Origin of the sequence: Zobellella denitrificans, from assembly GCF_002237365.1 — a bacterium.
Classification (GTDB): domain Bacteria; phylum Pseudomonadota; class Gammaproteobacteria; order Enterobacterales; family Aeromonadaceae; genus Oceanimonas; species Oceanimonas denitrificans.
The window spans coordinates 1-57,671 of sequence record NZ_NMUO01000001.1 but is presented as its reverse complement, the minus strand read 5'-3'; the positions used below and the strand labels follow the sequence as shown (position 1 = coordinate 57,671).

Annotated in this window: 48 protein-coding genes (1 of these 48 running past the window's edge); 20 read left to right on the top strand and 28 right to left on the bottom strand. The window is 64.2% G+C overall.

Annotation, left to right across the window (positions count from 1 at the left end; all coding sequences use genetic code 11):
* Nucleotides 1-124: the start of a cell division protein ZapA gene (locus CGX12_RS00245; RefSeq protein ID WP_094037892.1), read on the bottom strand. It extends 176 nt beyond the left edge of the window; 124 of the gene's 300 nt are visible here — the first part of the coding sequence; its start codon is at nt 122-124; the stop codon falls past the left edge of the window.
* A gap of 149 nt (nt 125-273) precedes the next feature.
* Here CGX12_RS00245 and CGX12_RS00240 point away from each other — a divergent pair, with 149 nt between their 5' ends.
* From CGX12_RS00240 to gcvP, 6 genes are all read left to right on the top strand, one after another.
* Nucleotides 274-840: a UPF0149 family protein gene (locus CGX12_RS00240; RefSeq protein ID WP_094037891.1), complete on the top strand. Its 567-nt coding sequence runs from the start codon at nt 274-276 to the stop codon at nt 838-840.
* 21 nt (nt 841-861) lie between these two features.
* Nucleotides 862-2,052: a 2-octaprenyl-6-methoxyphenyl hydroxylase gene (gene ubiH, locus CGX12_RS00235; protein ID WP_094037890.1), complete on the top strand. Its 1,191-nt coding sequence runs from the start codon at nt 862-864 to the stop codon at nt 2,050-2,052.
* A gap of 3 nt (nt 2,053-2,055) precedes the next feature.
* Nucleotides 2,056-3,267 (top strand): FAD-dependent monooxygenase, encoded by a 1,212-nt coding sequence (locus CGX12_RS00230; RefSeq protein WP_094037889.1) that lies wholly within the window; start codon nt 2,056-2,058, stop codon nt 3,265-3,267.
* Nucleotides 3,268-3,587: 320 nt separating this feature from the next.
* On the top strand, nt 3,588-4,691 hold the full coding sequence (gene gcvT / locus CGX12_RS00225) for a glycine cleavage system aminomethyltransferase GcvT (RefSeq protein ID WP_094037888.1): 1,104 nt from the start codon (nt 3,588-3,590) through the stop codon (nt 4,689-4,691).
* A 19-nt stretch (nt 4,692-4,710) separates the two neighbouring features.
* Nucleotides 4,711-5,100 carry a glycine cleavage system protein GcvH gene (gene gcvH / locus CGX12_RS00220; RefSeq protein WP_094037887.1) on the top strand — a complete coding sequence of 130 codons (390 nt, stop codon included), beginning with the start codon at nt 4,711-4,713 and terminating at the stop codon, nt 5,098-5,100.
* A gap of 232 nt (nt 5,101-5,332) precedes the next feature.
* Nucleotides 5,333-8,215 (top strand): aminomethyl-transferring glycine dehydrogenase, encoded by a 2,883-nt coding sequence (gcvP, locus tag CGX12_RS00215; RefSeq protein ID WP_094037886.1) that lies wholly within the window; start codon nt 5,333-5,335, stop codon nt 8,213-8,215.
* 659 nt (nt 8,216-8,874) lie between these two features.
* On the opposite strand, the gene CGX12_RS00210 is transcribed toward gcvP, so the two are convergent.
* From CGX12_RS00210 to CGX12_RS00200, 3 genes are read right to left on the bottom strand one after another with little or no spacing between them, the layout of a single operon-like run.
* Nucleotides 8,875-10,389, bottom strand: coding sequence for a tripartite tricarboxylate transporter permease (locus CGX12_RS00210; RefSeq protein ID WP_217898095.1), 1,515 nt, complete (start codon nt 10,387-10,389; stop codon nt 8,875-8,877).
* Between the two features lie 54 nt (nt 10,390-10,443).
* Nucleotides 10,444-10,935: a tripartite tricarboxylate transporter TctB family protein gene (locus CGX12_RS00205; protein ID WP_094037885.1), complete on the bottom strand. Its 492-nt coding sequence runs from the start codon at nt 10,933-10,935 to the stop codon at nt 10,444-10,446.
* 52 nt (nt 10,936-10,987) lie between these two features.
* The gene (locus CGX12_RS00200; RefSeq protein WP_094037884.1) at nt 10,988-11,992 is read right to left on the bottom strand and encodes a tripartite tricarboxylate transporter substrate binding protein; all 1,005 of its coding nucleotides are present in this window, start codon (nt 11,990-11,992) and stop codon (nt 10,988-10,990) included.
* A gap of 226 nt (nt 11,993-12,218) precedes the next feature.
* Here CGX12_RS00200 and CGX12_RS00195 point away from each other — a divergent pair, with 226 nt between their 5' ends.
* A complete protein-coding gene (locus tag CGX12_RS00195; protein WP_094037883.1) occupies nt 12,219-12,425 on the top strand; it encodes a dodecin in 207 nt (68 codons plus the stop codon).
* On the opposite strand, the gene CGX12_RS00190 is transcribed toward CGX12_RS00195, so the two are convergent.
* The 6 genes from CGX12_RS00190 to CGX12_RS00165 form a co-directional block, all read right to left on the bottom strand.
* Nucleotides 12,426-13,133 (bottom strand): response regulator, encoded by a 708-nt coding sequence (locus tag CGX12_RS00190; RefSeq protein ID WP_094037882.1) that lies wholly within the window; start codon nt 13,131-13,133, stop codon nt 12,426-12,428.
* Nucleotides 13,130-14,785, bottom strand: coding sequence for an ATP-binding protein (locus CGX12_RS00185; RefSeq protein WP_198401822.1), 1,656 nt, complete (start codon nt 14,783-14,785; stop codon nt 13,130-13,132). The genes CGX12_RS00190 and CGX12_RS00185 overlap by 4 nt, the downstream gene beginning before the upstream one ends.
* A gap of 76 nt (nt 14,786-14,861) precedes the next feature.
* A complete protein-coding gene (locus CGX12_RS00180; protein ID WP_094037880.1) occupies nt 14,862-16,343 on the bottom strand; it encodes an ABC transporter substrate-binding protein in 1,482 nt (493 codons plus the stop codon).
* An 11-nt stretch (nt 16,344-16,354) separates the two neighbouring features.
* Nucleotides 16,355-17,713, bottom strand: coding sequence for a GGDEF domain-containing protein (locus tag CGX12_RS00175; protein WP_094037879.1), 1,359 nt, complete (start codon nt 17,711-17,713; stop codon nt 16,355-16,357).
* 132 nt (nt 17,714-17,845) lie between these two features.
* Complete coding sequence (locus CGX12_RS00170) at nt 17,846-18,688, bottom strand: DnaA ATPase domain-containing protein (protein ID WP_094037878.1); 843 nt, start codon at nt 18,686-18,688, stop codon at nt 17,846-17,848.
* A complete protein-coding gene (locus CGX12_RS00165; RefSeq protein ID WP_094037956.1) occupies nt 18,672-19,352 on the bottom strand; it encodes a DnaT-like ssDNA-binding domain-containing protein in 681 nt (226 codons plus the stop codon). The genes CGX12_RS00170 and CGX12_RS00165 overlap by 17 nt, the downstream gene beginning before the upstream one ends.
* A 138-nt stretch (nt 19,353-19,490) precedes the next feature.
* Here CGX12_RS00165 and CGX12_RS00160 point away from each other — a divergent pair, with 138 nt between their 5' ends.
* Nucleotides 19,491-20,465, top strand: a complete 975-nt coding sequence (locus CGX12_RS00160; RefSeq protein WP_094037877.1) for a response regulator — start codon at nt 19,491-19,493, stop codon at nt 20,463-20,465.
* On the opposite strand, the gene galU is transcribed toward CGX12_RS00160, so the two are convergent.
* The 4 genes from galU to CGX12_RS00140 all read right to left on the bottom strand — a co-directional run bounded on the left by galU (nt 20,459) and on the right by CGX12_RS00140 (nt 24,080).
* Complete coding sequence (galU, locus tag CGX12_RS00155; RefSeq protein ID WP_094037876.1) at nt 20,459-21,364, bottom strand: UTP--glucose-1-phosphate uridylyltransferase GalU; 906 nt, start codon at nt 21,362-21,364, stop codon at nt 20,459-20,461. The genes CGX12_RS00160 and galU overlap by 7 nt on opposite strands.
* 79 nt (nt 21,365-21,443) lie before the next feature.
* Entirely contained in the window at nt 21,444-21,731 is a 288-nt protein-coding gene (locus CGX12_RS00150) for a ComEA family DNA-binding protein (RefSeq protein ID WP_094037875.1), read from the bottom strand.
* A 195-nt stretch (nt 21,732-21,926) separates the two neighbouring features.
* Nucleotides 21,927-22,868, bottom strand: coding sequence for a sugar phosphate isomerase/epimerase family protein (locus tag CGX12_RS00145; protein WP_094037874.1), 942 nt, complete (start codon nt 22,866-22,868; stop codon nt 21,927-21,929).
* 39 nt (nt 22,869-22,907) lie between these two features.
* Entirely contained in the window at nt 22,908-24,080 is a 1,173-nt protein-coding gene (locus CGX12_RS00140) for a Gfo/Idh/MocA family protein (protein WP_094037873.1), read from the bottom strand.
* Nucleotides 24,081-24,328: 248 nt separating this feature from the next.
* On the opposite strand from CGX12_RS00140, the gene CGX12_RS00135 reads away from it, so the two are divergent.
* Nucleotides 24,329-25,345, top strand: coding sequence for a LacI family DNA-binding transcriptional regulator (locus CGX12_RS00135; RefSeq protein ID WP_094037872.1), 1,017 nt, complete (start codon nt 24,329-24,331; stop codon nt 25,343-25,345).
* 32 nt (nt 25,346-25,377) lie between these two features.
* Here the strand turns inward: CGX12_RS00135 and CGX12_RS00130 are convergent, their stop codons facing one another.
* From CGX12_RS00130 to iolG (CGX12_RS00115), 4 genes are all read right to left on the bottom strand, one after another.
* Nucleotides 25,378-25,677, bottom strand: coding sequence for a YciI family protein (locus CGX12_RS00130; protein WP_094037871.1), 300 nt, complete (start codon nt 25,675-25,677; stop codon nt 25,378-25,380).
* A complete protein-coding gene (locus CGX12_RS00125) occupies nt 25,677-26,234 on the bottom strand; it encodes a septation protein A (RefSeq protein WP_094037870.1) in 558 nt (185 codons plus the stop codon). Before CGX12_RS00125 ends, CGX12_RS00130 begins: the two co-directional genes overlap by 1 nt.
* Before the next feature lie 152 nt (nt 26,235-26,386).
* A complete protein-coding gene (locus CGX12_RS00120) occupies nt 26,387-27,205 on the bottom strand; it encodes a TIM barrel protein (RefSeq protein WP_094037869.1) in 819 nt (272 codons plus the stop codon).
* A 19-nt stretch (nt 27,206-27,224) separates the two neighbouring features.
* Complete coding sequence (gene iolG, locus CGX12_RS00115) at nt 27,225-28,238, bottom strand: bifunctional inositol 2-dehydrogenase/D-chiro-inositol 1-dehydrogenase (RefSeq protein WP_094037868.1); 1,014 nt, start codon at nt 28,236-28,238, stop codon at nt 27,225-27,227.
* Between the two features lie 219 nt (nt 28,239-28,457).
* Here iolG (CGX12_RS00115) and CGX12_RS00105 point away from each other — a divergent pair, with 219 nt between their 5' ends.
* From CGX12_RS00105 to iolG (CGX12_RS00055), 11 genes are all read left to right on the top strand, one after another.
* On the top strand, nt 28,458-29,468 hold the full coding sequence (locus CGX12_RS00105; RefSeq protein ID WP_094037866.1) for a LacI family DNA-binding transcriptional regulator: 1,011 nt from the start codon (nt 28,458-28,460) through the stop codon (nt 29,466-29,468).
* Between the two features lie 387 nt (nt 29,469-29,855).
* On the top strand, nt 29,856-30,779 hold the full coding sequence (locus CGX12_RS00100; protein ID WP_094037865.1) for a sugar ABC transporter substrate-binding protein: 924 nt from the start codon (nt 29,856-29,858) through the stop codon (nt 30,777-30,779).
* A gap of 56 nt (nt 30,780-30,835) precedes the next feature.
* Nucleotides 30,836-32,320: a sugar ABC transporter ATP-binding protein gene (locus CGX12_RS00095; protein ID WP_094037864.1), complete on the top strand. Its 1,485-nt coding sequence runs from the start codon at nt 30,836-30,838 to the stop codon at nt 32,318-32,320.
* A 22-nt stretch (nt 32,321-32,342) separates the two neighbouring features.
* A complete protein-coding gene (locus tag CGX12_RS00090) occupies nt 32,343-33,380 on the top strand; it encodes an ABC transporter permease (RefSeq protein ID WP_094037863.1) in 1,038 nt (345 codons plus the stop codon).
* Nucleotides 33,381-33,706: 326 nt separating this feature from the next.
* Nucleotides 33,707-35,179: a sugar porter family MFS transporter gene (locus tag CGX12_RS00085; RefSeq protein ID WP_094037862.1), complete on the top strand. Its 1,473-nt coding sequence runs from the start codon at nt 33,707-33,709 to the stop codon at nt 35,177-35,179.
* Nucleotides 35,180-35,222: 43 nt separating this feature from the next.
* Nucleotides 35,223-35,975: a sulfite exporter TauE/SafE family protein gene (locus tag CGX12_RS00080; RefSeq protein ID WP_198401823.1), complete on the top strand. Its 753-nt coding sequence runs from the start codon at nt 35,223-35,225 to the stop codon at nt 35,973-35,975.
* Nucleotides 35,976-36,226: 251 nt separating this feature from the next.
* Complete coding sequence (locus CGX12_RS00075) at nt 36,227-37,150, top strand: TIM barrel protein (RefSeq protein ID WP_094037860.1); 924 nt, start codon at nt 36,227-36,229, stop codon at nt 37,148-37,150.
* Between the two features lie 39 nt (nt 37,151-37,189).
* Complete coding sequence (locus CGX12_RS00070) at nt 37,190-38,362, top strand: Gfo/Idh/MocA family protein (protein ID WP_094037859.1); 1,173 nt, start codon at nt 37,190-37,192, stop codon at nt 38,360-38,362.
* A 67-nt stretch (nt 38,363-38,429) separates the two neighbouring features.
* Nucleotides 38,430-39,275, top strand: a complete 846-nt coding sequence (locus tag CGX12_RS00065; RefSeq protein ID WP_094037858.1) for a helix-turn-helix transcriptional regulator — start codon at nt 38,430-38,432, stop codon at nt 39,273-39,275.
* Between the two features lie 195 nt (nt 39,276-39,470).
* Nucleotides 39,471-40,292 carry a 5-deoxy-glucuronate isomerase gene (gene iolB / locus CGX12_RS00060; protein WP_094037955.1) on the top strand — a complete coding sequence of 274 codons (822 nt, stop codon included), beginning with the start codon at nt 39,471-39,473 and terminating at the stop codon, nt 40,290-40,292.
* A 42-nt stretch (nt 40,293-40,334) separates the two neighbouring features.
* Nucleotides 40,335-41,321, top strand: a complete 987-nt coding sequence (gene iolG / locus CGX12_RS00055; protein ID WP_094037857.1) for an inositol 2-dehydrogenase — start codon at nt 40,335-40,337, stop codon at nt 41,319-41,321.
* Nucleotides 41,322-41,660: 339 nt separating this feature from the next.
* Here the strand turns inward: iolG (CGX12_RS00055) and CGX12_RS00050 are convergent, their stop codons facing one another.
* From CGX12_RS00050 to CGX12_RS00005, 10 genes are all read right to left on the bottom strand, one after another.
* Nucleotides 41,661-43,139, bottom strand: coding sequence for a TolC family protein (locus CGX12_RS00050; RefSeq protein ID WP_094037856.1), 1,479 nt, complete (start codon nt 43,137-43,139; stop codon nt 41,661-41,663).
* Nucleotides 43,140-43,203: 64 nt separating this feature from the next.
* Nucleotides 43,204-48,978: a DUF4347 domain-containing protein gene (locus CGX12_RS00045; RefSeq protein WP_176441952.1), complete on the bottom strand. Its 5,775-nt coding sequence runs from the start codon at nt 48,976-48,978 to the stop codon at nt 43,204-43,206.
* Between the two features lie 49 nt (nt 48,979-49,027).
* A complete protein-coding gene (locus tag CGX12_RS00040; RefSeq protein ID WP_217898094.1) occupies nt 49,028-49,903 on the bottom strand; it encodes a sulfotransferase family protein in 876 nt (291 codons plus the stop codon).
* 62 nt (nt 49,904-49,965) lie between these two features.
* Complete coding sequence (locus CGX12_RS00035; RefSeq protein WP_094037854.1) at nt 49,966-50,505, bottom strand: phage tail protein; 540 nt, start codon at nt 50,503-50,505, stop codon at nt 49,966-49,968.
* Between the two features lie 85 nt (nt 50,506-50,590).
* Nucleotides 50,591-51,136, bottom strand: coding sequence for a GNAT family N-acetyltransferase (locus tag CGX12_RS00030; RefSeq protein ID WP_176441951.1), 546 nt, complete (start codon nt 51,134-51,136; stop codon nt 50,591-50,593).
* A 151-nt stretch (nt 51,137-51,287) separates the two neighbouring features.
* Nucleotides 51,288-53,384 carry an efflux RND transporter periplasmic adaptor subunit gene (locus CGX12_RS00025; protein ID WP_176441949.1) on the bottom strand — a complete coding sequence of 699 codons (2,097 nt, stop codon included), beginning with the start codon at nt 53,382-53,384 and terminating at the stop codon, nt 51,288-51,290.
* A complete protein-coding gene (locus CGX12_RS00020) occupies nt 53,381-54,697 on the bottom strand; it encodes an efflux RND transporter periplasmic adaptor subunit (RefSeq protein ID WP_094037852.1) in 1,317 nt (438 codons plus the stop codon). The genes CGX12_RS00025 and CGX12_RS00020 overlap by 4 nt, the downstream gene beginning before the upstream one ends.
* Entirely contained in the window at nt 54,694-55,443 is a 750-nt protein-coding gene (locus CGX12_RS00015; RefSeq protein ID WP_094037851.1) for an efflux RND transporter periplasmic adaptor subunit, read from the bottom strand. The genes CGX12_RS00020 and CGX12_RS00015 overlap by 4 nt, the downstream gene beginning before the upstream one ends.
* 106 nt (nt 55,444-55,549) lie before the next feature.
* A complete protein-coding gene (locus CGX12_RS00010) occupies nt 55,550-56,437 on the bottom strand; it encodes a DMT family transporter (RefSeq protein ID WP_094037850.1) in 888 nt (295 codons plus the stop codon).
* A 36-nt stretch (nt 56,438-56,473) separates the two neighbouring features.
* A complete protein-coding gene (locus tag CGX12_RS00005; protein ID WP_094037849.1) occupies nt 56,474-57,493 on the bottom strand; it encodes a substrate-binding domain-containing protein in 1,020 nt (339 codons plus the stop codon).
* Nucleotides 57,494-57,671 lie beyond the last annotated feature (178 nt).

Here is a 57,671-nt window from a genome sequence, read left to right as displayed (position 1 = left end):
TGAAATTGCGGATCCGCTCGTTGAGCATGTTGGCCGCCCTATGCAATGCCGCTTCCTGTCCGACGGGGCAGGCCACCTTGTACGGGCGCCCGAGTATAACGATGTCGATTGCCGCTGTGGTCATGTGGTCCTCAGGTGGCGTGCAATGGGCAATAAAATTGTGGCGACTATATAGTGGCGTTCCAGAAGTTTCAAGGGGTTGCTGGCCTGGACCGGGCCACAGTGCTAGGATCCGCAGTAATATGTGCCACCTTTTCGCCAATCGAGTAAATGATGAACGACAACGCCCGTCTCGACTATGACGCCTTCACCTCCCTGCTGGAAGAACACAACATGGTGGCCACCGCCGCCGAGGTGCACGGCGTTATCTGCGGCCTGATCTGCGGCGGCATGGCCAAGGACGACGCCCGCTGGCAGCAGCATTTCAACGATTTGCTGAATGACGGTTTCGGCCTGCCGGCCGAGTTGAAGAAGGCGGTCAACCTGCTGTTCTACCGGGTGTACGAGGATCTGCTGAGCCAGCACCGGCTGGAGCTGCTGATGCCGGACGACGACCAGCCCCTCGACGAGCGGCTGGATGCCATGATGGAATGGGCCGGCGCCTTCCTGGCCGGTTTCGGGGTGGTGCAGCAGGAGCTGAACAAGGCCTCGCCCGAGCTGCAGGAGATGATCCAGGACATCAGCAACATCACCCAGGTCTCCGGCGAATTCGAGCAGGAAGACGAAGAGAGCGAAGCGGCCTACACCGTGCTCTACGAGCACCTGAAACTGGGCGCCACCCTGGCCTTCGAGGAATTCGGCAAGGGTCAGCCCGCGCCCCGGCGTCCCACCCTGCACTGATCCCTGTTACCGCAACCGCCTATGACCCATTTTGACGTGGTAATCAACGGCGCCGGCATGGCCGGCGCCGTCCTGGCCCTGGGGCTGGCCGCCCTGCGCCGGCCCGACGGCTCCTCCCTGTCCATCGCCGTGATCGAAGCGGCGCCGCCCGACTTCGATGCCCATCCCGGTTTCGATGCCCGCAGCATCGCCCTGGCCTGGCACAGCCGTGAGCTGCTGGAACAGCTGGGACTCTGGGCGCGGCTGGCTCCCCTGGCCACGCCCATCACCCATATCCAGGTATCCGACCGGGGCCATTTCGGCCGGGTGGAGATGACGGCGTCCGAATACCGGGTGCCGGCCCTGGGCTATGTGGTGGAACTGACCCCGGTGGGGCAGGGGCTCTACCGGCAGATGGCCGAGCGACCCAATATCCGGCTGCTGTGCCCGGCCAGGATCAAGGAATTTGTCCAGCAGCCCGATAACATAGCGCTGACCCTGGACGACGGCGCCGCCTTCAGCGCCGCCCTGCTGGTGGCGGCCGACGGCAACCGCTCCCTGGTGCGCCGGCAACTGCGGCTGCCCTGCCGCCAGCTGGACTACGGCCAGTGCGCGGTGATCGCCAACGTGGAAAGCGCCGAGCCCCACCGGGGGCGGGCCTTCGAACGCTTCACCCCCGAGGGGCCCATCGCCCTGCTGCCCATGAGCCAGGGGCGCAGTTCTTTGGTGTGGTGCGCCAGTCACGAACGGGCGAAAGCACTGATGGCGCTGGATGATGCGGCCTTTCTCGCCGCCCTGCAGCGGGAGTTCGGCTACCGCCTGGGCCGCCTGGTGCGCACCGGCGAGCGCCACCGCTACCCCCTGGTGCTGGACGAGGTGGAGCGGCCCTGGCACCACCGGCTGGTGCTGGTGGGCAATGCCGCCCACCTGCTGCACCCCATCGCCGGCCAGGGGTTCAACCTGGGGCTGCGCGACGTGGCCGCCCTGGTGGCGGCCCTGCGACAAGCCCTGGCCGACGGGCGGGATATCGGCAGCCATGGCGTGTTGTCGGGCTACGGCCGGGCGCGGCAGCTGGATCAGGCCGCCATCGTCGGCCTGACCACGGCCCTGGCGCTGCTGTTCTCAAGCGATCACCCGGCCCTGGCGGCCGGGCGCAACCTGGGGCTGACGGCCATGGCGGCCTGCCCTTCCTTCAAGAGTCAACTGGCCTGGCGGGCCATGGGCAAGAGGTAAGCAATGCAAGCGGCGGACATCATCCTTATCGGTGGCGGCATGGTCGGACTGACCCTGGCGCTGGCCCTGGAGCACAGCGGGCTCAGGGTGGCGGTGATCGAGGGGCAGCAGGAGGAGGGCGAACTGCCCGCCATTCCCGACAACAGGGTCAGCGCCATCAACCTGGCTTCCCAGACCCTGCTGGAGCGGCTCGGCGCCTGGCCGGGCGACAGCGGCCGGCTCGGTCCCTATACCGAGATGGAGGTGTGGGAGGCGGACAGCTTCGCCCGCATCGGTTTCTCTTCCGCCCTGCTGCACCAGCCCCACCTCGGCCATATCGTGGAAAACCGGCTGTTGCAGCAGTCCCTGCTGGCCCGGGCCCGGCAATGCCCCCATATCAGCCTGCACCTGCCGGCCCGGGCGGCGTCGCTGTCGGTGAGCGAGCAGGGGGCCTTCGTGCTGCTCGACAACGGCACCCCCCTCACCGGCCGCCTGCTGGTGGGGGCCGACGGCGCCCGCTCCTGGCTGCGTGGCCAGTTGCAGCCGGGCATGACCGAGTGGGACTACGATCACAGCGCCCTGGTGGCGACCGTGGCCACGGCCGAGCCCCATGGCCGCACCGCCCGGCAGATCTTTCGCGGCGACGACATCCTGGCCTTCCTGCCGCTGGCGGACGCGCATCAGTGCTCCATCGTCTGGTCCTGTGCTCCGGAGCGGGCCGAGGCCCTGGCGGCCCTGCCCGAGGCCGAGTTCAACAAGCAGCTGTCCCACGCCTTCGATCTGCGCCTGGGCCTGTGCACCGTGCTGGGGCCGCGCATGGCGATCCCCTTGCGGGCCCGTTTCAGCCAGCAGTTTTGCGGCCCGCGCTGGGCGCTGATCGGCGACGCCGCCCACACCATACACCCGCTGGCGGGGCAGGGGGTCAACCTGGGGCTGCAGGACGCCGCCGCCCTGGCCGAGACCCTGACCCGCCTGCACGGTCAGGGGAGGGACATCGGCGCCCTGGCGGGGCTGAGATCCTTCGAGCGCTGGCGCAAGGCGGAAGCGGCCACCCTGCTGGCGGCGATGGAAGGCCTCAAGCGGCTGTTCGGCGCCAGCCACCCCCTGGTACAGGGGCTGAGGGGCCTGGGACTGGGCCTGACCGACCGGCTGACGCCGTTCAAACGGCGGCTGGCGGCCCAGGCACTCGGCATTGACGGCCTGCAGCCCGCGCTTTCCAGCCTTGAGAAAAACTAATCCGATTGATTTTTGTGATTAGTTTTTCTGGGGCTTATTTTTGATGCCCTTTGGTCAAAGCATTTGTGCTTATGCTTACTGGAAGGGTTTTGCATAATTTTAATATTGATTTTTTGTTAATAATTGAAATTTAATTCTTAGTTAAACGCTTTCTTTCGTTAAAACAGCTACCCTGTCCCCGCTTACTTTTTGGCTACAAAAATAAAACGATAAGTTTTTTTTGAGTGTGGTTCGGTTCTATCCCGGGCCGGCTTGAGTATAATCGGGGGGCAATACCGGATTATCGCTCACAGGCCAGGCCTCAAACAAAAGGAAGCGCCATGACTCAGCAAACAGTTCTGCACCCCCAGCACCTGGAAGCCGGTGCCAAGATGGTGGATTTTCACGGTTGGGACATGCCCATCAACTACGGCTCCCAGCTGGAAGAACACCACGCGGTGCGCCAGGACGCCGGCATGTTCGACGTCTCCCACATGACCATAGTGGACGTCAAGGGCAGCCAGGCCAAGGCCTTCCTGCAGAAGCTGCTGGCCAACGACGTGGGCCGCCTGACCCAGCCCGGCAAGGCCGTGTACAGCGGCATGCTCAACGAGCAGGGCGGCGTCATCGATGATCTGATCACCTATTACTTCGCCGACGACGACTACCGCATGATCGTCAACTCCGCCACCCGCGAGAAAGACCTGGCCTGGATGACCACACAGGCGACGGGCTTCGACGTGACCCTTACCGAGCGGCCCGAGCTGGCCATGATCGCGGTGCAGGGCCCCAACGCCAAGGCCAAGGCGGCCACCGTGTTCAGCGCCGGGCAGAACGCCGCCGTGGACGGCATGAAACCCTTCTTCGGGGTGCAGGCAGGCTCCCTCTTTATCGCCACCACCGGCTACACCGGGGAAGACGGCTATGAAATCGTGGTCCCCGCCGACGAAGCCGCGGCCCTGTGGAACGCGCTCAAGGACGCCGGCGTGCGCCCCTGCGGCCTGGGCGCCCGGGATACCCTGCGCCTGGAAGCGGGCATGAACCTGTACGGCCAGGACATGGATGAAACCATTTCTCCCCTGGCCGCCAACATGGCCTGGACCATTGCCTGGGAGCCCGCCGAGCGCGATTTTATCGGCCGCCAGGCGCTGGAAGCCCAGCGCGCGGCCGGTGACCAACCCAAGCTGGTGGGCCTGGTGATGAAGGAAAAAGGCGTGTTGCGCGCCGGTACCCCGGTGCGCTTTGTCGATGAGCAAGGTAATGAACAACAAGGCATTATCACTTCCGGCACCTTCTCGCCTACACTGGGTTTCAGCATTGCCCTGGCGCGGGTTCCGCGCTCCATAGGCGCCAATGCCGAAGTGGAACTGCGTAAAAAATGGATGCCGGTCTCCGTGGTGAAGCCGACTTTCGTACGGTTCGGCCAAGCGGTCGCCGAGTTTTAAGAATCAAGAGGAACAACTGATGAGCAATATCCCCAGTGAATTGAAGTATGCCCGCTCTCACGAATGGGTACGGCTGGAAGGAAACGGTGAAGCCGTGGTCGGTATTACCGAGCATGCGCAGGATCTGTTGGGTGATATGGTGTTTGTTGAGCTGCCCGAAGTGGGCCGCACCGTGGACGTGGGCGAAGACTGCGCCGTGGCCGAGTCCGTCAAGGCCGCGTCCGACATCTATGCCCCGGTCAGCGGTGAGATCATCGCCGTGAACGAGGATCTGGAAGACAGCCCCGAGCTGGTCAACTCCGACCCTTACGGCGATGGCTGGTTGTTCCGTATCAAGCTCGCCGACGAGTCCGATCTGGACGAGCTGCTGGATGCCGAAGGCTACGAGAACAGCATCGAGGAAGAGTGATCCCAGGCCCCCTTTTTGGGGGCTTATTGTATCGACAAAGTCTGAACTTTCGCTGCAGGTCGGCCAAAGGGCCAGCTCCGCCGACACGCTGTGAATACCTCCCTGTACGCTCGCACCTGCCATCCCTGGCAGGTGACGGTCGGCGGAGCCGTTCCCTTTGTCCTCCTCTGAACTGCCGCATTGCCGGTCCGGAAGCCCCTCTGCTGCCGGCCTATTAAGGAAGTGAAAGAAAATGACCCAGTCTTTGTTAGAACTTGAGCAGAACAACGCATTCATCGGCCGCCATGTCGGGCCTTCCGAGCAGGAAGTGGCCGAGATGCTGGCGGTGGTGGGCGCCGAGTCCCTGGACGATTTGATCCGCCAGACCGTACCCGCCAGCATCCTGAACGATCAGCCGCTGGGCATCGGTGAAAGCCGGACCGAAGTGGAGGCCCTGGCCTACCTGAAGTCCCTGGCCCAGCAGAACAAGGTGTACAAGAGCTATATCGGCATGGGCTACCACGATACCCATGTGCCCCTGGTGATCCAGCGCAACGTGCTGGAAAACCCGGGCTGGTATACCGCCTATACCCCCTACCAGCCGGAGATCGCCCAGGGCCGCCTGGAAGCGCTGCTCAACTTCCAGCAAATGACCCAGGATCTCACCGGCCTGCCCCTGGCCAGCGCCTCGCTGCTGGACGAAGCCACCGCCGCCGCCGAGGCCATGGCCCTGGCCAAGCGGGTGAGCAAGAACAAGAAGGCCAACACCTTCTTTATCGCCGATGACGTCCATCCCCAGACCATCGACGTGGTGCGCGAGCGGGCCGAACATTACGGTTTCGACATTGTCGTGGCCCCCGCCGAGGCGGTGGTGGAGCACGAACTGTTCGGTGCCCTGTTCCAGTACCCGTCCACTACCGGCCAGATCCGCGACATCCAGGCCCTGATCGCCAAGGTGCAAAGCCAGAAGGGCATCGCCTGCGTCGCCGCCGACATCCTGTCGCTGGTGCTGCTCAAGGCCCCGGGCCAGCTGGGTGCCGACGTGGTGCTGGGCAACGCCCAGCGCTTCGGCGTGCCCATGGGCTACGGCGGTCCCCACGCCGCCTTCTTCGCCACCCGCGACGAGCACAAGCGCTCCCTGCCGGGCCGTATCATCGGCGTGTCCAGGGATACCCGCGGCAAGCCGGCCCTGCGCATGGCGATGCAGACCCGCGAGCAGCACATCCGCCGGGAAAAGGCCAACTCCAACATCTGTACCGCCCAGGTGCTGCTGGCCAACATGTCCAGCTTCTTCGCCGTCTACCACGGTCCCGAAGGCCTGAAGCGCATCGCCGAGCGGACCCACCGCCTGACCGACATCCTGGCCCTGGGCCTCAAGTCCAAGGGCGTGCAATTGAAGCATGACAGCTGGTTCGACACCCTGACCATCGTCACCAATGACAAGGACGCCATCGTCGCCCGCGCCCTGGCCGCCGGCGTCAACCTGCGCACCGACCTGGACGGCGCCCTGGGCGTGTCCCTGTCCGAAACCACCACCCGCGCCGATGTGGCGGAGCTGTTCGACCTCTTCCTGGGGGCAGGCCACGGCCTGGAGGTGGAGGCGCTGGACGCCGTCGCCGCCAAGGGTACCGGCTCCATTCCCGCCGCCCTGCTGCGCGACGAGCCCATCCTCAGCCACGAGGTGTTCAACCAGTATCACTCCGAAAGCGAGATGCTGCGCTACATCCACAAGCTGGAAATGAAGGATCTGGCGCTCAACTACGGCATGATCTCGCTCGGCTCCTGCACCATGAAGCTCAACGCCACCGCCGAAATGGTGCCGGTGAGCTGGCCCGAGTTCGCCCAGATCCACCCCTTCGCGCCCCTGGATCAGACGGTCGGCTACCAGCAGATGATCGGCGAGCTGGAAGACTGGCTGGTGAAGGTCACCGGTTACGACGCCATCTGCATTCAGCCCAACTCCGGCGCCCAGGGCGAATACGCCGGCCTCCTGGCCATCAAGAAGTACCACGAGTCCCGCAATGAGGGGCACCGCGACATCTGCCTGATCCCGAGTTCGGCCCACGGCACCAACCCGGCGTCGGCCCAGATGGTCAACATGAAGGTCATAGTGGTGGCCTGCGACAAGAAGGGCAACGTCGACATGGCCGACCTCAAGGCCAAGGCCGCCGAGGCGGGCGAGAACCTGGCCTGCATCATGGCCACCTATCCCTCCACCCACGGGGTGTACGAGGAAAGCATCCGCGAGATCTGTGACATCATCCACAGCTACGGCGGCCAGGTGTACATGGACGGCGCCAACATGAATGCCCAGGTGGGCATCACCTCGCCCGGCTTTATCGGCTCCGACGTGTCGCACCTCAACCTGCACAAGACCTTCGCCATTCCCCACGGCGGCGGCGGCCCCGGCATGGGTCCCATCGGCGTCAAGGCGCACCTGGCACCCTTCGTGGCCGGCCACGCCGTGGTCAAGACCGGCAAGGAAAGCCGCGACAACGGCGCCGTGTCCGCGGCCCCCTTCGGCTCCGCCAGCATACTGCCGATCAGCTGGATGTACGTTGCCATGCTGGGCGACGAAGGCCTCAAGCGTTCCACCCAGGTGGCCATCCTCAACGCCAACTACCTGATGAAAAGCCTGGCCGAGGACTTCCCCATCCTCTACACCGGCCGCAACGACCGGGTGGCCCACGAGTGCATCGTGGATCTGCGTCCGCTGAAGGAAGAGTGCGGCATCAGCGAGATGGACGTGGCCAAGCGCCTGATGGACTACGGCTTCCATGCGCCGACCATGAGCTTCCCGGTGGCCGGCACCCTGATGATCGAGCCGACTGAGTCCGAGTCCAAGGTGGAAATCGACCGCTTTATCCATGCCATGAAGCAGATCCGCGAGGAGATGCGCCAAGTGCAGAGCGGCCAGTGGACCCTGGAGGACAACCCCCTGGTCAATGCCCCGCACACCCAGGACGACGTGATGGACGCCGAATGGAACCGTGCCTACAGCCGCGAGCAGGCGGTGTTCCCCTCGGTCGAGGTGCGCCGCTCCAAGTTCTGGCCGACCGTGAACCGCATCGACGACGTCTACGGCGACCGCAACCTGTTCTGCAGCTGCCTGCCCACCGAGGCCTACGGCGAATAAGAGCACCAGGTTCTGGATAACGACAAGGGCGCCCGCGAGGCGCCCTTTTGTTTGCCTAGAGCACCGATCAGTTTAAAAATCGTTCAATCTGCTATTTGTTGTCTGTTGCAACGTAGAAAAGAGTCAACAGGGCAACCTCCGCTGACACGCTGCAAGCACATCCCTGTGGCGCTCGGCACATGCCGTCCCTGGCATGTGACGGTCGGCGGAGGCCATCCCTGTTGCCTCTTTCAAACCCCGGCGCTGTCTGAAGGTGGTGCCAGCAGGCAGCTGCGGTGCGATAGGGAGGACAAAGGGTACTGCTCCGCCGGCCCTCCGCGCCAGGGAGGGCGCGGCGGAGCCCCCAGGGATGGGTTTACGGCGTGCCGGAGGAGTAGCACCCTTTGGCCGACGGCCTCTGCTTTGTCAGAATCAACAATGCCTTCGACCGAAAGCGGTAGCCTTATGCCCGCTCGTACGGGTTTGCGCCACGTAAACGGGCGCCTACAGGTGATTTAAACTGATCGGTGCCCTAGGGTTGGTTAGCCTGTGCTTGAAGCGTGGTTATCAAGCTCGAAGGTTCCCGCTGCGCGGGAAGGCAGGCGAGCCGCCTGCGCGCCATATTCAGCACAACAAAAAAGCGCCGGTTGGCGCTTTTTTGATTATGGTTGGCGGTCCGTTCAGGCCAGGGTGGTCTTGCCCGAGGCCATCAGCCGGCGCACGACCTTTTTCAACAGCGGAGCGAACAGGGAGAGGGATGCCAGGATCAGCAGCCACATGGAAATGGGCTTGTCGACAAAGGTCATCCAGTCGCCGCCGGAGATCTGCAGGGCGCGGCGCATCGACTCTTCCATGATGGCGCCCAGGATCAAGGCCAGGATCAGCGGGGCGGTGGGGAAGCCGAACAGCTTCATCGCCAGGCCGATCAGGCCGAAGGCGAGCAGCAGCAGCAGGTCGAACACGTTGAAGCTCAGGCCATAGACGCCGATCATGCAGAAGATCAGGATCATCGCCAGCAGCAGCGGCTTGGGCATGTCCAGGATGCGGGCGATGTAGGGAATGAGCGGCAGGTTCAGCACCAGCAGGAAGATGTTGCCCACGTACATGCTGGCGATCACGCCCCAGAATACGTCCGGACGCTGTTCCAGCATCATGGGTCCGGGGGTGACGCCCATCACCAGCAGGGCGCCGAGCAGCACGGCGGTGGAGCCGGAGCCGGGCACGCCCAGGGTCAGCAGGGGTACGAAGGAGCCGCCGCAGGCGGCGTTGTTGGCGGCCTCGGGACCGGCAACACCCTTGATATTGCCCTTGCCGAAGGTACTGCCGTCCTTGGCCAGGCGTTTTTCCAGGCTGTAGCCGAGGAAGGAGGCGACGGTGGCGCCGGCGCCGGGCAGTACGCCGATAAAGAAGCCGAGCACCGAACTGCGGCTGACCGGGCCGGCGATTTCCTTCACTTCATCCTTGCTGAGCTTGAGCGAGCCGATGTTGTTGCGCGGCTGCTCCTTGCCGCCGCCACCCTTGAGCAGCATGTAGAACACTTCCGCCAGGGCGAAGACACCAAGCGCCACCACCAGGAAGTCGATGCCGTCGAGCAGCTCCAGGCTGCCGAAGGTGTAGCGTTCGGTGCCGCTTTGCAGATCGATGCCGACGATGGAGATCATCATGCCCACCACGGCGGCGATCAGGCCCTTGACCAGGGATTTGTCCGACAGGCTGACCACGGCGGTCAGGCCCAGCAGCATGAGGGCGAAATACTCGGCGGGGCCGAAGCTCACCGCCACCTTGGACAGCAGCGGGGCGATCAGCATCAGGCCGATCACCGAGACGGTGCCGCCGATGAAGGAAGCGTAGGCGGCAATGGCCAGGGCCTTGCCCGCCATGCCTTTGCGCGCCATGGGATAACCGTCGAAGGAGGTGGCGACGGTGCCGGCCACGCCGGGTGCGTTGAGCAGGATGGAGGAGGTGGAGCCGCCGAAGATGGCGCCGTAATAGACGCCGGACATCAGGATCAGGCCGGAGGCGGGATCCATGCTGAAGGTAATGGGGATCATCAGCGCCAGGGCGCTGATGGGGCCCAGGCCGGGCAGCATGCCGATAATGGTGCCGGCAAAGACGCCGACGAACACGTACATGATATTCATCGGGTCCAGGGCGATGCCGAAGCCGTACACCAGACTGTTGAATGCATCCATCATAATGGTAAACCTTTGATTATTCCCGATTAAAGGTAAGTCAGCGCGACCACGTGCTTAGAAGGGCAGTATCCCGGTGGGGAGGTAGACATCCATCACGTAGCTCATCATGAAATACAGTGCCAGTACGACACCGCTCGATGCCAACAGGTTGACCTTATGATTGCGATAGCCGTAGTAATAGGCCAGGCCGCAACACAGCAGGATGGAGGACAGGACGAAGCCGACCGGCTGTAGGGCAAAGGCGTAGGTGACAATGGCGACGGAGGTGACCACCACCCTCATCCGGGGGCTGGTCCAGAAACCGCCGCTTTCCTCGATGATGTCGTCCTGTGCTTCGTCGTCGTCCTGCACCTTGTGCTTGGGCTTTTCAAAGAACAGCAATATGGCCAGCAGCAGCAGGGCGCTGCCCAGTGCCTTGGGGAAGGCATCCGAGTCGATGGGGCGGGGCAGCGAGAACTCGGGGATCTGGAACGCCATCCACAGATAGCCGAGGGAAAACAGGGCCAGTATGACGCCTATTTTCTGGTTGATGTTGAATTTGTTCATAGCAATACCTGTGCTTGAAGGGTGACGGAGAGGCCCCCGTCACCACTGTCTGTTAACGCCGCAGCAGGCCCAGATCGCCCAGTATGGTGCTGAACTGGTCGAGCTGACCGTCGAGGAAGACACCGAATTCCTCGCCGGTCTGGAAGGCATCGATCCAGCCCAGTTGCTCGCTGGCCTGCTTCCAGGCATCGGTTTTCACCATGCGGGCGAACAGGTCTTCATAGTAGTCCCGGGCTTCGGGGGACATGTCCTTGGGCCCCATGACGCCGCGCCAGATTTCAAAGGTGTAGTCGAGTCCCTGCTCCTTGAAGGTGGGCACATCGGCCAGGGTACTACCCAGGCGCTCGGGGGATGACACCGCCAGGGCGCGCAGCTCGCCGCCCTGCAACTGGCCGGAGGCTTCACCGGCACCGGTGATCACCGCCTCTACGTGGTTGCCCATCAGGCTGATCATGGCCTCGCCGCCGCCGGAGAAGGCGATGTAGTTGACGCCACGGGCTTCCAGTCCGGCCTCGGCGGCAGCACCGGCGATGGCGATGTGGTCCATGGAGCCGGCCGCCGAGCCGCCGCCCACGCTCAGGCTGGGGTTGGTTTTCATCGCCTCGAACAGATCGTTGATGGTTTCATAGGGTGAATCCTTGCGCACCAGCACGATGGAGTAATCGGTGTTCAGGCGGGCGACCGGGGTAAAGTCCTTGTGGCTGAAGCGGGACGTGCCGGCCAGGGGCACCAGGATGATGGGCGGGCTGGTGGCGAACAGCTTGTGATCGTTCTTGGCATCACGCGCTATCTGGGCCCAGGCCACGGCACCACCGCCGCCGGGGATGTTGATGGCGGCAAAGTTCTGCGGTGCCAGCTTTTCGCTCTGGATCACCATGCTCGAGGTACGCACCAGGGTATCCCAGCCGCCGCCGGGGTTGGCCGGCGCGATGAATTCGACGGGGCGGGTGGGTTGCCAGCCCTGGGCCTGGGCGGCGGGGACCTGGGCGCCGAGGGCCAGCAACGGCAGCGCGGCCAGACTCAGGCGTTTGAAGGGTTTGCGTAGGGTGTTGAACATGCAGTTCTCCTTGGTTCGTCCTTGTTAACATCTGGTGTAAAAATAGATGCCTTGGTGTTAACGAACAAGCTTTGGGGCATAAGTTGAAAAAACGGCATTAAGGCGATTTTGTTTATTTTGTTCACGGCTGGTGTCGGGATGACGACAGGGGCGGGGGCTGCTATTGCTTAAGGGGTGGTCAACGGCGGCCGGCGTGGTGCCGGTGCCCGTCAAGCATGGAGTACTTATGTCCGATCATGTGTACAAGCTGATAGAAGTGGCCGGCTCTTCCACCACCGGCTACGACGACGCCATCCAGAAGGCGGTGGCCAAGGCGGCCGAGAGCCTGGATCACCTGGACTGGTTCGAGGTCACCGAGATGCGCGGCCATATCAAGGACGGCCGGATAGCGCACTTTCAGGTGGTGCTGAAAATCGGTTTCCGGCTGGAGTGATCAGGGGTTGAGCCGGTAGCGGCGTTCGGGGCGGCCGACCTCGCCGTAGGCCTGTTCGGCGCAGGCCTTGCCCTGGGCTACCAGGTACTCCAGGTAGCGACGGGCGGTGGAACGGCTGGCGCCGATGGCCTTGGCCAGATCCACCGCGGTTTGCGGCTCCCGGGCCTGGGCCATGGTGCTGAGCACCGTATCCAGGGTGAGCCGGTCGATGCCCTTGGGCAGGGTGCCGCCGCCGGCGGGGGTGGGCTCCGCCGCGGCCGGCCGGCGGTTGAGCGCCAGATCCAGCTCTTCCTGGCTCATTTCCTGTTTCTGCTCGAGCCATGCCCGTTCCTTGAGGAAACGGTCCAGCATATGGGCCATGCGCTCGCTCTGGGTGGGCTTGATCAGGTAGTCGAACACACCGCCGCGCAGGGCTTCCTGGATGGTGTCGACCTCCTTGGCGGCGGTGACCATGACGATGTCGATATGCCGGTAGTGCCTGCGGATCTCCCACAGCAGCTCCAGCCCGGTGGCGTCGGGAATATAGGCGTCCAGCAGCACCAGGCTGACCCGATCGGCCTGCTCCGCCAGGAAAGCCAGGGCCTCGGCCTTGGTCTTGGCCTCGTGCAGCACCCGAAAGCCCGGTGTCTGCTCCACGAACTGGCGGTTGATTTCGGCGATGCGAAAGTCGTCTTCGATGATCAGCACGCCGTGGGTCTTGTCGTTCATTCCGCCTTGTCCTCCTGGGCCATTTTTTCCTCCTGCCGGGCGACCCTGGCCTTGGCCAGGGTGACGATAAAGCAGGCGCCGCCCAGATCGCCGTCCTCCAGGCTGACGTCGCCGCCGTGCTCCAGGCAGAGTCGGCGCACCAGGGCCAGGCCGATACCCCTGTGCTTGCCCGGCTTGGTGGTGAAGCCGTCCTGGAAGATATGGGCCAGCAGGCCGGGATCCACGCCCGGGCCGTTGTCTTCCACCTCGAACAGCAACTGCTCGCCGAGGTCGGTGAAGAACAGCCTTACCCGGGGCGGCTCGGCCCGGCTTTGCAGGGCGGCATCCACCGCGTTGTTGAGCAGGTTGCCGAGCACCGACAGCACCACCTCCTGGCCGCCGGGGCTGAGCTGAGTATGCAGGGCGCTGTGTTCGACGATGTCGAGCTGCACGCCCTGCTCCGCCGCGTCCGCCAGCTTGCCGAGCAGGATGCCGCCCACCAGGGGATCGGCCACCTGCTCCAGCACCGTCGCCAGTTGGGCCTGCTCCCGGGCGGTTTCCTGGTTGATCAGGGCCAATGCCTGCTGGGGCTTGTTCAATTGCAGCAGGCCGGAAATGGTGTAGAGCTTGTTGGAAAACTCGTGGGCCTGGACCCGCAACGCGTCCATGTCCCGGTTGACCGCGTTCAGCGCCAGGGACAGATCCCGGATTTCCTGGCGGCTGCGGAAGGTGGCCACGGCCCCTTCCACCCGGCCTTCGTGGATGATGGGCACCCGGTTGACCACCACCGGATGCTCGCCTATCCACATCTCCTGATCGAACTGGCGCTCGCCGCTGGACAGCACCTCCCGCAGCCGGGAGTTGGGCACCAGCTCCTGCACCGGCAGCCCCAGGGCGGCGCCGTCCGGCGGCAGGTCGAGAAAGCGCCGGGCCGCCTGGTTGAGCAGGGTGATGCGCCCTTCCCGGTTGATGGCCACTATGCCCTCGTGGATGGACTGCAGTATGGCGTCCTTTTCCATCACCAGGCGGGCGATCTCGTGGGGCTCGAGCCCCAGTATCACCCGCTTGAGGTGCTGGGCCAGCCAGGCGGCGCCCGCCAGCCCCAGCAGTACCATGAGCCCCACCAGCACCCAGCCCAGGGCCAGGTAGTTGTCGATGTCGACATCCACCTTCTCCAGCATAAAGCCCACCGAAACGAGCCCGATGATGTCGCCGGCGGCGTTGAAGACGGGCGCCTTGCCGCGAATGGCCTCGCCCAGCGACCCTTCGGCTTCGGAGATATAGGCCTCGCCGCCGATCAGCGCCCGCTCGTTGTCGCCGCCCACCATGGGCAGTCCCAGCCGCTCGGGCAGGGGATGGGAGTAGCGGATGCCGGCGCGGTTGCCCACCACCACGTAGCGGGCGCCGGTTTCGATGCGGATCTGCTCGGCCAGGGGCTGGATGACGGCGGCGGGATCCGGGCTGTCGAAGGCGTCGATGATGGCCGGGATCTGGGCCACGGTCTGGGCCACGCTCATGGCGCGCAGGCCGATCTGTTCGGTGATGATCTGGCCCTGGCGGTGGTGCAGATAGGTGCCCTGTACCAGCAGGGTGGCGGCCACCAGGGTACCGACCAGCAGCAGTACCTGGGTGCGAAAGCGCAGCGGGGGGGCGGAGCGGCTTCTGTTCAGCAAAGGTAGTCCATCCATCCGGGGGAAGAGGCCAGTTTAGCAACAGCCGGGGCGGGAGCAAACCTCCGCAAACAGGGCGTCACTCCCAGTGCATCTCTTCCAGCACCACCGCCGGCACCGGGGTATTGACCCAGGTGCCCCTGAGGTTGCTCTTGTGGATGGACAGCTGGGGCTTCATCAGCAGGAACACGTTCACCGCGTCCTCGGCCAGCATGCGCTGGGCATCCGCCAGCAGGCGGTAGCGCTCCGCCTGCGCCGTGGTCTGCTCGATGCGGTGCCACAAGGCCTTGAAGGCGCCGTTGTCGTAGTTGAAGTAATAGTGATCCCTGGCATAGATGTCGATGTCCATGGGCTCGATGTGGGACACAATGGTCAGCTCATAGTCCTTGTTGGTGAACACCTGCTCCAGCCATTGGGGCCAGCTTATCCTTTCCACCTGGAGTTCGAGTCCAATGGCCTCCAGTTCACCGGCGATCCGCAGCGCGAGTTCGGCCGCGTAGAGGGTGGGCGGTATGGTGATGGTCATGGCGGTGCCGGGGGCGACTCCCGCTTCCTGCAGCAGGCGGCGGGCCTTTTCCCGGTCATGGGGATAATAGTCGCTGAGTTCCACATAGGCCGGGTGATGGGGGGAGAAATGGCTGCCGATAAGCGGTGGCGTATTGAACTGGTACAGCTGCTTGCGTATCGCCTGCTTGTCGATGGCATGGGCCAGGGCCCGGCGTACCGGCAGCTGGTCGAAAGGCGGGCGGGCATTGTTGATGGCCAGCAGTATCTCTCCTTCGCCGATGCCGTCACGGATCAGGTAGTCGCTGCGGTGGCGCAACTGGGCCTGCGAGACCAGGGTGCTGGCATCGGAGTAGTGATCGATAAGCCCTTCCGACAGGCTGGCCTCCAGCTCCACGAGGTTGGCGGTAAAGGTGAAGTGGGCCTGTTTGATGTGCGGCTCGGCTCCCCAGTAACCGGGGAAGTATTCGAGGCGGACGCCCTGTCCGGGCATCCGCCCGGCGAAACGGTAGGGACCCGTGCCTACCGGGTGATGGCGATTGTTGTCGGCGCTGTCGGGATGCACCATGACGGCGGCGGACAGGGCCAGCTTGAAGGGCAGCAGGCTATCGGGACGCGACAGGCGCAATTCCAGCCCGTGCTCGCCGTGCGTCCGTACCTCGTCGATGGCGGTGTAGAGCTGGCGCTGGGGGTTGCCGCCCGCAGGATCCCGCAGCCGGTCGAGGGCGAACTTGGCGACGCCGGCGTTGAAGGGGCTGCCGTCGTGAAAGCGCGCTCCCCGGGCCAGGGTGAAGTCGTAGCTCAGGCCATCCTCACTCACCCGCCAGGTGCGGGCCAGGGCGGGGATCACCTCTCCCTGCTGGTCGACCCGGGTCAGCCCCTGGAACAGGTTGGCGTAGGTGACTTCGGCCGTGGTGGCCGATGCGGTCTGGGTGGGATCCAGGTGTGGCGGCTCCAGCTGCAGTTCTACCCGGATGTCGGTGCGCGGGGCGGCCTGGGCCAGGCCCAGGGTTAGCAGACAGATCAATATGGCAAAATAACGTGGGACTGCCGGCATGGATGCGTTCCTTAGGCGGTGTGCAAGGGAGAAGCGAGGACTATCCTGTTACGGCCCTGGTGTTTGGCCTGATACAGGGCGGTATCGGCCGCCTTCAGGGCCAGGCCGATGTCGGCCGGACGATAATCGCAGGCCAGGCCGCCGCTCAGGGTGACCCTGAGATCATGGGGCTCGAGCGGGGTCCCGGCCAACTGGCCACGCAGGTGCTCGAGCGCCTGCCGGGCCTGCTCGGCGGAGGTGCCGGTAAAAAGAATGGCGAACTCTTCGCCGCCGAAACGGGCCACCAGGGTCGACGGGGGCAGGACGGAGATAAAGGTCGCCGCTACCTGGGTCAGTACTTTGTCGCCCGCGTCGTGGCCGAAGCGATCATTGATCGACTTGAAGAAGTCGATATCCACCATGGCCAGGCAGAGGTGGCTGTCGGGGGCGCGCAGGCGCAAGGCCTGCACATGATGCTCAAAATGATGGCGGTTATAAAGCCCGGTCAGGGCATCGTGATTGGCCATGAAGTGCAGTTTCTGATTCATGTTCAGGATGCGGGCCTCGTTTTTACCTATCTTTTCGATGTAATTCCTCACCGAGCGCGCCATGTCGCTGATCTCGTCCCGTCCCTGCACCACCACGTATTCGGGGCGGGGGCGCTCATGGCTGATGGCCCGCTGCAGGGCCAGGATACGATGCACTATGGTGCGATGGATGTAGACGACGGTGATCACCACCATCAGCAGGGCGGCGGCGGCGATGAGCAGCAGTTGCCGTTCCCGTCGTTCGATATCGGTGTTGAGTTGAGCGACGGTATTCAGTATGCCGTTGCGGATGTCGTGGATATGAAAGCCCACCGCAACGCTCAGATCCCTCGACAGGCGCCGGTTGATCTCGACGCCTTGCCGCAGCCGTTGCTCCAGCTGGCGCAGGGCCGGCAGTTCGTCGCCTGCCGGGGCCTGTTCCAGCCGGCCGAGCAGGTTGATGCGCTCCCCGACCAGGGTATCCAGGTGCTGCAGGTTTTCGGCCAGGGCGAAGCGGGCCTGGGTTAGCTCGGCGAAGTGGCGGTCGTGGTTGCGGTATTGCTGCAGCGCGTCGGTGAGCCGGCCTATCCATTCGCTGCGATCGGTGATCTCGAACACCGCCCTGCGGCGGCTGGCATGGGTGTCCGCCAGCAGCAGCAGGGCGCTGCTGGCCACCATGCTTTCGCTCTGCTGAACCAGGCGGCTGGCGGTCATCAGGGCCTGGGTCTGCTGGTCGGCGAGGTGGTTGACGGCAGCGCGATAGCCGGAAAACGAGAGCAGGGCCAGCAGGACGGTGCTCAGGGTCAGCAGTGTCAGCAATATGGTGAACAGCGCCGTCTTGGTGGTGAGTCCTGTGCCCGACATGAGTCCCTGGGTGAAGCCGATAGCGGTAGATCCGGGTCGTCACTCTACCTGAAAATATCGGCGATTGTTACAATTTAATAACTCTTTATCGTCCTTGTCCCGGTGGGTGGCGTTTTCGTCTTTCAGACCCGGTTAGCTCCTGTAATCGCCGATGTCGGGCCGGCGGCTGGGGCCCTGCAGGGCGATGTCGACCGGGTGGAACGCCTTGATGGCCTCGAAGCAGAAGTCGCCCACCGCCCGGTGCAGTGCCTGGGGATCGTGATTGGTGATGATGATGACACTCTTGGACAGGTTGCGCCGTCGGCGCAGCAGGTGGCCGAGAAAGCTGGACTGGCTTTCGGCCAGGCGGCTGCGGTTGGCGGCCACCTCGTCCAGCACCAGCAGGTCCACTTCTTCCAGGGCGCGGCGATACTGGTTGCGGCTTTCCTGATCCTCGATCACGCCGAAGAACAGCCGGTCCACCACCGAGGCCCACTGCTGGAAGATCACCGATTTCTGGTGCTGGCGGATCAGCTCATGGGCGATGGCGCCGGCCAGGGTCGACTTGCCGGTGCCGAAATCGCCGTAGATCAGGATGGCGGTACCGCCCTTGGTGCCCCAGTGATCGAAGGCGTTGATAAAATGGTGGGCGGTGGCGATATGGTGGCCGAGCGCCGGATCGTCCGGGTCCATGTTGGCGAAGGTCCAGTCCGGATTGAGATCCGCCTGGGCCAGCAGTCTCTCGGTACGTTTTTGGCGGGCCTCCTGCTGGGCCAGGCGCACCTCGGCATTGGCCTGCTCTTCGTACTGGCGCTTGAGGCTGGCGTAGTCATACTGGGGCAGGGTGCCGCTGGCGCGCAGCCGCTGCAGACGGGCCAGCAGCCCTTGTACCTGACCGCCGGCGTTGGTGGCGGACAGGTCCTGATCCGGTCGTTGCCGGCGCCGGCGGGCAATCTCGGCCAGGTCGGCGGCGATTTCTTCAGGTGTCTTTTTCATGGTGGTCTTCCTGGCAGTCGGTGCCGAGGCGTTGCGCCTCTTCCATCATTTCGCGGGCCCGGCGGCTGGGCCCGGGGGCGGCCCGGACCGGCACCTGTTGGTAGCCTTCGGTTCCGGCTGGCGCCGGGGCTCGCCTGACGCTGCGCTGGTGTTTGAGCTTGCGCACAAATTTCAGCATCCACTGATGCTGGTTTTCAAACACTTCGGGCCGCCCCAGCCAGTAGGCGATGAACTCGCCCAGTTCGGTCTCGTCGAAGTGGCTGTCGAGCAGGCCGCACAGCCGGGCCAGGCCGCCGAACTGGGCGTCGGGGCGCCACTCGGGGTGCATGGCGAACTGGCGGGAGGGCAGGGGAGCCAGCCCCTGCAGCCGCTTCAGCGGCAGCGAAAACACGGCGCCGTGATAGTGCTGGGGGTGGGGCCTTTCCAGCGGGCTCAGCAGGCCGGCCTCCAGCAACTCATCCACCAGGGCGGTCAGCTCCGCAGGGGTCACCCGGTAGCGGTATTCGCCCTCACCCTGCACCGCCAGCGCCTTGCCCAGGTCGGGGTAGTCCAGGGGCTGGGTCTGGTCGCCCCGGGCGTGGTGACGCAGATAGTACTGGTACAGGCTGCGCGCCGGGTGGGACAGTCGGGGGGAGGTCAGTGCCTGGTATTCTGCCGGAGTCATAATGCCGCTGTGTTCGAAGGGGACGGCCATTATCCAATAAAGCGCCGGCAGAATACAGCCGGGCTTGTCGCTGCCGGCCGGGCTGAAATAAGCTAGGCTCAATTTATATTCCCATTATCATTCACATTAAGCGACGCCATGTTCGACTGGTCACCCCTGATCCTGTTAATAGAAGACGACCCCCTGTTCCGTCGGCTGATGGTGGCCTACCTCGAGCTGTGGGGGGCCAGGGTGATAGAGGCGGACAACGGCGAAGAGGGGTTGTTGCAGGCAGAGCTGAACAGCCCCGATCTGGTGCTGAGTGATCTGCTGCTGCCGGCACCGTCGGATCAGGAGCTGATCACCAGCCTGAAGCGGCGTTATCCCGCCCTGCCGGTGATCGCCATTTCCGGCCAGCAGAAAATGGCCGACGTGGCCCGGGCCCTGCGCGCCGGCGCCGAGGACTACCTGATCAAGCCCATTCGCAGCTGGAACCTGGTGGCGGAAGTGATCGCCGGCAGCCTCAGGCCCGATCCCGGCAAGTTGCTGGACGAACTGAACGAACACCTGGCCTATTACCGGCGGGAGGACATCGCCGCCAGCCGGTTGCTGCAGGGCTGGCGGCAGCAGCCGGAGCGGACCCTGGGCGACTGGCGGCTGAGTTGCCGGCAAAGCTCGCCCTGGGTACTGACCGAGTACATCAGGCTGGATCAGGATCTGCTGCTGCTGCTGGCGGAGTTCGATCCGCTCAACATGGACACCCCCGTGGTGATGACCCTGGTGACCTTTATCCTCAACGAACCCCTGCGCCATTACGGCTCCCGCCAGGATTGCGTGCTGCACAGCCTGGCCCGCACCCTGGAATACATCAACCGCCTGATCCTGGAGGTGGGGCTGGATACCAGGGTCAACCTGGCGCTGTTCCGGTTGCATGCGGATGGAGGCCGGGTGGAGGTGGCCAATGGCGGCATGGCCGGCAGCGACTGGCTGGAGCGCTGCAATGCCGGGCCCCTGGGCCGGCAGGAGCTGACCGCCAACCAGCTCAGCTACCGCTGTTCCTTTCCTCTGAGCCTCAACCTGAAGGGCAGCTTCGGCGGCGAGATAGAGCTCACCGCCAGCCGCGGCGATCACTGAAGGCGCAACTGCTGCAGGTAGCGGGCGAAGGCCGGCCCCAGCTCCGGGTGGCGCAGCCCGTATTCCACATTGGCCGTCAGCAGCCCGAGCTTGCTGCCGCAATCGTGGCTCTTGCCCAGGATATGGTGGGCTTCTACCGGCTCCCGCTCCATCAGCATGGCGATGCTGTCGGTCAGCTGGATTTCATCGCCCTTGCCGAGGGGGGTTTTCTTCAACAGCGGCCAGATATTGGCGGAGAGGACATAGCGGCCCACCACCGCCAGGTTGGAGGGGGCATCGCTGCGCTGCGGTTTTTCGACGATGGCGCAGAGTGGGGCGGAACGGCCCTGCTCCAGGGCGCTGCCGTTGATATCGACGATACCGAACTGATCCACCTGCTCGGCGGCCACCGGCTCCACCAGGATCTGGCTGCTTCCCCGTGCACCGAAGGCCTGGATCATGGCGGCCAGGTTGTCCCGGCGCAGATCGCAGCTCACCTCGTCGATCAGCACGTCCGGCAGCAGTATGGCGAAGGGGGCGTCGCCCACCAGGGGATGGGCGCAGAGGATGGCGTGGCCCAGTCCCTTGGCCTCGCCCTGGCGCACGTGCATGATGGTGACGTCTGGGGGACAGATGTTCTGCACTTCGCTGAGCAACTGGCGCTTGACCCGTTTTTCCAGGGTAGCCTCCAGTTCGAAACTGGTGTCGAAATGGTTTTCGATGGAGTTCTTGCTGGCGTGGGTCACCAGCACGATTTCCTTGATCCCGGCCTGCACCGCCTCGTTGACCACATACTGGATCAGGGGTTTGTCGACCACCGGCAGCATTTCCTTGGGAATGGCCTTGGTGGCGGGCAACATCCGGGTTCCCAGACCGGCGACGGGGATAACGGCTTTACGGATAAGCGACTGTGAAGGCATGGCGGGCACCAAAAAAACATCGGGCCCGTATCATAACCAATAGCGGCCCTCCCGGCCATGGGCGGGAGGGCCGTGGCGCTCAGTTGCTCAACAGGTGCCGGTTTTTCTCCACCGTGGCCGGGCCTATGCCGCTGACCTTGGCCAGGTCGTCGACCGAGGCGAAGGGACCGTTGTTTTCACGGTACTCCACGATGGCCGCCGCCTTGGCCGGACCCACGCCGGTCAGCAGGGCCAGTTGCTCCTGGGTGGCGGTGTTGATGTCGATGCTGGTGACCATGGCCTCTTCCCCGGCGGGGTCGTTGGCCAGGGCCGGGGTACCGACGGCCAGCATGGCCGCCAGCAGGGTGGATGAAAGCAGCTTGTTCATACCCGTCTCTCCTTGTTGTTGGGGGCAATCGTCCAGTGGACTTAACAAGCCTTGGCCAGGGAGAGAGGATCTGGCAACGAAAAAATCCAAAATCACCCATTTGGGGGATAACGGCTTTTCGTATGGAAAGGGGGTGGGAACAAGTCCCGTCAACCCGCCAGAGGTGGGTTGACGGGGCCGTTAACGCGCTTCGATTTACCTGCTGATGGTTTGCTGAAGGGCGTCAATCGAGGACTTTATGCCCGCCTCGGTGGACATGGTGAAGTCTTCCATTTCCAGGCTGACCCAGTCGTTGTAGCCCACCATGCGCACCACCGAGAAGAACTCCTTCCACCACTGCAGGTCGTGGCCGGCGCCGACGGCGACGTAGTTCCAGGCGCGGTTGGCCACGTCGGTGACCTCCTTCAGTTCGAGCAGGCCGTTCACATCGGCCAGGCCGCGCTCGATACGGGTGTCCTTGCCGTGCACGTGGTGGATGGCATCGCCCAGGGCGCGGGCCGCGGCGATGGGGCAGGCCCCTTTCCAGAACAGGTGCGAGGGGTCGAGGTTCAGGCCGACCTTGGGGCCCACTTCGTTGCGTAGACGGAACAGGGTCTCGGGGTTCCACACCAGCATGGCCGAGAAGTTTTCCAGCGCGTATTTCTCCACGCCCACCTCGTCGGCCAGCTTCACCAGCCGGTGCCAGAGCGGGAAGGCGCAGTCTTCCCACTGGTAGCGGTCGCGCTCGGGCATCTCGTCGGGCCAGCTCTTGGTGTAGACCAGCCAGTTCGGCACGCTGTCGCCGGGGGCGGCGGCGGGCAGACCGGACATGGTGACTATCTTCTTCACGCCGATTTCGCCGGCCAGGCGGATGGTCTGCTCCATCTCCTTGAGGTGGCGCTCGCCCATGGCGCCCGGATCGAGCGGGTTGGCCGAGCAGTTGAGCGCGGCGATCTCGAGGCCGCGGGCCTCGATTTCGGCGAGTTTTTTCTTCAGCAGGCCCTTGTCGGCCAGCAGTTCGTCGGCACGGAAATGGGGCCCCTTGGACCAGCCGCCGCCGGTCATTTCCAGGCCCTCGACGCCCAGCGCCACGCAGTTGTCGAGCATCTCGGTGAAGGAGAGGTTGCCCATCACATCGGTACAGATGGAAAGTTTCATGTTGGTTGATCCTTGGTTGCTAAGGCTGTTGATGACCGATTATTGATAGTCGACCCAAGCGGCGCCCGCGTCGGCCGAGCGCACGCAGTTTTCGAGCCAGCGCACCCCTTCGGTGCCGGCCTCGATGCCCGGGTAATGATGGGTGCTCAGGAAGTCCTCGTCACCGCGCTGTTTGGCGTCGATGGCCTGGGCGATCCACAGGTAGATATTGGCCCAGCTGTCACCCAGGCCCTCGGTGTGCAGCGCGCCCATGCGGTCGACCGCCAGGCTTTCTGCTTCGAGATAGGGCATGCCGTGGTGCAGGGTGCGGTTCGGCTCGCCCTGCACTTCGTAGATCAACTGGTCGGGGTGGGCATCGGACCACTCGACGGAGGCCTTGGAACCGACGAAACGGTAGCGCTGGGAGCCCATGTTGCCGGCGTTCACCGACGACACCCAGAGACGGCCGCGGGCGCCGTTGTCGTAATGCATGAGCACGGTGGCGTGGTCCTCAAGCGGGGCCCTGGTCGGGATAAAGGCCTTGCGATCGCACAGCAGCTTGTCGATCTTCAGGTGCGGCAGCACCACCTCGGACAGGTAGTAGAGATGGGTGCCGATATCGCCCAGCACGAAGGTCGCCCCCGCGGTGGCGGGGTTGGTCCGCCATTTCACCGCCTCGCCCGCGCCGGTGTCGTCGCCGGAGTTGAAACCGTGGGTGTACTGCATGTCGACGATGCGGATCTCGCCCAGCATGCCCTTCTTGACCATGGCGGCCATTTGGTGCACCAGCGGATGGCCGGTGAAGCCGTAGGTCACGCCCACGATCAGACCCTTGTCCGCGGCCAGTGTCGCTACCTCTTCGCATTCGGCGACGGTGAAGAACAAGGGTTTTTCGCAGATGACATGCAGGCCCGCTTCCAGGCACGCCTTGGTGATCTCGAAGTGGGTAAAGTTGGGGGTGGCGATCGACACCACTTCTATGCCGTCTTCACGGGCGGTCTCGCCCGCGATCAGCTCCTGATAGGTGGTGTAGCAGCGATCTTCGGCCACCCCCAGCCGGGTGCCGAAGTCGCGGCCGCGCGCCGCGTCCAGGTCGAAGGCGCCGGCCAGCAGTTGGTAAGTGCCGTCGCGCAGGGCGCCGGTGCGGTGCTTGTAGCCCACCTGACCGGTGCGGCCGCCACCCACCATGCCCCAGCGCAGGGGCCGTGCGGTTGTTCTTTCTCCGTTTATCATGTCTTCATCCTCTTCAAAGTGGCGACCCTGTCGCTCCTGCCCCTCTTTGCACTCGGGTGCAAAGAGGGTGAAAAAAATTGCGAATTCGCTTCGCTTTATGCACCCGGTTGCAATTCGGTGCTTTAAAAAACCGACAACCTCTGTCGGTCACTCGGTTACAGGGGAAAAGCACGAATCCCTTCCCTTTTGCACCCGGTTTCAAATACACTAGAGCGCAAGCCAACCTTCTGTCAACATAAAATTCGAGCATGGCAAAAAACACACAGGAACAACAGGGCCGCAAGGTCACCGCCAGCGATGTGGCGCAGCGGGCCGGCGTCTCCAAATGGACCGTCTCCCGGGCCTTTACCGAAGGGGCGTCCATTTCTCCCAAGGCCCTGGAGCGGGTGCGGCGGGCCGCCGAGGAACTGGGCTATCGGCCCAACCTGCTGGCGCGCAGTCTGACCACCCGGCGGACCAATATCGTCGGCCTGGTGGTCGACGAACTGGGCAATCCCAATCTCGCCACTATCCTGGACGAGATCACCCGCCAGCTGCAGCAAAAGGGCTACATGGCCATGCTACTCAACATCACCTCGGAGCAGAGCTACCGCGCCGCCATGTCGTTGGCGGACCAGTTCCAGGTGGACGGACTGATCTTCCTCGGCACCATACTGAGCGACGAACTGCTGCAGTTGGCGAGGAACATCAGCGATATCCCGCTGATCGTGCTCTACCGCAACAGCGACAATCCGGACATTCACGTGGTCAGCACCGACGGCTACCGGGCCGGGCAGGAAATTGCCGCCCTGATGGCGGCCCAGGGCTATGAGCGCATCGGCTACATGGCGGGGCCTCCGGCGGAAACCAACCACCTCCGGCGCCTGGACGGCTTCCGGGAGGGGCTGGCCGAACGGGGCAAAGCCCTGGACCTTATCCTCGGCGCCGAGCATTACCAGCGGGAGCAGGGCTACCAGAGCCTGCTCCGCTACCTGGATACCACCCCGAGAGAGGTGCGGATAGCAGCCCTGTTCTGCGAGAACGACATACTGGCGATAGGGGCGCTGGAGGCGCTCAAGGTGCGCGGAGAGGAAGGGCGCATGGCCATTGTCGGCTTCGACGACATCGATCAGGCCGCCTCGCCCTGCTATGAGCTGACCACCTATCGGCAGCCGCTGCAGACCCTGGTCAGCGAGGCCATCCGCCGGCTGACGACAGTTGAGCCGCCGTCACGCTACCTGGCGCCCGGCGCCCTGGTGCTCCGGCGTTCTCATCTCAGGGGATAATAAAAAACCGGCCTGAGGCCGGCTTGGGGCATTCAGGGCAGGACTTTCCTGAAGGGTTTGACGATGACCGAGGCGTAGACGCCGGCGGCCAGGTAGGGATCGGCATCGGCCCAGGCCCGGGCGGCGTCCAGCGAGTCGAACTCGGCAATCACAGTGCTGCCGGTAAAACCGGCCTCGGCCGGGTCTTCGGCGTCGACGGCCGGGTTGGGGCCGGCCACCAGCAGCCGGCCTTCATCGGCCAGGGCCTGCAGCCGGGCCAGGTGGGCCGGACGGGCTTCCTTGCGCATGGGCAGGCTGTTGGGAACATCTTCACTGAAAATCACGTACCACATCAGGGTTGTCCTTCTTGTTTGGTGCCGTCCTGTGCCGGCAACTGGCGATAGAGATAAAAGGCGGTGGCGAAGGTGAAGGCCAGGGTCAGGCCGAGCAGGCCGAACACCTTGAAGTTGACCCAGAATTCCTGGGACAGGTAAAAGGCCACATAGACGTTGAGGGCGCCGCAGAAGGCGAAAAAGCCCACCCAGGCCAGGTTGGCCCTGTCCCAGATGGCATCCGGCAGGGGCATTTCCTTGCCCAGCATCTGCTTGATCAGGTTTTTGCCGAAACCGTAGCGGCTGACCAGCAGGCCGGCGGCGAACAGGGCGTTGACGGCGGTCACCTTCCATTTGATGAAGGCGTCATCCTGGAAGAACATGGTCAGCCCGCCGAAGAACAACACCAGTACCAGGGTGACGAGGTGCATTTTTTCCAGCTTTTTGTGCCGGAGCCACTGCACCAGCATCTGCACACAGGTGGCGGCCATCAGGGCGCCGGTGGCGGCATAGATGTCGACCGTCTTGTACACCACGAAGAAGATGATAAGCGGGATGAACTCGGCGAATTGCTTCATAGGAATGACCCGTACTGCGAATGTGGGCCCAGTTTACCCCCATGGCTGGCCGCAGGCAAAGTCGCCGGTCATTTATTCAATACAAAAGGGCCCGGTCCGATGCGGAGCCGGGGCCCTTTGCTTATGGGGAGACGACGAGAGGGAGCGGGGACTTAGCCCTGCACGCCTTCGGCGATAAAGTCCATGCTGGCCTGCACCGCCGGCAGCGGCTCATCCAGCTCGCACACTTCCCTGGCGAAGGGCTCGAAGGAGAAGTAGCCCCGGTAGCCGGCCTGGAGCAGGGTGCGGATCTGGCCGATATTGTCCAGCCGGTCCGCGGGGCCGACCAGCACCCGGTGGGCGTCCAGCATCTGCTCGTAGCCGATGGCGGTGTCTTCCACCCCGGAGATGTGCACCAGGCCGGTGAACTCGGGGAAGAACTCGGTTTCGCCCGCCACCCTGTGGTGGAAGGTGTCATGCACCAGGGCAAAGCGGCCCTCGCCGCCCACCGCCTGGATGGCGGCCACCGCGTGTTTTTTCAGCCGCAGGGAGGAGACGGGAAAGCCCAGCGGCTCCACGAAACCCTTGAGGCCGTGCTTTTCCAGTATCGGCTGGAGGCCGCGCAGGGCCTGCTCCAGGCTGGCGGGGTCCGAGCCCTGGAAGCTGCCGTCGTTGAGCGGGCACAGCACCAGGCCGGTGGCGCCACAGGCGGCGGCCAGTTCGGCCAGCCTTTCGGCCTGGGCGGCGCGCTCCTGGTTCCAGACGTTGAACGGATAGAGGGCGTTGATGCTCAGGATCTCGATGCCGAGTTCACGGGCCCGGGCGCCGATGGCGCGGGCGTTGTCCAGCTCGCTGATGCTGTTGTCGGCCACGTCGTTGCGCAGCTCCACCGCCTGCAGGCCCAGGGCCCTGGCGGTGTCGAGCAGTTCGAAGGCGCTCAGCCTGGGCGCCGTCATATGGTTCAGGGAGAAAGTCGGGGTCAGTTGAGACATCTTGATTCGGCTCCGTACATCACTTGTTGTAGAAGGTGGGGCGCTCGGCCATCACCACGGGTTCAATCTGGCCACTTTCCTGGGCCAACACGCAGGCATCGGCGGCCACGGCGGCGGCATAACCGTCCCAGGCGGTGGGACCGGACAGCTGCTGCTGTTCAATGCCCTTGATAAAGTCCTGCAGCTCGATGTCGTAGGCTTCGATAAAGCGCTGTTTCCAGTCGGTGAGGATGTTGGTGGCCAGTTTCGCTTCGGTGCGCAGCAGCAGGCTCTGGGGCTCGGGCAGGTTGGCGACGCCGGTTTCGCCCACCACCGAGCACTGGATGTCGTAGCCGTACTGGCAGTTGACGAAGATTTCCAGATCGATGCGCACGCCTTTCTGGGTTTCGATCAGCACGATCTGCGGATCGGCCAGGTGCTCGAAACGGTGGCGGGTACGTTTGGGATACACCACCTGCACCGTCTTGTAGTCGTCGTCCAGCAACCAGCGCAGCACGTCCAGCTCGTGGATGGCGGTGTCGACGATGGCCATGCTGGTGACATAGCTGTCGGGCACGGTCGGGTTGCGGTGGGCGCAGTGCACCATCAGCGGCTCGCCGATCTGGCCGGCGTCGATGGCCTGTTTCAGCAGCTGGTAGCCCTTGTCGTAGGGGCGCATAAAGCCCACCTGCACCAGGCGCTTGCCGGCGGCCACTTCGGCCTCGACGATATTGAGGCAGCCCCGGGCGGTGGTGGCTAGGGGTTTCTCACAGAACACGTACTTGCCGGCCGCGATGGCGGACAACACGAATTCCTCGTGGGTGGGTCCCCAGGAGGTGACCAGCACGGCGTCCACGTCGTCGGCCTTGATCAGGTCGTGGCCGTTGTCGTAGACCCGGGCGTCCAGCCCCAGTCGTGCTACCACCGCCTCGGCCTGGGCCCGGTTGACGTCGTTCACCGCCACCACCTGGCCGCCGGACAGGGTCTGGGTAATGCGGCGGGCGTGGTCTGCGCCGATGGCGCCGGTACCGATAACACCAATTCTGATTGTCATGTTTTTCCTCCAGCTCAAGGTCGTCTCGTCGGCCTGCGCCGACGCTCAGTGGTCTGCTTCCCGCAGGCCGGCATTTTTCGATGTTACCGGCTTGTTGGAATTTATGTTTCATGACCATCACTATAAGCAGTGGCGGGGCAGAAACGCCAAGAGCGTGATGATGGAAAGCCATCACCCGGGGCTATACTGGGCTCATGTCGGGATCTGGAGTGAAAAAACATGAAGAAGATCACGCTGGCGGAGGTCGCCAGACGGGCCGGGGTGGGGGAAGCCACGGTGGATCGGGTGTTGAACGAGCGGGGCAATGTGTCGCCGGACACCGCCGAGCGGGTGATCCGTATTGCCCGGGAGCTGGGATTGAAACGGGTGTTGCCCGACGAATGGCGCCGGCTGCGCCATATAGAGGTGTTCCTGAGCGACAGCGACACCTATTTCTTCAAACAGCTGAGCAAGAGCTTTATGCAGGCGGCCGACACCCTGGGCAAGCGGCGCCTGGTGCTGCACCGTACCTTTGTGGGCGAGCGGGAGCCGTCCCTGCTGGCGAAGAAACTGGGCGAGGCCGCCGCCGGCCGGGACGGCATCATCCTGTTCGGCTCGGATCATCCGGCGGTGGTGGCGGCGGTGAACGCCGCCACGGCAAGGGGAGTGCCGGTGATCACCCTGGTCACCGAGCTGCCGGGCACGGCGCCCCTTGCCCATGTGGGCATCGATCAATACGCCGCCGGGCGTACCGCCGGCTGGCTGCTGGGCCAGTGGTGCCGGGATCCCGGCGAGGTGCTGGTGGTGTGCGGCCCGCTGGAGGTGCTGGTGCACCGGGAGCGGATGCGGGGCTGCCGGGAGCGGCTGGCGGAATCCGCGCCCCATCTGCTGCCCCGGGTGCTGGAGGGCCGGGAGCAGAATGACCTTATCGAGTTCCTGGTGCGGGAGCGGCTGGCCGAGGGCCGGGTGGTGGCGGTGTACAACACCGGGCCCGGCAACGGCACCATTGCCCGCCTGCTGGCACGCCGGGATCTGGCCGGGCGTTGCGTCTTTATCGGCCATGAGCGCCACGCCACCACCGAAGATCTGCTAAAACGCGGCCTGATGCAGTTGACCCTGGATCAGAACCCCAGGCTGCACGCCTTTCGCGCCCTGGAGCTGCTGCTCAACCACCTGGAGCAGGGCCCCCGCGCCATCACCGGCGGGCGTATCGACTTCTCCCTGTTCACTCCCGAAAACATCGGCGGCTGAGCTGCCGTCCGCCGCTGTTGAAATTTACATTTCATTCTGTCCCGCTCCGTTCCGGGTCCTCGCGGGCCCGGGCGGGGCATGGGCACCGGCTTTTCTCCTTAACTTTGGGAGTGCTCATAACCTAATGATTTATATGGGTTTAATAAATTGATGCCCGAGCTGATGTTCGGGCCGGGAGCACCATAACAAGATCCATGTCAAAGAATTGTTATTTTTTGCTGTTTAGTGGTGATGGCGCCTTGCGAAAAATCATAAATTCCAACAATATTAATTTTGAAATAAACGTTCAAATAGGATGTTCGCAGGAACGACCATGCTCTCAACGGCTGCAGCGTGGTTTGGCAGCCTCAAGGAATGAAACACCGCTTCCCTACAAGGAGTAAGACCATGAAATTCAAGAAACTGATTGTTGCCTCCGCCCTGGCCTCGGTACTGCCCTTCGGCGCTTATGCCGAGGATATCAAGATCGGGGTGTCCATGGCGCTGTTCGACGACAACTTCCTGACCCTGGTGCGCCAGGCCATGCAGGAGAAAACCGCGGAGCTGGACGGTGTCAGTGCCCAGTTCGAGGACGCCAAGAACGACGTGGGGCAGCAATTGCAGCAGGTGGAGAGCTTCGTCAACCAGAAGCTGGACGCCATCGTGATCAACCCGGTGGATACCCAGGCGGTGGCGCCCATCATCAAACGCGCCGAGGCCGCCGGCATTCCCCTCATCTTCGTCAACCGTCGCCCCGAGGCCGCACTGCCCGACGGCATGGCCTTTGTCGGTTCCGACTCCAAGGTGGCCGGCCGACTGCAGATGGAATATATCGCCGAGAAGTTGGGCGGCAAGGGCAATGTCGCCATCCTGATGGGGGAGCTGTCCAACGAAGCCACCCGTGACCGTACCAGCGGGGTGGAAGAAGTGGCCGCCAAGTACCCGGACATCAAGATCATCGCCAAGGAAACCGGCAAGTGGTCCCGCAAGGAAGGCATCGACGTGACCAACAACTGGCTGCTGTCCGGTTACGAGATCGACGCCATCGCTTCCAACAACGATGAAATGGCCATCGGTGCCATCATGGCCCTGGGACCCAATCGCCTGAAGGACGTGATCGTGGGCGGGGTGGACGCCACCCCCGACGCCCTGGCCTTTGTCGACAAGGGCATGATGGCTCTGACCGTGTTCCAGGACGCCAAGGGCCAGGGCAAGGCCTCCATCGAAACGGCGGTGAAAATGGCAAAAGGGGAGGCCGTGGATAAAAACGTCATGATCCCCTACGAGCTGGTTTCTCCGGAAAACCACAAGGAATTCGTTGGACGTAACTAAGCCATCAACCGGGGCCCGCGGGCCGGGCCCCCTTGATACGTCTCGGAGGTAATCAGATGTACCCATATGTGCTCGAGGCCGAAGGCATCAGCAAAGGCTTCCCCGGTGTCAAGGCGCTGGACAACGTCACCCTGAAGATACGGCCGGGCAGTGTACACGCCCTGATGGGGGAAAACGGCGCCGGCAAATCCACCCTGATGAAGTGCCTGATCGGTATCTATACGCCCGACACCGGCACCATCAAGGTCAAGGGCAAGGAAATGAATTTCCGCGACACCATGGATGCCCTGCACTCCGGCATTTCCATGATCCACCAGGAACTGAACCTGGTGCCCCATATGACGGTGGCGGAGAATATCTGGCTGGGCCGTGAGCCCATGAAGGGCCTGTTCGTCGATCACGACACCCTCTACCGGGAAACCGACAAGCTGCTCAAGCAGCTCAGCATCAAGGTCAAACCCGACACCCTGGTGGGCGATCTCAGCATCGGCACCCAGCAGATGATCGAAATCGCCAAGGCGGTGTCCTACAACGCCGACGTGGTGATCATGGACGAGCCCACCTCGGCCCTGACCGAAGGGGAGGTGTTCCACCTGTTCCGCATCATCAACGACCTCAAGGAGCAGGGCAAGTCCATCGTCTACATCAGCCACAAGATGGACGAAATTTTCGAAATCACCGATGAAATCAGCATCTTCCGGGACGGCACCTATGTCGGCTCGGACAAGACCGAGCATTTCGACCGCCAGAGCCTGATCACCAGGATGGTGGGCCGCGAACTGACCCAGATGTTCCCCAAGTTCAACGACAACATCGGGGAAGAAGTGCTGACGGTGAACAACCTCTGCCGTGCCGGCAAGTTCCACGACGTGAGCTTTTCGCTCAAGCGGGGCGAGATCCTGGGCGTGGCCGGCCTGGTGGGTGCCGGGCGCAGCGAGGTGATGGAAAGCCTGTTCGGGGTGCACCCGGCCGACAGCGGCAGCCTGGTGCTGGAAGGGCAGGAGGTGAGCATCGGCTCTCCCGCCCAGGCCATCGATCTGGGGCTGGCCTTCCTCACCGAGGATCGCAAAAAATCGGGGTTGTTCCTGGTGCTGTCGGTGCTGGAAAACATGAGCATCGTCAAGATGCCCCGCTACATCGACGGCAAGGGCTTCGTCAGGCACGCGGACATGGTCAAGGACTGCATGGAGCAGATCCAGAAGCTCAACATCAAAACCCCGACCATGGATCAGATCATCAACAACCTGAGCGGCGGCAACCAGCAAAAGGTGCTGATCGCCCGCTGGCTGCTGGCCCAGCCCAAGATCCTGATCCTGGACGAACCCACCCGCGGCATCGACGTGGGCGCCAAGGCGGAAATTTACAAGCTTATCAGCGAACTGGCCAACCGGGGCGTGGCCATCATCATGGTGTCGTCGGAGCTGCCGGAAATCCTGGGCATGAGCGACCGGGTGATGGTGATGCACGAGGGGCATATCACCGGCATTCTCGACAGGGAAGAAGCCACTCAGGAAAAAATCCTCGAGCTGGCCTCGGAATAAGCGGTTATAAAGGAACAGGACTATGGAAAACGTAAAGGCAACGAAAGAAATGGCGGCAACGCAGAACAACGGCACCGCCTGGGACAACCTCAAGCGGAAGATGCCCAAGGACATGGGCATCTTCCTGGTGATGATCGGCATCGCCCTGGTGTTCGAGGTGCTGGGCTGGGTGTTCCGTGGCCAGTCCTTCCTGATGAACCCGGGCCGGCTGGTGCTGATCGTGCTGCAGGTGGCGATCATCGGCATCATCGCCGTGGGGGTGACCCAGGTCATCATCACCACCGGCATCGATCTTTCTTCCGGCTCCCTGGTGGCGCTGACCGCGGTGGTGGCGGCCAGCCTGGCGCAAACCGCCGACAGCATCTCGCCCATGTATCCGTCTTTGGTGGATCTGCCGGCCATAGTGCCGATAGTGGCGGGCATCGGAGTGGGGCTGTTGTGCGGCCTGATCAACGGTTGGCTGATCACCAAGACCGGCATACCGCCCTTTATCGCCACCTTAGGCATGATGGTGTCGGCCCGTGGCCTGGCCCAGTTCTATACCCAGGGCAACCCCATCAGCTTCCTGTCCGACGGCTTTACCTCCATCGGCCAGGGCTCGGTGCCGGTGGTGATCTTCCTGGTGGTGGCGGTGGTGTTCCATATCGCGCTCAAACATACCCGCTACGGCAAATACGTGTACGCCATCGGCGGCAACATGACCTCGGCCCGGGTGTCCGGTATCAACGTCGACAAGTACCTGATCATCGTTTATTCCATCGCCGGGGCCCTGTCCGGCCTGGCGGGCATCGTGATGGCGGCGCGAGTGAGCAGCGGCCAGTCCAGCATGGGCCTGGCCTACGAGCTGGACGCCATCGCCGCGGCGGTGATCGGCGGCACCAGCCTGATGGGCGGGGTGGGGCGCATCACCGGCTGCGTGATCGGCGCCATCATCCTCGGGCTGATGAAGAGCGGCTTCACCTTTATCGGGGTGGACAGCTATGTGCAGGACATCATCAAGGGCGCCATCATCGTCGGTGCCGTGGTGATCGACATGCGCCGCAACAAGGCCAAACGCTGATTACAGACTGCGAGTTTGCCCTTTTTCAGGCAGGTGGCTCAGGCCCCTGCCTGTTTTTTATGGGGCTTACACCCCGCTTCCACAGCATGAAACGAGCAGTCGTCGTTTCACCCTGACGGTGCCCGGAGTGGTGCTGAAACGGGATCCCGGTCAAACAAAATTTTACAAACCAGCCACAAATCGCGATCCAGATCATGGAATTTTTGTTTCAAAATTGATTTAAATGGATTGTTCGTTTAGTTTGTGTGCGAGATAAATCAATAACAACAACGTTACCTTGTTTTTACGCAGGCCTATGGCCAGGCAGCCATGCAAACGGAGGCATCATGACGCCGCAAGGAAGATACAACATCAAGTACGTACTGCTGATCTGCGCGGTATCCGCATTGGGAGGCCTGCTGTTCGGCTACGACACGGCGGTGATTTCCGGCGCCATCGGCCCCATCAAGAGCTATTTCGGGCTGGATGCCTTCGGCGTGGGCTGGGCGGTGTCCAACGTGGCCATCGGTTGCATCATTGGCGCCTTTGCCGCCGGCACCATCGCCGGCAAGCTTGGTCGCAAGAAAGCCCTGCTGTTGGCGGCCTTGCTGTTTACCGTTTCCGCTATCGGCTCCGCCTTGGTGGATACCTTCTTCTGGTTTATCGTCTACCGCCTGATCGGTGGGGTGGCGGTGGGCCTGGCTTCGGCAGTCTCGCCGATGTACATGTCGGAAGTCTCGCCCAAGGACATGCGCGGCCGGGCGATCGGCATGCAGAACTTCGCCATCGTGTTCGGCCAGGTGGTGATCTTCTCCATCAACTACCTGATCGCCAAGGGCGCGACCGAAGCCTGGCTGGTGGACATGGGCTGGCGGGTGATGCTGGGCTCGGAAGTGATCCCCTGTCTGCTGTTCTGCCTGGTGGTGAGTTTTATTCCCGAATCGCCCCGCTGGAACGTGATGCAGGGCAACGACGCCGCGGCACTGGCTACCCTGCGCAGGATCTACAACGGCCCCTATCCGGAAAAGGTGCTCAAGGAGATCAAGCTCTCGCTCAACCAGCGCCGGCTGGAGCAGCAGCAAAAGCGCAAGCTCAACTACCGCAACGACAGGGTATTCTGGTTTATCGCCTTCGTGGGCTGCATGATCGCCATCCTTCAGCAGGCGACCGGCGTCAACGTGATGATGTATTTTGCTCCCGTGGTGCTGGAGCAGGCCACCGGCAACAACGAGGCCGCCCTGTTCATGACCATCTGGATCGGGGTGATACAACTGATCGGTACCTCCATCGGTGCCTTTCTGATGGACAGGGTAGGGCGGGTGCCACTGCTGCGTATCGGTGCCATCGGCTCGACTGCCGGCTTGCTGGTGACCTCCTATTTCCTGTACCAGTCGGCGGATCTCTCCGGGGCAGAGGCGGTGCGCAACGGTTATTTCATCCTCTCCGGCATGCTGCTGTTTATGCTGTTCTTCGCCGTTTCCTGGGCCGTGGGGGCCTGGGTGGTGATTTCCGAAATCTTCCCCAACCGGATGCGCTCCGAGGGCATGTCCCTGGCGGTGTCCGCCATGTGGGTGAGCAACTTCATTATCGGCCTCGGCTTCCCGCTGATGAACGGCAATGCCTTCCTGCTCGAGCACTTCCACGGCGCCTTCCCCATGTGGCTGTTCGCCGGTTGCTGTGTACTGGCCTACTTCTTCGTCACCCGCTTCCTGCCCGAGACCAAGGGCGTGCCCCTGGAGCAAATGGAGGAGACCATGCTGACCAAAACCAACTTGGAAGCCCGGGAGGTACCGGTCGAGATGGCCCGGGCCAACGGCTGATGTCCGAAACCGGCCCCTGGGCCGGTTTTTTTTTTGAGGGGGCATGATGATCACCGATCCTTACTTCTACCTGGTCGCCGTGCCCGCCGTGCTGATCTACGGCATCGGCAAGGGCGGCCTGGGCGGTGCCCTGGGGGTGGTGGCGGTGCCGCTCATCAGCCTTACCACCCATCCCTCCACCGCCGCCGCCGTGCTGCTGCCGCTGCTGTGCCTGATGGACCTGTTCGCCGTGGCCTGGCACCACCGCCATGTGTGCTGGCGCCAAATTCGCCAGATCATCCCCGGCGCCCTGCTGGGGGTGGCGCTGGCGGGGCTGCTGATGGCCCGGGCGCCGACCTGGCTGCTCACCGGCTTTATCGGTATTGCCTCCATCCTGTTCTGCCTGCACCACTGGTTCAGCCCGCCGGTGCCGGCCAGGGCCGGCGGCCTGGGCCAGGGCACCCTGTGGGGCACCCTCACCGGTCTGTTCAGCACCACCATCCACGCCGGCGGGGCGCCGGCTAGCATGTACCTGTTGCCCCAGCAACTGGAGAAACGGCTGCTGGTCGGCACCATGGCGGTGCTGTTCGCGCTGATCAACCTGATGAAGCTGGTGCCCTATGCCCTGCTGGGCCAGCTCAACCCCGGCAACCTGCAAACCGCCCTGATGCTGGTGCCGCTGGTGCCGGTCGGGGTCTGGCTCGGGGTCTGGCTGGTCCGAACCGCCAGCCAGCGGCTGATCTACCGGCTGTGCTACGGGCTTTTGTTCCTCTCCGGCCTGCACTTCCTGCAACTGAGCCTCCGGAGCTGGTGGTGATCAGCCCGCCACATTGAAAGGGGATCACCCGCACCCGGGAAGGTCCGGATGGATGGTCTCGGTCCTTAAAGCAAGAAAACAAAGTTTTGCTCTGCTTTTTTATTCAGACTTCTCTCCGGTGTGCCCTATAACGCAACTCCTGCCTTTAGCCAACATCCACAAAGCGCAAGAAATCGAATATGGGTCCGGTCGGCTTTTGCTCTAATAACAGCACATTAACAACGGCGTAAAGCCCTATTCGAGGTGCCATCATGACCATGCACATCACCAGTGCCCCCTGCTGCTGGGGCGTGGACGACGTCAACAATCCCCACCTGCCGCCCTGGCAAAGGGTACTGGGCGAGGCGGCCCAGGCCGGCTACCGGGGCATCGAGCTCGGTCCCTACGGCTACCTGCCGCTGGATATCGATCTGGTCGGCACGGCGCTCGAGGCCAACGGCCTGAGCGTGGTGGCGGGCACCATCTTCGACGATCTGGTGGACCCGGCCAACCTCGACAACCTGCTCCGCCAGACCCGTGACATCTGCGACCTGCTCACCCGCTTGGCCCGGTTGCCCAAGGCGCCGGGCCAGCGCTTCGCCGCCCCCTACCTGGTGCTGATCGACCATGTACACGCCGAGCGCAGCCTGGTGGCCGGCCACCCGGAGCGTGCGCCCCGGCTCTCGCCCGAGCGCTGGCGGCAGGCCATGGCGCACATCGAGGCCATTGCCACCCTGGCCCGGGACAGGTACGGGGTGCGGGCGGTGATCCATCCCCACGCGGGCGGCTATATCGAATTCGAGGACGAAATCGAGCAACTGGTTGCCGATATCCCCGCCGAGGTGGCCGGCCTGTGCCTGGACACCGGCCACCTCTACTACTCGAAGATGGATCCGGTGAGCTGGCTGCGGCGCTACGCCGGGCGCATCGACTACCTGCATTTCAAGGACATAGACCCCGAGGTGTACGCCGAGGTGATGGCGGAGCCGGTGGACTTTTTCGCCGCCTGCGCCCGGGGCGTGATGTGCCCCATCGGCCGGGGCGTGCTGGACTACGACGCCATCCACGCCCTGCTCAAGGAGCTGGACTACCAGGGCTATATCACGGTGGAGCAGGAGCGGGATCCGCGCAACGCCGCCGGCAGCCTGCAGGATGTGGCCGCCAGCCTGGCCTTTCTGCAAAGCAAGGGGTTTTAGGGCAGACGACTGATTGAACCTAATTAAGGAGAAACCGCAATGATTTATGGAGAACGCAAGGTCAAGGCACCCATCCGCTGGGCCATGGTGGGTGGCGGCAAGGGCAGCCAGATTGGCTATATCCACCGCTCGGCGGCGCTGCGCGACCACAGCTTCCAACTGGTGGCCGGCGCCTTCGACCTCGACCCCGAACGGGGCCGGGAATTCGGCGCCGGCCTGCAGGTGGCGCCCGAGCGCTGCTATGCCGACTACCAGACCCTGTTCGCCGCAGAGGCCAAACGGGAAGACGGCATCCAGGCGGTGTCCATCGCCACCCCCAACGGCACCCACTTCGCCATCAGCAAGGCGGCGCTGGAAGCCGGCCTGCACGTGGTGTGCGAAAAACCCCTGTGCTTTACCCTGGCCGAGGCCGAGGAGCTGCGCGCCCTGGCCGAGCGCCGGCAGCGCATGCTGTGCGTGACCTACGGCTATGCCGGCCACCAGATGATCACCCAGGCCAGGGCCATGATCGCCAACGGCGAGCTGGGCGAGATCCGCATGGTGCACATGCAGTTCGCCCACGGCTTCCACAGCGAGGCGGTGGAGCAGGGGAACCCCAGCACCCGGTGGCGGGTGGATCCCCGTTACGCCGGGCCCAGTTATGTGCTGGGGGATCTGGCCACCCATCCGCTCTATCTGTCCGAAGTGATGCTGCCACAGCTGAAGATTGAAAAGCTGCTGTGCGCCCGCCAGAGCTTCGTGCAGAGCCGGGCACCGCTCGAGGACAACGCCTATGTGCTGATGCAGTACAGCGGCGGGGTGATGGGGCACCTCTGGGCCAGCGCGGTCAACGCCGGCTCCATGCACGGCCAGAAGATCCGGGTGATCGGTTCCCGGGCCAGCCTGGAGTGGTGGGACGAGCAGCCCAACCAGCTGCGTTTTGAAATCCAGGGCGAGCCGGCGCGCATCCTGGAGCGGGGCATGGGCTACCTCTACCCCGAGGCGCGGGAGGACGATCGCATCGGCGGCGGCCATCCCGAGGGCTTGTTCGAATCCTGGTCCAACCTCTACTACCGTTTCGCCCTGGCGATGGAAGCCTGCGACGCGGGCGAGCACGACCGGGTGAAGGCCCTGCACATCCCCGGCATCGAGGCCGGGGTGGCAGGGGTGCGCTGGGTGGAAAACTGCGTGCGCTCGGCGGATCTGGGCGCGGTGTGGGTGGATTACCGCTGAGGGGCGGGCTTGCGCCGCGCGCTCCCCGGGGACAAGATAAGCGGGTGTGCCCACCAGGAGAGACGGCGTGATACAGCATTTTGTCAGCGGCAAACGCCGGGGCCGGCTGGAGCAGGAGCAGCCGGCCGAGCTGATGTACCTCTGCCTGGCCGACGCCGGCGATACCCGGTTGCCCCGGGCCATGCACCGGCACGACGACCGGGTGGAGATCGTCTTTATTCGCGAGGGCAGCGGTACCCATATCATCGACGGCCGCGCCTACAGTACCGGGCGGGGCGATCTGCTGATCTACAACGGCGGTGTGCTGCACGACGAGTCCGCCAACCCCAATGAGGGCATGAGCGTCTATTGCTGCGCCTTCACCAACCTCAAGCTCAAAGGCCTGCCCAAAAACACCCTGAGCCGCGGCCGGGTGCGGATCCCCACCGGCGAGCGCCATGGGGAATTCGACAGCCTGTTCGGGCTCTTGCATGCCCAGATCCGTTCCGAGCACAAGCTCAGCCTGGCCTGCTGCGATCACCTGCTGCAGGCGCTGCTGCTGATGGTGTCCAGCCTGATCGACGAGCAGGACGCGGAGGAGGCGGAAGCCCGCTATGAGCTGGGCGAAAGCGTCAAGCGCTATATCGACCGGCACTACCAGGACGAGCTGGATCTGGGCCGGCTGTCCGAGGCGCTCAACATCAGCCCTTATTACCTCGCCCACCGCTTCAGGCAGAGCGTGGGCTGCTCGCCCATCCAGTACCTGATCCGCCGGCGCATCGGCGAGGCCCAGACTTTGCTTATCAACACCGGGCTCAGCGTCACCGACATCGCGCTGATAGTGGGCTACGACAACCCCAACTACTTCAACACCGCCTTCCGGAAGGTGGTGGGCATCCCCCCCGGCCGGTACCGCCGGCAATACCTGGAATAGCTCTGCCGCGCGCCGGCTCCGTGCCAGCCTGCTCCAAACCGGCCCGCGCCGGCCGACGAAGTTAACGAATTGTGTCGCCAGTCACAGTTCCGCCAAAGAGCGCTTGGATTTTTAAATTCACAATTTCACCAAACGAAATAAATGTTTTATCATCACTTCCAGCAGAATCAGTCATTCACCAACCAGGGGGAGCGGATGTCCAAGTTATTATCCAAGCGCCGGCAACCGGACAGCCAGGGCGCCATCCAGCGCATCACGCCGGAATCGGCCGGCTGGGGCTATGTGGGCTTCGAGGTGTATGAACTGGACGCCGGCCAGAGCCTGAGCCAGGACACCCTGGACCGGGAAGTCTGCCTGGTGCTGGTGGCGGGCAAGGCCAGCGTACGCACCCGCGAGCTCAGCCTCGATGCCATCGGCGAGCGGATGAGCCCCTTCGAGCGCAAGAAGCCCTACGCCGTCTACGTGCCCAACGACGATCATTTCACCGTCACCGCCGACACTAAAGTAGAGCTGGCGGTATGCAAGGCGCCGGGTTTTGGCAACCACCCGGCGCGGCTGATCGGCCCCGACAGCATCGATGCCGAGCACCGCGGCAAGGGCCACAACCAGCGCTATGTGCACAACATCCTGCCCGACACCGCCGAGGCGGACAGCCTGCTGGTGGTGGAGGTGTTCACCGACGAGGGCTGCACCAGCTCCTACCCGTCCCACAAGCACGACCGGGATGCCGAGCCGGGCGAAACCTACCTGGAAGAAACCTATTACCACCGCTTCGATCCGCCCCAGGGCTTTGCCCTGCAGCGGGTCTATACCGACGATTTCGAGCTGGACGAGTGCATGGCGCCCTACAACCAGGACGTGGTGCAGGTGCCGAAAGGCTACCACCCGGTGGCCACCATCGCCGGCTACGACAACTACTACCTGAACGTGATGGCCGGGCCCACCCGCAAGTGGCGCTTTACCTGGGAGGCCGATCACGCCTGGGTGAATTCCGATAACTATCCCAAAAGCAAGTAACCCAAGAACAAGCAAGCCAACACAAGCACAAGGAGAGGGTAAATGATTAAGGTGGCATTGATTGGCGCCGGCCGCATCGGCCAGGTGCATTCGGCGAATATCGTGGCGCACCCCGAGAGCCGGCTGGTGGCCATCGTGGATGCGTTCCCGGAAGCGGCCCTGAGCCTGTCCGAGAAAACCGGCGCGCCGGTGAAGACCCTGGAAGAGGTGATGGCGGACCCGGGCATCGACGCCGTGGTCATCGGCTCGGCCACCGACACCCACGCCGATTTTATCGAGCTGGCGGCCCGCAGCGGCAAGGCCATCTTCTGCGAAAAGCCGGTGGATTTGAGCCTTGCGCGGGTGCAGGCCTGCCTCAAGGTGGTGGAGGAGTGCCGGGTGCCGCTGCTGGTGGGCTTCAACCGCCGTTTCGATCCCAACTTTGCCGCCGTGCGCAACCGCTACCAGCAAGGCCAGATCGGCAAGGCCGAGTCGGTGCTGATCGTGTCCCGGGATCCGTCGCCGCCCCCGGTGTCCTACATCCAGCGCTCCGGCGGCCTGTTCCGCGACATGACCATCCACGACTTCGACATGGCCTGCTACCTGGTGGACGAGCCGGTGGTGGCGGTGACCGCCCGCGGCAGCTGCGTGGTGGACCCGGCCATCGGTGAGGCCGGCGATATCGACACCGCCGTGGTCACCCTGGAGTTCGCCTCCGGCGCCCTGGGCACCATCGTCAACACCCGCCGCTCCGGCTTCGGCTACGACCAGCGCATCGAGCTCCTGGGCGCCGAGGGCATGCTCAGGGCCGAAAACCAGCTGGAAAACACCGTGCTGCTGGCCAACGAGCAGGGCACCGCGGTGGCCAACCCCCAATACTTCTTCCTGGAGCGCTATCATGCCGCCTACAAGGCCGAGTGGGCCCACTTCGTGGACGTGGCCCTGGGCCGGGCCCAATGCCTGAGCGGCGGCAAGGAAGGCGAGCAGGCACTGCGCCTGGCCGACGCGGCGGTGGAGTCCTGGACCACCGGCAAGACGGTCCGCCTGTAAGGCCAGGGGCCGCGCCATGCCACCGCTGTGCCGGCCCTGTCCGTAGGCTCAATGTCAGTCGACCAAAAAACGGCGGCGGGGTTGGGTTACCCACATGTAGGGTCGACTTCAGTCGACCAAAATACGGCGCCGGGACCTGGGCTGGTCCCATGCAGGGGCGACTTCAGCCGACCAAACCATGGTTCCGGGCTTGGGGTGGCCCACTGAAGTGGGCCTGCCATGGTCTTGGCGCGGGTTGCGCCGCTGAGGTGGGACCTTATCAAGTCTGTTTTTGTTTCTCGATGGGTTTCAGATCTTTTGGGTCTGAGTTTTGCGCCTGCTCCTTGAGCAGGCGCTTTTTTATATCCCCTGTTGCCACTGCTGCTCGCCGGTGGCGAGGGCCTGGGCAAGGGTATCGATGCTGGCATCGGGCAGGGTCTCGGGCAGCAGGTCGGCGCCGGCGCTGACAAAGAGCTGGGCATAGGCGTTGCGCAGGTCGGCGTAGGCCAGATCGCGGCGCAGCTTGGCCTGCAGGTTGTTCAGCTCACCCTGGATCAGTTCCAGCTCACCGATGGCCTGGGCCTGGTGACGGTTGCGCAGCTGTATCACAATTTGCTCGTCCAGTCCGGCCAGCTCCTGGCTGGTGGCGAACTGACGCCGGGCCTCGTTGAAGTTGGCATTGGCCACATAAAGCTGGGCCAGCACGGCCATCGACATGGCCTGGCGCTTGGCGGTGGCCACCTGTTCACCGGCCTTGGCCGCTTTGATGGCGGCCGGGCCCGAGAGCACATTGAACAGGTTCCAGGTGATCTTGACGCCATAATCGGCCCAACTGTTGTTGGAGAGGAAGTCGTTGCTGTCATAGTGACCGCCGGCGGAGAACTCCAGCCCCGGCAGCAGCCGCAACATGGCCTTGCGGGTTTCGGTGGCGCTGATCCGGCTCTGGTAGTCCTGCTCGCGCAGCTCGGGGCGGCTGGCCAGGGCATCCTGTTCCAGTTGGTGCAACGGCACCGCAACCTCGGGCACCTCATAGTGGCCGGTATCGGCCAGGGTAAAGTTGCTGTCGAGCGGCAGGTTGATGAGGGCCGCCAGCCTGGTCTTGGCCAGCGACAAGGCCCGACGCTGTTCCTCCAACCGGCGGGTGGCTTCAATCAGGGAACGCTGGTAGCTCAGGTTTTGCACCATATCGCCCAGCTTCTGCTGCTGCAGCCGGCTGCTGTCCTGGCGGGCCTGAGCCACCCGGGCCAGCAACTGGTCTATCTGTTGCAGCAGGCGCTCGGCGGCCACCGCCTGCCAGTAGGCGGAGCGTACGTCCTGGGTAATGGTATGCAACACCTTGCGCCGGCGCTCCTGCATGATCAGTCGCTGATCGGCCTGTTGTTTGGCACTGAGGTAGCCCACCCCAAAGTCGAGTACGTTCCAGACCATGTTCAGGTCGGCTACCTGGCGGTGTTGCTCCTGCGAGGTGGAGGGCTCGAGCGACTGGGTGCCGGTTTCGATACTTTCACTGCTGGACGCACTGACATTGCTGCGGCCCACATAGCCGGCCTGGGCGGTAATGCGCGGCAGCAGGTCGAAGTTGGCCAGGTCGAGCTGGCGTTCGGCCATGGCTTCTTCCATCAGTTTCAGGCGGGCTTCCAGGTTGTATTTGACCGCCCGTGCCATGGCCTGATGCAGGGTGAGCGGGCCTGGCAGCGGCTCCTGGTCCTTGAACATGAGCACCATATCCTGCTCGGCCCGCTGCAGGCTGGCCTGGCGATCGATGGGCTGGCTGGTAACGGCGCAGCCGCTGATGAGCAGGGCGAGGATGCTGATGCTGAGCTGTTTTTTGTAGGCCATGGATGTGACGGCTCCCTTGTCTTTGCGCATAATTGATTGGTTTTCCCTAAAATATTGCGATGGTTCAGGCATGTTGCTGCTCCGCCAACTGGGCGAGTGCCCGGGCCAGTTGTTGTTGTTGCCGTTGTTCCTGTTCGTTCCATTGTTGCAGCTGTGCAGTCAGGCTAGGCACAGCACTGTCCAGGCCGCGCTGGGCCAGGCCACCGTCCAGGTTGTCGCCCAGACCGGAGCCGAATACGTCACCAAAGCCACCGCCCGGCCCGCCACTCAAACCTCCGCCCAGTCCACCACCCAGGCCATAGCCTCCACCGGAAAGGCTGCCGAAGCCGCCGCTGAACAGGCTGCCGATGGTCGAGCTGTTGCCGGGAACGTCGCTGCTCACCAGGGTTGAACCACTGAACACCTGGCTGAGATAGCTGGGGGCCGAGCTGTTGGCGGAAAGGAAAATATTGCCCAGGGGCGTGATGCCGCTGCTGGTTGGTTCACTTAAGAGCGAGCTGTTGGCGGCCAGCGGTTGAGGAGCGAATAAGTCGAGTAGTCCGGTTATCAGCCGTGTCGGCTCTGGAGTTGGCTGCTGGGTACCTTGTTCAACGCGAAATTCTGGGTCACCACCGGTCGTCAGCCTGGTGTAGCTATCGCCAGTCGCACCTTTGTTCAGGGGGTTGCCGGCATTATCCACCAACTGGTTGTCGGCGGTGAGTTGCAGGCTCAGGGTGCCTTCACCGGTAATGTTACCGATGATAACGCGATACTGGCTGCCGCCTAAGGCATTAATCTTGGTGATAGTGGCGGTCAGGTTGCCGGTGGTACTCAATGTGAAATGGCCAAGCTCGACCCCATTGACGGTTTCGCTGAATTCAACGAGATAGCTGACAGAGTCGCCACCGATGATAGCAGGGCCCTCTCGGATGATAGTGGCGGTGGGTAATACGGAGTCTATGTGCACCATGGTCGTATCGCCCACGGCATTCAGCGTGGTATTGGCATCGTTGCCAATGGCATCCCGGAGATGGCCGCCGTTGCTGTCGATGGTACTGCCAAGGCTGATGCCATCGAGGTCGAGCTGGCCGTTGCCCACCTGGGCTCGGAACACCAGCGCCATGGTGCCCGAGCCGCTCAGATAATTGGCATAGAGGGTGCCGCCGGTATCGAGGGTAATGGCGATACGCGGGGTGCCGCCGGCGGTGTCGACCAGCACCGCCTCGTCGAAGTTGACGGTGAAGTCCAGATTCTCTCCGGCGACATAGGTGCCGTTGGCCGGGACGCTGACCGATCCCACCGTGGGTGCCACGCCATCGATAAGGATATCGTGCTGGCCGGCGATGGAGTCGGCGCTGCCGAGGGCCGGCAGGGTGAGAATTGCATCGTCGCTGGTGGCGCTGCGGATGGTGGCGCCGTTCAGTGTCAGCGCGCCGGTGGAGTGATAGTCGAGATCGGCGCTGAGATCGCCGGCTTGTACCGTGTAGCTGAAGCTCAGGGTGTTGCTGCCGGAGCCGGAGACATAGCTGGCCTCACGGTCGACGCTGCCGGTCTCCAGCAGCAGCGTGGGCGTGCCGCCGGCGGTGTTGACGGTCACCACCTGGTCGAAGGCGACCGTCACGGTGATGACGTCACCGACCTTGTAGCCACCGTCCGGGTTGGTCACCTGCACGCCGGTGACCTTGGGATTCAGGCTGTTGACGGTGATGGCGATGGTGTCGTCGTCGCTCAGGCTGCCGCCAGAACCGCTATTGCCCAGATCGTTGCTGACGATCTGCAAGGACGCCGGGCCGTTGTAGCCTCCGGTCGGGGAGAAGGCCAGGCCGTTCAGCGCCAGGTTGATATCGGCCAGCGTGCCCTCGAAGGTCATGGTCGCGTCGGCGGTGCCGCTACCATTGATAAAGGACAGGCCCGTGGTGCCGCCCAGGGTAAGCAGGCCATTGCTGGCGGTAAGGGTGACGCGCACGCTGCCGCTGCCCGCGTCCACATCGCTGACGGAGATCGGGTTGCCATTGCCGCTGGAAAACACCAGCACGCTGTCCTGATCGACCGACTGCGCGCCCGGCACGCTGTTCACCGGCGCATCGTTGACCGCCGTGACCACCAGGGTGACCGTGGTGCTGTCGCTCTGGGCACCGCCGCTGCCGGTATTGCCGCCGTCGTCGATCTCCACCGAGAGCACCACGTTGCCGGTGGCGTTCAGCGCAGTCAGGAAGTTGACCTGGCTGGCGGCGATAAAGGCATTGAGGTCGGCGAGACTGCCGGTGAGGGTCAGGCTGCCGGTGCCCGAACCGGCCACCGTCACCCCGCTGCCGCTGGTGGCGGACAGGCTGCCGCTGCCGACGCTGAAGGTGGCCGTCACCGAGCCGCTGCCGGCGTCCACGTCGATGAAGCTGATGCCGGTCAGGGCGGTGCTGACATCCTCATCGACGTTGATGGATACCGGCGCGGAGATTACCGGCGCATCGTTGACCGCGGTGACCTGCAGCGTGATGGTCTCGCTGGCGGTCTGCGCGCCGCCGCTGCCGGTATTGCCGCCGTCATCGATGCCAACGGTCAGGGTCACGTCCGCCGTGGCGTTGGCGGCGGTGGTGAAGCTGACATTGCTGCCGGCGATAAAGGTATTGATGTTGGCGATACTGCCGGTCAGGGTCAGCGCGCTGCTGGTTCCCCCCACCATAACGCCCCCTCCGCTGATAGCGGCCAGGCTGCCGCTACCCACCGAGAACGTCACCGTGACCGAACTGGAGCCTGCATCCACGTCGCTGAAGCTGATGCCGGTCAGCGCGGTCGCGACGTCTTCGGTCACGCCGATCGAGCCGGGTGCCGTCACGACCGGCGCGTCGTTGACGGCGGTGACGCTGACCTGCTTGGTCGCCGCATTGCTGTCGGCATCGCCATCGTTGACGGTGAAACTGATGGTGCGATTGGCGGTGCTGGGCGCATCCGAGCGGTTGCTGTAGGTGACGCTGCGCAGCGCGGCCTGCCACTCGGCCAGGGTGGCGCTGGCGCCGGCCGAGGTCAGGGTCAGCACGCCGGTGGCGGCGTTGTAGCTGGCGCTGATGTTACCCATGGTGCTGCCGTCGTTGGTGAACGCGAGCAGGTCCTGGCCAGTGGCAAAGTTGCCGGTGATGGCGACAGTGGCACTGGCGAAGGTGATGTTGTCCACATCGCTCAGCGTCAGGCCGGCGTCGATCACCGTGGCGCTGCCGTTTTCCGTGAAGGCGTTGCTGCCGCCGGACGTGGTGACCACGGGCGCGTCGTTCACCGGGGTGACGGTGACGCTGATGGCGCCATCGGCCGGGCCGGTGCCGGCGGCGTCGCGAATGTGGGTAGTGATGGTGAAGTTCTTGTCGTTGTCGGCCGAGGGGGTCAGGGCGACGGCGGCCAGCGCGGCGTTCACATCCGCCACCGAGCCGGTGACCGCCCACACGCCGGTGCCGGCGTTGTAGGTGGAGGTGGCCGAGCCGAAGGTGCCGGTGGAGAGCGTACCGGCCGCCGGATCGGAGAGGGTCAGCGCGGCGGTGATGGTGTCTCCGGTATCCGGGTCGGTCACCACGATATCGTCCAGCGCCACCGCGCCGCCGCCTTCGGTGGCGGCCTTGCTCTGGGTGAGGTTGGTCGCGGTCGGGGCATCGTTCACCGGCGTGACATCCAGGGTGATGGTGCCATCGGCAGGGCCGGTATTGGCTGCGTCGCGAACACGGGTGGTGATGGTGACGTCCTGATCCCAGTTCGCCGTCGGGTTGAACGCGACTGCAGCCAGCGCAGCATTCACATCACTTACCGAACCGGTGACAGTCCATACACCAGTACCACCATTGTAGGTGGAGGTCGCAGAGCCAAAGGTGCCGGTGGTCAATGCACCCGCCGCCGGATTGCTCAAAGACAAGGTGGCGGTGATGCTGTCGCTCCCATCGGGATCCGTGACCACAATGTCGCCAAGTGCCACGCTGCCGCCCGGGTCTTCGGTATAAGCGACTGTCTGGGTCAGGTTGGTGGCAGTGGGCGCACTGTTCGGGTTGTAGGTCGAATTGATGGTGCCGGTACCCGACAGATTTTCCCCGCTGGCGCCTGCCGAACCTGCACTATTACCGTTCACGGCGTTGGAGCCGCCGGCTCCACCGGCGCCGAAGTTCTGATTATCGGTACCGGTCAAATCGACCGTGGAACTCTGGTAGTTGAGGGTGCCGAGTACATAGATGCCGCCCACGCCGAAGCCGCCATCTGCGGCGTTAACGGATTTGCTCGATCCCGCCCCGCCGCCACCGGCCGCCAGGTTGTCGGTCACGGTCGTGGCGGCCATGTTCACAGTGGCGCCGGCCGCGATATGCAGGGCACCCACGGCATTGCCGCCCCGGCCTACCAAGGGAGCTTCAGAAGCGCCGGCGCCGCCACCGCCGCCACCGATGCTGGTGCCACCGGTACCGGCCATTCCGCCGTTGCCGCCCGCAGAGTAGCCAACGTCCTGTGAGCCACCCGCACCGCCGACGGTGCTGCCACCTTTACCCGCCTGATAACGATAACCATACTCAATGGGGTTGTAGCCGCCGATACCGCCAACACCGCCGCCGCCAACGCCTCCTAGATAAAGACCATTAGCACCACCGTTACCGCCGCCAATACCGCTGAAACCACCACCACCGCCGCCGCCATAACCATAACCGATGCCGCCGCCGTTACCGCCGCCGCCGGCCGCCCGGTTGCCGGTAATGGCCACGCCGGATAAGGTCAGCGTGCCGCCGCTCGCCCGAATGCCGGCCCCCAGGGCATCGCCGCCGTTCACGCTGTTGTAGGCGCCGCCGTTACCACTGACGAGACCGTCGCGCACGGTGAGGTTGGAGATGCTGACGTCGCCGGAACGAATCTCGAGCACGCGACCGTAGTAGTTCGCATCGAGGGAGAAGCCGCCGCCGACGATCTCCAGGGTCTGGCCGTCGGTAATGTTGATATCGACAAAGGTACGCTGCCCGTCGGAGCCGACAAGCATGTCGTCGGTGCCGGTCGCGCTGATATTGCCGAGGAAGGTGATGGTGTCCGCTTGGCCGTTGCTCGCCGAGGTGGAGAGCGCCGTGCGCAGCTCGCCGATGGTGCTGACCGAGAAGGTGGCGAGCTGGTAATCGTAGCCCTGCAGGTCGTAGGTGTTCAGCGCATGGCTGGTGGCGATCTGGCCGGTACTGATTTCCAGCTCCCAGTTGCCGCCGCCCAGGGTGCCGCCGGTGCTGTCGGTGGACGCTGCCACATCGGCGCCGGTCAGGCCGGCCAGGCCGTTAAGGAACGCCAGACCCTTGTCGCCGGCGCCGACATCGCAGCCGTAGAGTAGGATATCACCCTCGGCGGTCAGCGCCGAACCGATGGCCGCCAGTTGGCCGGCGTAGGCGTCGAGGTTGCCGCCGTGCAGCGGCGCGTTGCCCAGCAACAGCACGCCCTGGTCGCCATGGGAGAGGATATGGATGGCATCGATGCCGGAGCGTCCGGCCAGCGTATCGGCGATCTGCTGCACGCCGTCGTGCCGGCTGTCGAGCAGTATCACTTCGGCGGCGGGGTCGACCGAGCGCAGCAGCTCCTGGTAGTCCGGCAAGCGGGTGTCGACAAAGACCACTTCCTTGCGCGGGCCGTCGCCGACGGCCTGGGGAGCCGGGCGGGTGTCCGACAGAGAGGCTTCCTGGCTATCGCCGGCTGGCGCCTTGTCCTGGGGCACAGTGTCGACCGTATCGGCCACCGTAGCGGCCACCGCGCCGTCGAACAGCATCCGCGGCTCCAGCGCGCGCATCAGCGAAGCTTGCCCCTGTGCCGCAGCCTCGCCGCGGGTCTTGCCGGTCGTTTCCGTGCGGGAAGTTCCGCCCTTGATCCACCACATCGTCGTTCTCCTTGCCACGTTCGCGCAATTGCATCGGCATTGCCGGCCATCACACCGGCATACTGGTTTGGGTTCCATTGGGTTGAGGCGATCCCGCCTCTTTGGCCCTGATCACATTGGCGGCGCTGTGCCGGGCACTGCGCCAGAAATCGAGGTTGGCGTACTGCTCGAACAGATCCGGCGGCAAAATGGTCGTCCGCGGCTCCAGGGCGACCCTGGGCTTGACCTTGTGCAGTCCGGCCAGGCCCAGTGCCTGATCGAAGGCGGGGGCATCGTAATGCAGGTGCTCTACATCATGTTCGAAGTAGGGCTCGCCGATAAAATCATAGATAAGCCGCAACACTTTCTCCGGGGCCTGGGCCAGCAGGTCGTACTCCACCAGCAGCAGCGATTTGGCATGTTCGCCGTAATAGGCTTCCTTGAGTGCCGCCCAGGCGAACCCCACCAGACGATTGCGCTGGGCCAGGGTATCGACCCGGCTGTATACGGTGTTGCGTTCGGTTTCATCGCTGAACAGCTTGGTGTTTTCGAACGGATTGGCCCGGTAGCGACGTTCGATACTGTCCATCACCCAGGCCACATTGCGCACACAGGCGATCACCCTGGCGTCGGGAAACAGCTCCATCAGGGCCGGCAGCTTGCTGCACCAGAGGCGGTTGGTATCGAAAATCACCGGCGAGCCGCCCAGCTCGGCGTAGTAGTTGTAAAACAGCCCCTGCAGCAGCCGTTTACGCTGCGCCTGGGTAATGACGGGGCCGAACTCGCTGCCGGCGCCGAACTGGTTAAGCATGGAGGAAAACAGGCTGCCCACCGGACTGGTCATGCCCGCGTGGAAACGCGGATTCTGCTGCAGCAGGGCGGCCAGCAGGGTGGAGCCCGAGCGGGGCAGGCCGGAAATAAAATGAAAGGCGGGGTGGGAGTTCAAGCCGTTTTTCCTCCTTGAATAAACCATGGCATGGCCGGCCAGGCCGACCATGCGCAATCACCTCAGGCGCGGGTGGGGTAGATCCCCTGCAGCGCAATGATGTAGTTCGAGCCCAGGTAAGGGTTGCGGATATTCACCGGCTGGCTGCTTCCGGCCATCCCTACCTGCTCGGGGGACATGGCGACGGGATTGCTCAGGCTGTTGGACCAGATGGTGGCGCTGCCCTGACCCCCGCCCGACGCACCCAGCACGTTATTGGCCGGCGTGGGGGCATTCACGGGTTCCGATACGCTGCCGGCGACGGAAATGGTATGGCTATGCGCCGGCATCTGGGCGTTGGTCAGGGTCACGGTTTCCTGTCCCGATTTTTGCCCCAGATTGACCGGGTTCAGGCCCGGGCCGGTGCCCATGCCGACCGGGCTACGGCCGCGCAGATCGGGCAGGGCAAAGGTGGTGCTGCCGTTGCCGCCGTAGCTGTATCCCAACAGGGAAAACAGTGCCTGGTTCTGGTTGACCGGCAATTCCCGGCCATCGCAAAAGGCCCATCCTTCGGGTTCGAAGTTAAAGGCGACCAGGCGGATTTCTCCGATAAAAGGGTCCATTTGATTGCTCCTTGCTGTGGATAAAGGGTGATGGAACATCGGATCAAGCTTGCCATATGAAGATGACGGCTTGGTCATTCGGCTGTCAGGTGTGGCTCTCCTGCCGTGACAGGGCCCGGTACAGCCGACCGGTGGGAGGACTTGCCGGTGGCGAGGACGGCATGCGGCACATGGCGTGATAGTGCCCCTCGCTGCCGGTGATGCCGAAGCCCAGTCTTTGGTACCAATGGAACACCGTATCGTCGCGGTTGGCATGGAGCCGGATGGGTAAACCTTGCCGATCGGCCGTGGCCAGCAATTCCGTAAGCAGGAGCCGGCCTATGCCCCGCCCGCGGTAGGCCGGCAGCAGGCTGATGTCTATCAGGTGGAAATGCTCGGGGGTATGCCGCAGATAGAAGCGTCCCACGGGGTTCTCCTGGCAATGCACCAGCCAGAAATGCGCCTGCGGAAATTGGGTTTGGTAATGATGGTGCTGCCGTTGGAACTGCTGTTCGAGGAAAGCCCCGGCAACGGCCGGAAGCAGGCCGGCCGCCGCGACCTCATCGGCGCGGGTGCTGGCGTACAGCTGTTGGAGAAAGGGGAGATCCCCGCGAGAGATCGAAACAAGCTCGATCGTGCTGTCCTTGAACATGGTGTGTTGCATCCGTGCATTGGCCAATGTTACGCATTTGGCTCTGATTCATTATTCGCCTACTTTAGTCCATTCCCGCCAGGTTGTCACCTGCGGCAAAAATATTCGCTATGGATAAGGGCGGATAAAACAGGGCGATGAGCCTCGGCGATCAGAACCCGCTTTCGCGCACCCCGATGGCGGCAACACGTCGCCAAACGGAGCTCGCCCAGGACTCGCTCCGGCCATCGATCACCACCACCCCGCGCTGAGGCTGCCGCAGGGGGGGGAGAGTATCGTCCGGGCGCAGGCGCACGGCATAGTGGGCCCCCTGGGGTTCGGCCCGGCCCTGGCGGTTGCGGTGCACGGCGATGGGGCCGCCCCGGTCGGAGGCCAGCGCTTCCTGCTGCAGGAAGTTGGCGCCCACGGTATCTATCTGCTCCAGGGTCACCGCCAGCGCCGGGCGGGACGGGTCGTCGGCGATAAAGCGGCCCTGCATGCCGGCTTCCAGCCGCCACAGCCGGGTTTCCGCAAGATAACCGCGCAGGCGGGCACCGGGCGCCACCAGGGTACCGAGACGCAACCCGGAAGCCAGCCAGCGCCCGGGTTCGAGATCGGGCGGCATATCATGCAGGGTCCCGTCCAGGGGTGCGCGCAGCTGCAGCCGTTGCCGCTGGGCCTGCAGGCCGCGATATTCCGCCAGCGCCTGGGCCAGTTGCTGCTCCAGCACACTGCTGTCGGCGGCGGTGTCGGCCAGGGCGGAACGGCGCTGCAACTGGCGCTGCAGCAGGTCGACTTCCCGGCGGGCCAGCTGCAGCTGGTAGTCGAGGTCCGGCGAGCTCAGCTCCAGCAGCAGATCGCCGGCCTTGACCTGCTGGCCGTTGTGCGCCAGTACCGCCTTTACCCGGGCCGGAAAGGGGGCATGCAGGGCGCTGCTGGCGGCGGCTTCCAGCATGGCCGGCATGCTGACCTGGCTACGCCAGGGATACAGCAGCAGGGCCAGCCCGGCCAGCAGCAGGCCCGCCACCAGCAGGCCGCGCACCGGCCGGGCCTGCCGCCGTCGGCGCCACCATTCTCCCAGCTCGCGCAGTACCGGCAGGGCGATAAACCAGGCCAGCTCCACCACCATCAGTATGATGCCCAACAGCTTGAAGAACAGGTGGTATACCGCCAGCGCGATGCCGAGAAACAGCAGCGCGCGCCACAACCAGGCGGCATAGCCCCACCCCAGCATGCGCTTCTGCAGCCGGGGGGGCAGGGGTTCGGGTGCTGCCTCGCCATAACCGAACAGGGCCTCGCGCAGGCGCCAGCGGCACAGGGCGAAGGCCCGTTGCTGCAGGTTGTCCACGCCCCACAGGTCGCTCAGCAGGAAATAACCATCGAAGCGCAGGAAGGGGTTGAGGTTGACCACCAGGGTGGTGATCCAGGTGGCACTGGCCAGCAGGAAGGCGGCGGTGCGCAGCGGGCCGTCGGGCAACAGCGACCAGGCCAGCAGGGCCAGGGCGGCCAGCAACAGCTCGGCCAGCATGCCGCCGGCACCGATCAGCAGCCGGCTGCCCTTGTGGTTGACCCGCCAGGCGTCGCTGACGTCGGTGTAGAACAACGGAAACAGCACCATGAACGCCAGCCCCATGCTCTGCACCCGGCAACCGGCGCGCTTGGCCATATAGGCATGGCCCAGTTCATGGCAGAACTTGGCGAACACCAGTGCCACCGCGAAGGCGGCCATGCCGCCCAGGCTGAACAGGTGCGGAAAGGTGGACACGAAGCGGGACCAGTCCCGGCTGACCAGAAAGATGCCGAGCAGCAGCACCAGCGGTAGCCCCAGGCGCAGCAGCCAGCCGCCATGGCGGGCCAGCCAGGGCCAGGTGCGGTTGAGGAAGGGATCGGGGCGCCACAGCGGAATGCGAAAAAACAGGTATTGGTGCAGTACCCGGCTCCACAGGCTGCGCCGCTGGGCCGCCGCCTTGGCCGTATAGCTGCCGCGCTGTTCCGGATCGGTGGCGGCCACCAGATCGTGGCTGCGCAGAAAATACAGCAGTTGCTCCAGATCGCCGCCCTGCAGTGGCAGGCCCGGCTCGCGATTGGCGGCGGCCAGCACCAGCTCGGCCCGGCCCAGGGACCAGTGGCGCAGCAGGCGCATGGCGCCGGCACCCAGGTGAAAATAGCGGCCGCGTACCGGATCGGCCAGGGTCCAGCGCGGCGAACCGTCATGCTCGGGGCTGGCCGTCGACAACTGCAAATCGGGGCGCAGGGAGGGCAGCATCATAGGCCGGCCGCCTGGCGCAACGCCGCCAGCGGCCGGCGCAGCAGATAGAGCCCCAACGGCACCCGCTCGCCATGGAGCTTGGCGGTGCCGCGCACGCCCAGGCGCGGCGGCTGGCCGGCAAAGCGGGCATCCAGCCGGTAGGCGAGCTGGCCGGCGTCGGTCAGTTGCGCCTCGTAGGCGGAATGGGCCAGCACCGCCGGATGGCGGTTGAGCGGATCGCTGTCGGGAAAGAGTACGACCTCGGCCCGGGCAGGCAAATCGATGGCGTCGCCCACCGCCAGATCCACCCGCAGCCTCGCCTGGGCAGGATCGGCAATGACCATCAGGTGTTCGCCGGTGCTGATCGGCTTGCCCAGCCAGCGCTCCGGATCGGCAAATACGGCGATGCCGTCGCGCTGGGCTCGGACCTGGCTGCGGGCCAGCAGATCCCGGGCGTACTCGAGTTCCACCTGTTTTTGCTCGGCACGGGCTGCCAGCAGCTCCAGCCGGGATCCCGACTCTGCATCGGCAAAGGCGCGCTGGGCGTTGGCCCGGTATTCGGCCCGGGCCACCGCCAGGGTGCGCTCGGCCACGTCGACCCGAGCCTGCAGGCTGGTATCGTCGAAGGTGAACAACAGATCGCCGGCGGCCACCGGCTGGTTGGGCTGCACCAGGAACTCGGTGATCACGCCGTCCAGCGGAGCGGCCACCACCTGGCCATTGAGCGGTATCACCTCCGCCGGCGCCAGCACCGACTGGCGTACCGGGACCAGCATGGCCGCCAGCACGGCGGTCGCGGCCACCAGCAGCCAGGGCCGCCGGCGGCGGCGATGGCGGGCCCTGGGTTGCAGCGCCAACCAGGCATGGGCGTAGCAATGGCCGAGTTGTTGCAACAGCGTCTGCTCGGCCGGTGTCCAGGGCTGCTCGCGGGCCAGCCAGAGCCCGCCGAATGACCGTTGCTGCGAGTCGAGCAGGGGCAGCCAGAACGCATGGGGTGCCGACAACTGCTGCCAGTCGGCCCGACTCTGCTCGTTGAGCCGGGCCGGATCCACCACCTGGGGCTGGTTATCCCGGGCCGTTTTCTGCAACTGGGCCAGGGCCTGCTCCACAAAGGCCACGAAGGGGGCATGGGGATCGACCACGCTGATGCCGGTGACGGCCCGGACCTTGCCGTTGAGCAGCAGGGCGGCATGGCGAAAGCCGAACAGGGCCTGGCCGTCGTTGACCAGGCTGTAGGCCAGCTGTTCGGTATCCCCGGCGTCGCGGGCCTGCTGCTCCAGGGTCAGGAAACGGGCGAAGACCTGCTCGGCCTGAATGCCGACAGCAGCGTTCATGGCTGCTCCGCGAAACGGGCGGTGCCGCTCATGCCGGCGAGCAGGTCGTCGGGGGCATCGCTGATGGCGCCGATCAACAGCAGGGTCTGGCTGCCTTCATCGATGCGGGCACCCAGGCGGCTGATGCGGGCCTCGAGGGGGATGCCGGTTTCATCCGGAACAAAGGTGAATGGCTGGCCCGGTGCCAGTTGGTTCAGGCGGCGGGAAGGCACCAGTATGTGCAGCTCCAGGGCCTTGTTGTCCACGATGTCCAGCAAGGGGGTACCGGCAGTCACGCTTTCAAAAGGCTGCACCTTGCGGGATACCACCTGGCCGCTGAAGGGGGCCTTGAGCTGGCAGCGCTCCACCTGTACCTGGAAGACCCGGGCTTCGGCCTGGGCCTGGGCGAGCCTGGCCTGGGCCAGGGATACGGCATAACGGCCCACGGAATTGAGTTCGGCCAACTGGCGATTGTGGTTGAGTTCTTCGGTGGCGGCCCGGGCGGCGGCATTGGCCGCATCCAGCTGGGCGCGGTAGGCGCTGCAGTCGAAACGCACCAGCACCTCGCCCTGCTCGAAGGCCTCGCCTTCGGCATGGCCGATGTCGGTAATGCGGCCGGCCTGCTCGGCCGAGAGTACCGCCTGATGGGCTGAGCGGATCACCCCCCGGGCTTCACTGCCGGCGGGAGGGGGGGATAGTGTCAGCAGATCGTCCTGGGCGTGCAGCAGGCCGGGCAGCAAAAGTAGAAACAGGAATGGTATCTTCACCTTGGGGCATCCTTGCTGTGACTGGGGTGGCTGCGTTTGAGTTCGATTGTAGCGGTTGACGTCCTCGGCTGAAAGCGTTTAGCGCTGTTACCCCGGTCCGGTGTCTCTACGATGTCATTCCCGGTTTGAGCCTGCGCTTTTTTTGTTGCCGCCGGTCCAGCATGCTTTTCACCGCCATCGCCAGCAGCACCATGGCGCCGCCCAGCAGGCCCTGATCGCTGGGGCGCTCGCTCAAAAACAACCACACCAGCAGGGTGCCGAAGACGGTTTCCAGCAACAGCAGCAGGCTCACTTCCGCCGAGGGCAGGTACAAGGGCCCCTGCTGGATCAGGGTGAAGCCCGCCGGCATCAACACCAGGCAAAGCAACAGCAGCCAGCCCAGGTTGGCGGCGTCGGGCAGCATCACCTCGCCGCTCCAGGCCAGGGCCAGCAGGGCGGTACCCAGGCCGCCCAGGGTCAGCATGGGGCTCATGTCCACCCCGGGCCGGCTGCGCGCCAGGGTCAGGTTGCCGGCCAGCCCGACGGCCGCCATCAGTGCCAGGGCGTTGCCGAGCAGGGAGCCCTCGCCGGCATCGTCGAGCACGATAAGGGAAATCCCCGCCAGGCAGGCGCCGATGGCCAGCCAGGTGCGCAGGGGCAGGCGTTCGTGCAGGAACAGGCGGCTGAGCAGGGCGGCGATCAGCGGGGCCGAGGCCAGGATCACCAGCACGTTGCCGGCACTGGTGAAATGGTTGCCGAGCACAAAGCCCAGGGTGCTGACCGTGAACAGCAGGGCACAGCCCAGTCCCGCCCGGCCGCAGGCCAGGTAGGCACGAAACCAGTGGCGGCGGTAGCGGGCCACCACGATAAGCCAGAACCCCAGCACGTTGAGCAGCCCGCGCCATAGCACCAGCTGATCGGCGGGGATGCTGATGATGCGCAGCAACAGGGCGTCGGGGGAGATGATCAGCACCCCCAGGGCGGTGAGCAGCAGTCCTTTCTGGTGGTGATCCATAACCTGGAGTCATTAGTGGCCGGCAAAGCAGCGATGCTACCCAAGCCGGCGGGGAATGGCCAGCGCCGCGCTGCTGTCCCGCACCACCAGCTCCGGGGCCAGGGTCAGTACCCGGCGCGGGCTGTCCGGCGCCCGGATGCGGGCCAGCAGGGTGTCCACCGCCAGAGCGCCCAGGCCGGCCTTGGGCTGCTCTATGCTGGTGAGCGCCGGCACCAGGTAGCGGGCCAGTTCTATATTGTCGTAGCCCACCAGGGACATGTCTTGTGGCACTTTCAGCCCGGCATCGGCCAGGGCGCGCAGGGCGCCCACCGCCATCATGTCGTTGCCCACGAACACCGCCGTGGGGCGTTCGGATCTTTCCAGCAGCCGGGCCATGGCCGCCTTGCCGCCGGCCAGTTCGAAGTCGCCCTCGGCAATCCACTCGGGGCGCACTTCGAGGCTGGCCTGTTCCATGGCGGCCCGAAAGCCCGCCAGCCGTTCCTCCGCCGCCCGTTTGCCCATGGGGCCGGTGATGCAGCCGATATGGCGGTGGCCGAGGCTGATCAGGTGTTCGGTGGCGAGCCGTCCGCCCTGCTGGCCCGAGTCCTGGATCAGGTCCGCCTCCAGATCCATGGGGCCCCAGTCCGCCAGCACCAGGGGTACGCTGGGGTATCGGTCGAACACATTTTCCCCCAGGTGGGCCTGGGTGCACATGACGATGACGCCGTCCACCCGCTTTTGCAGCAGCATCTCCATGCTGGCGTTGAGCCGGGCCTTGTCGCCCTGGGTGTTGCACAGCACCAGGCTGTAGCCGAGCTCGAAGCAGCGCTGCTCCACCCCCTGTACCACCTCGGCGAAGAAGGGGTTGGTGCTGGAGGTGACCAGCATGCCCAGGGTGCGGGTCTGGTTGACCTTGAGGCTGCGTGCCAGCGCCGAGGGAGCATAGTGGAGCGCCTCTATGGCTGACTCCACCCGTTCGGTGATCTCGGGGCTGACGAAGCGGGTCTTGTTCAGCACATGGCTGACGGTGGAGGTGGATACCCTGGCGAGCTTCGCCACGTCCTTGATGGTGGCCATCAATGCTGCTCCAGCAGGGCCTCGATCTCGGCCCTGAAGGGCACCGAGGTCTGGGCGCCGGGGCGGGTTACGGAGATGGCCGCCGCCGCCTGGGCGAAGCGCTGCATGCCAAGGGCATCGACACCGTTATCATCACCCTGGGGGCGCGCGGGGTCTGGGTGAGCGAAAGGGGGCCGGG

Bases quoted from the DNA above. Each gene is read 5' to 3' on its own strand.
- CGX12_RS00240 (WP_094037891.1), top strand. From the start codon at position 274: ATGAACGACAACGCCCGTCTCGACTATGACGCCTTCACCTCCCTGCTG.
- ubiH (WP_094037890.1), top strand. From the start codon at position 862: ATGACCCATTTTGACGTGGTAATCAACGGCGCCGGCATGGCCGGCGCC.
- CGX12_RS00230 (WP_094037889.1), top strand. From the start codon at position 2,056: ATGCAAGCGGCGGACATCATCCTTATCGGTGGCGGCATGGTCGGACTG.
- gcvT (WP_094037888.1), top strand. From the start codon at position 3,588: ATGACTCAGCAAACAGTTCTGCACCCCCAGCACCTGGAAGCCGGTGCC.
- gcvH (WP_094037887.1), top strand. From the start codon at position 4,711: ATGAGCAATATCCCCAGTGAATTGAAGTATGCCCGCTCTCACGAATGG.
- gcvP (WP_094037886.1), top strand. From the start codon at position 5,333: ATGACCCAGTCTTTGTTAGAACTTGAGCAGAACAACGCATTCATCGGC.
- CGX12_RS00210 (WP_217898095.1), bottom strand. From the start codon at position 10,389: ATGATGGATGCATTCAACAGTCTGGTGTACGGCTTCGGCATCGCCCTG.
- CGX12_RS00205 (WP_094037885.1), bottom strand. From the start codon at position 10,935: ATGAACAAATTCAACATCAACCAGAAAATAGGCGTCATACTGGCCCTG.
- CGX12_RS00200 (WP_094037884.1), bottom strand. From the start codon at position 11,992: ATGTTCAACACCCTACGCAAACCCTTCAAACGCCTGAGTCTGGCCGCG.
- CGX12_RS00195 (WP_094037883.1), top strand. From the start codon at position 12,219: ATGTCCGATCATGTGTACAAGCTGATAGAAGTGGCCGGCTCTTCCACC.
- CGX12_RS00190 (WP_094037882.1), bottom strand. From the start codon at position 13,133: ATGAACGACAAGACCCACGGCGTGCTGATCATCGAAGACGACTTTCGC.
- CGX12_RS00180 (WP_094037880.1), bottom strand. From the start codon at position 16,343: ATGCCGGCAGTCCCACGTTATTTTGCCATATTGATCTGTCTGCTAACC.
- CGX12_RS00175 (WP_094037879.1), bottom strand. From the start codon at position 17,713: ATGTCGGGCACAGGACTCACCACCAAGACGGCGCTGTTCACCATATTG.
- CGX12_RS00170 (WP_094037878.1), bottom strand. From the start codon at position 18,688: ATGAAAAAGACACCTGAAGAAATCGCCGCCGACCTGGCCGAGATTGCC.
- CGX12_RS00165 (WP_094037956.1), bottom strand. From the start codon at position 19,352: ATGACTCCGGCAGAATACCAGGCACTGACCTCCCCCCGACTGTCCCAC.
- CGX12_RS00160 (WP_094037877.1), top strand. From the start codon at position 19,491: ATGTTCGACTGGTCACCCCTGATCCTGTTAATAGAAGACGACCCCCTG.
- galU (WP_094037876.1), bottom strand. From the start codon at position 21,364: ATGCCTTCACAGTCGCTTATCCGTAAAGCCGTTATCCCCGTCGCCGGT.
- CGX12_RS00150 (WP_094037875.1), bottom strand. From the start codon at position 21,731: ATGAACAAGCTGCTTTCATCCACCCTGCTGGCGGCCATGCTGGCCGTC.
- CGX12_RS00145 (WP_094037874.1), bottom strand. From the start codon at position 22,868: ATGAAACTTTCCATCTGTACCGATGTGATGGGCAACCTCTCCTTCACC.
- CGX12_RS00140 (WP_094037873.1), bottom strand. From the start codon at position 24,080: ATGATAAACGGAGAAAGAACAACCGCACGGCCCCTGCGCTGGGGCATG.
- CGX12_RS00135 (WP_094037872.1), top strand. From the start codon at position 24,329: ATGGCAAAAAACACACAGGAACAACAGGGCCGCAAGGTCACCGCCAGC.
- CGX12_RS00130 (WP_094037871.1), bottom strand. From the start codon at position 25,677: ATGTGGTACGTGATTTTCAGTGAAGATGTTCCCAACAGCCTGCCCATG.
- CGX12_RS00125 (WP_094037870.1), bottom strand. From the start codon at position 26,234: ATGAAGCAATTCGCCGAGTTCATCCCGCTTATCATCTTCTTCGTGGTG.
- CGX12_RS00120 (WP_094037869.1), bottom strand. From the start codon at position 27,205: ATGTCTCAACTGACCCCGACTTTCTCCCTGAACCATATGACGGCGCCC.
- iolG (WP_094037868.1), bottom strand. From the start codon at position 28,238: ATGACAATCAGAATTGGTGTTATCGGTACCGGCGCCATCGGCGCAGAC.
- CGX12_RS00105 (WP_094037866.1), top strand. From the start codon at position 28,458: ATGAAGAAGATCACGCTGGCGGAGGTCGCCAGACGGGCCGGGGTGGGG.
- CGX12_RS00100 (WP_094037865.1), top strand. From the start codon at position 29,856: ATGAAATTCAAGAAACTGATTGTTGCCTCCGCCCTGGCCTCGGTACTG.
- CGX12_RS00095 (WP_094037864.1), top strand. From the start codon at position 30,836: ATGTACCCATATGTGCTCGAGGCCGAAGGCATCAGCAAAGGCTTCCCC.
- CGX12_RS00090 (WP_094037863.1), top strand. From the start codon at position 32,343: ATGGAAAACGTAAAGGCAACGAAAGAAATGGCGGCAACGCAGAACAAC.
- CGX12_RS00085 (WP_094037862.1), top strand. From the start codon at position 33,707: ATGACGCCGCAAGGAAGATACAACATCAAGTACGTACTGCTGATCTGC.
- CGX12_RS00080 (WP_198401823.1), top strand. From the start codon at position 35,223: ATGATGATCACCGATCCTTACTTCTACCTGGTCGCCGTGCCCGCCGTG.
- CGX12_RS00075 (WP_094037860.1), top strand. From the start codon at position 36,227: ATGACCATGCACATCACCAGTGCCCCCTGCTGCTGGGGCGTGGACGAC.
- CGX12_RS00070 (WP_094037859.1), top strand. From the start codon at position 37,190: ATGATTTATGGAGAACGCAAGGTCAAGGCACCCATCCGCTGGGCCATG.
- iolB (WP_094037955.1), top strand. From the start codon at position 39,471: ATGTCCAAGTTATTATCCAAGCGCCGGCAACCGGACAGCCAGGGCGCC.
- iolG (WP_094037857.1), top strand. From the start codon at position 40,335: ATGATTAAGGTGGCATTGATTGGCGCCGGCCGCATCGGCCAGGTGCAT.
- CGX12_RS00050 (WP_094037856.1), bottom strand. From the start codon at position 43,139: ATGGCCTACAAAAAACAGCTCAGCATCAGCATCCTCGCCCTGCTCATC.
- CGX12_RS00045 (WP_176441952.1), bottom strand. From the start codon at position 48,978: ATGTGGTGGATCAAGGGCGGAACTTCCCGCACGGAAACGACCGGCAAG.
- CGX12_RS00035 (WP_094037854.1), bottom strand. From the start codon at position 50,505: ATGGACCCTTTTATCGGAGAAATCCGCCTGGTCGCCTTTAACTTCGAA.
- CGX12_RS00030 (WP_176441951.1), bottom strand. From the start codon at position 51,136: ATGTTCAAGGACAGCACGATCGAGCTTGTTTCGATCTCTCGCGGGGAT.
- CGX12_RS00025 (WP_176441949.1), bottom strand. From the start codon at position 53,384: ATGATGCTGCCCTCCCTGCGCCCCGATTTGCAGTTGTCGACGGCCAGC.
- CGX12_RS00020 (WP_094037852.1), bottom strand. From the start codon at position 54,697: ATGAACGCTGCTGTCGGCATTCAGGCCGAGCAGGTCTTCGCCCGTTTC.
- CGX12_RS00010 (WP_094037850.1), bottom strand. From the start codon at position 56,437: ATGGATCACCACCAGAAAGGACTGCTGCTCACCGCCCTGGGGGTGCTG.
- CGX12_RS00005 (WP_094037849.1), bottom strand. From the start codon at position 57,493: ATGGCCACCATCAAGGACGTGGCGAAGCTCGCCAGGGTATCCACCTCC.